52 protein-coding genes and 1 tRNA gene (2 of these 53 running past the window's edge) are annotated in these 56453 nt (G+C 72.5%); 24 read left to right on the forward strand and 29 right to left on the reverse strand.

All coding sequences use genetic code 11. The annotated features are described in order from the left end of the window. The 4 genes from ACIQGV_RS27165 to rsmI all read right to left on the reverse strand — a co-directional run. A protein-coding gene (locus ACIQGV_RS27165; RefSeq protein WP_402498579.1) for a ubiquitin-like domain-containing protein crosses the window boundary here: on the reverse strand, positions 1-999 show its 5' portion. 495 nt of this gene lie to the left of the window's left edge; the window shows 999 of its 1494 coding nt (coding positions 1-999); it begins with the start codon at positions 997-999; its stop codon lies beyond the left edge, outside the window. 110 nt (positions 1000-1109) lie between these two features. Then, positions 1110-1991, reverse strand: coding sequence for a TatD family hydrolase (locus tag ACIQGV_RS27170; protein WP_402498581.1), 882 nt, complete (start codon positions 1989-1991; stop codon positions 1110-1112). Positions 1992-2034: 43 nt separating this feature from the next. Continuing rightward, positions 2035-2376, reverse strand: coding sequence for a hypothetical protein (locus ACIQGV_RS27175; RefSeq protein WP_402498583.1), 342 nt, complete (start codon positions 2374-2376; stop codon positions 2035-2037). A gap of 217 nt (positions 2377-2593) precedes the next feature. Next, the gene (gene rsmI, locus ACIQGV_RS27180) at positions 2594-3442 is read right to left on the reverse strand and encodes a 16S rRNA (cytidine(1402)-2'-O)-methyltransferase (protein WP_402498585.1); all 849 of its coding nucleotides are present in this window, start codon (positions 3440-3442) and stop codon (positions 2594-2596) included. 208 nt (positions 3443-3650) lie between these two features. Between rsmI and ACIQGV_RS27185 the strand changes: the two genes are divergently transcribed. The 3 genes from ACIQGV_RS27185 (at position 3651) to ACIQGV_RS27195 (ending at position 9036) form a co-directional block, all read left to right on the forward strand. Further along, positions 3651-5402: a dolichyl-phosphate-mannose--protein mannosyltransferase gene (locus tag ACIQGV_RS27185; protein WP_402498587.1), complete on the forward strand. Its 1752-nt coding sequence runs from the start codon at positions 3651-3653 to the stop codon at positions 5400-5402. 105 nt (positions 5403-5507) lie between these two features. Next, complete coding sequence (locus ACIQGV_RS27190; protein ID WP_402498589.1) at positions 5508-7130, forward strand: penicillin-binding transpeptidase domain-containing protein; 1623 nt, start codon at positions 5508-5510, stop codon at positions 7128-7130. A 136-nt stretch (positions 7131-7266) separates the two neighbouring features. Beyond that, on the forward strand, positions 7267-9036 hold the full coding sequence (locus tag ACIQGV_RS27195; RefSeq protein WP_402498592.1) for a penicillin-binding transpeptidase domain-containing protein: 1770 nt from the start codon (positions 7267-7269) through the stop codon (positions 9034-9036). 122 nt (positions 9037-9158) lie between these two features. On the opposite strand, the gene ACIQGV_RS27200 is transcribed toward ACIQGV_RS27195, so the two are convergent. Further along, on the reverse strand, positions 9159-9518 hold the full coding sequence (locus ACIQGV_RS27200) for an SsgA family sporulation/cell division regulator (protein ID WP_402498594.1): 360 nt from the start codon (positions 9516-9518) through the stop codon (positions 9159-9161). A 166-nt stretch (positions 9519-9684) separates the two neighbouring features. Between ACIQGV_RS27200 and ACIQGV_RS27205 the strand changes: the two genes are divergently transcribed. From ACIQGV_RS27205 to ACIQGV_RS27230, 6 genes are all read left to right on the forward strand, one after another. Further along, on the forward strand, positions 9685-10740 hold the full coding sequence (locus ACIQGV_RS27205; protein WP_402498597.1) for an energy-coupling factor ABC transporter permease: 1056 nt from the start codon (positions 9685-9687) through the stop codon (positions 10738-10740). 1 nt (position 10741) lies between these two features. Then, a complete protein-coding gene (gene cbiQ / locus ACIQGV_RS27210; RefSeq protein WP_402498599.1) occupies positions 10742-11503 on the forward strand; it encodes a cobalt ECF transporter T component CbiQ in 762 nt (253 codons plus the stop codon). Next, entirely contained in the window at positions 11491-12249 is a 759-nt protein-coding gene (locus tag ACIQGV_RS27215) for an energy-coupling factor ABC transporter ATP-binding protein (RefSeq protein ID WP_402498601.1), read from the forward strand. Before cbiQ ends, ACIQGV_RS27215 begins: the two co-directional genes overlap by 13 nt. Further along, on the forward strand, positions 12246-12716 hold the full coding sequence (locus tag ACIQGV_RS27220) for a MarR family winged helix-turn-helix transcriptional regulator (RefSeq protein ID WP_402498603.1): 471 nt from the start codon (positions 12246-12248) through the stop codon (positions 12714-12716). Before ACIQGV_RS27215 ends, ACIQGV_RS27220 begins: the two co-directional genes overlap by 4 nt. Before the next feature lie 160 nt (positions 12717-12876). Beyond that, a complete protein-coding gene (locus ACIQGV_RS27225) occupies positions 12877-13323 on the forward strand; it encodes an organic hydroperoxide resistance protein (protein WP_402498605.1) in 447 nt (148 codons plus the stop codon). Positions 13324-13420: 97 nt separating this feature from the next. After that, a complete protein-coding gene (locus ACIQGV_RS27230; RefSeq protein WP_402498712.1) occupies positions 13421-14590 on the forward strand; it encodes a serine hydrolase domain-containing protein in 1170 nt (389 codons plus the stop codon). A 69-nt stretch (positions 14591-14659) separates the two neighbouring features. Here the strand turns inward: ACIQGV_RS27230 and ACIQGV_RS27235 are convergent, their stop codons facing one another. The 5 genes from ACIQGV_RS27235 to ACIQGV_RS27255 all read right to left on the reverse strand — a co-directional run bounded on the left by ACIQGV_RS27235 (position 14660) and on the right by ACIQGV_RS27255 (position 19470). Continuing rightward, positions 14660-14935 (reverse strand): DUF1876 domain-containing protein, encoded by a 276-nt coding sequence (locus ACIQGV_RS27235; RefSeq protein ID WP_402498608.1) that lies wholly within the window; start codon positions 14933-14935, stop codon positions 14660-14662. A gap of 79 nt (positions 14936-15014) precedes the next feature. After that, positions 15015-15860 (reverse strand): EamA family transporter, encoded by an 846-nt coding sequence (locus tag ACIQGV_RS27240; RefSeq protein WP_402498610.1) that lies wholly within the window; start codon positions 15858-15860, stop codon positions 15015-15017. Then, positions 15857-16405 (reverse strand): YbaK/EbsC family protein, encoded by a 549-nt coding sequence (locus tag ACIQGV_RS27245; protein WP_402498613.1) that lies wholly within the window; start codon positions 16403-16405, stop codon positions 15857-15859. Before ACIQGV_RS27245 ends, ACIQGV_RS27240 begins: the two co-directional genes overlap by 4 nt. A 121-nt stretch (positions 16406-16526) precedes the next feature. After that, complete coding sequence (locus ACIQGV_RS27250; protein ID WP_402498615.1) at positions 16527-18746, reverse strand: MMPL family transporter; 2220 nt, start codon at positions 18744-18746, stop codon at positions 16527-16529. Between the two features lie 124 nt (positions 18747-18870). Beyond that, a complete protein-coding gene (locus tag ACIQGV_RS27255; RefSeq protein ID WP_402498616.1) occupies positions 18871-19470 on the reverse strand; it encodes a TetR/AcrR family transcriptional regulator in 600 nt (199 codons plus the stop codon). Positions 19471-19736: 266 nt separating this feature from the next. Between ACIQGV_RS27255 and ACIQGV_RS27260 the strand changes: the two genes are divergently transcribed. Beyond that, positions 19737-23000, forward strand: coding sequence for a S41 family peptidase (locus ACIQGV_RS27260; protein WP_402498619.1), 3264 nt, complete (start codon positions 19737-19739; stop codon positions 22998-23000). A 294-nt stretch (positions 23001-23294) separates the two neighbouring features. Here ACIQGV_RS27260 and ACIQGV_RS27265 read toward each other — a convergent pair whose 3' ends face one another. The 4 genes from ACIQGV_RS27265 to ACIQGV_RS27280 form a co-directional block, all read right to left on the reverse strand. Continuing rightward, positions 23295-23501: a hypothetical protein gene (locus ACIQGV_RS27265; protein WP_402498622.1), complete on the reverse strand. Its 207-nt coding sequence runs from the start codon at positions 23499-23501 to the stop codon at positions 23295-23297. A gap of 94 nt (positions 23502-23595) precedes the next feature. Next, positions 23596-24480 (reverse strand): SDR family oxidoreductase, encoded by an 885-nt coding sequence (locus ACIQGV_RS27270; protein WP_402498625.1) that lies wholly within the window; start codon positions 24478-24480, stop codon positions 23596-23598. After that, positions 24477-25394, reverse strand: coding sequence for an alpha/beta fold hydrolase (locus ACIQGV_RS27275; RefSeq protein ID WP_402498628.1), 918 nt, complete (start codon positions 25392-25394; stop codon positions 24477-24479). Before ACIQGV_RS27275 ends, ACIQGV_RS27270 begins: the two co-directional genes overlap by 4 nt. Then, positions 25391-26932 carry a flavin-containing monooxygenase gene (locus tag ACIQGV_RS27280; protein ID WP_402498631.1) on the reverse strand — a complete coding sequence of 514 codons (1542 nt, stop codon included), beginning with the start codon at positions 26930-26932 and terminating at the stop codon, positions 25391-25393. Before ACIQGV_RS27280 ends, ACIQGV_RS27275 begins: the two co-directional genes overlap by 4 nt. Positions 26933-27159: 227 nt before the next feature. Between ACIQGV_RS27280 and ACIQGV_RS27285 the strand changes: the two genes are divergently transcribed. Continuing rightward, positions 27160-27780 (forward strand): MerR family transcriptional regulator, encoded by a 621-nt coding sequence (locus ACIQGV_RS27285; protein WP_402498715.1) that lies wholly within the window; start codon positions 27160-27162, stop codon positions 27778-27780. A 17-nt stretch (positions 27781-27797) separates the two neighbouring features. On the opposite strand, the gene ACIQGV_RS27290 is transcribed toward ACIQGV_RS27285, so the two are convergent. After that, positions 27798-29474, reverse strand: coding sequence for a hypothetical protein (locus ACIQGV_RS27290; protein ID WP_402498634.1), 1677 nt, complete (start codon positions 29472-29474; stop codon positions 27798-27800). A 222-nt stretch (positions 29475-29696) separates the two neighbouring features. Further along, a complete protein-coding gene (locus tag ACIQGV_RS27295) occupies positions 29697-30500 on the reverse strand; it encodes an exodeoxyribonuclease III (RefSeq protein WP_402498636.1) in 804 nt (267 codons plus the stop codon). An 87-nt stretch (positions 30501-30587) separates the two neighbouring features. Here ACIQGV_RS27295 and ACIQGV_RS27300 point away from each other — a divergent pair, with 87 nt between their 5' ends. Continuing rightward, a complete protein-coding gene (locus tag ACIQGV_RS27300; RefSeq protein ID WP_402498638.1) occupies positions 30588-31064 on the forward strand; it encodes a GNAT family N-acetyltransferase in 477 nt (158 codons plus the stop codon). A gap of 144 nt (positions 31065-31208) precedes the next feature. On the opposite strand, the gene ACIQGV_RS27305 is transcribed toward ACIQGV_RS27300, so the two are convergent. The 7 genes from ACIQGV_RS27305 to galU form a co-directional block, all read right to left on the reverse strand. Further along, positions 31209-31282 (reverse strand) — tRNA-Ala (locus ACIQGV_RS27305). Between the two features lie 95 nt (positions 31283-31377). Next, positions 31378-32601 (reverse strand): gephyrin-like molybdotransferase receptor GlpR, encoded by a 1224-nt coding sequence (gene glpR / locus ACIQGV_RS27310; protein WP_402498641.1) that lies wholly within the window; start codon positions 32599-32601, stop codon positions 31378-31380. A 185-nt stretch (positions 32602-32786) separates the two neighbouring features. Continuing rightward, positions 32787-33434 carry a GNAT family N-acetyltransferase gene (locus tag ACIQGV_RS27315; protein WP_402498643.1) on the reverse strand — a complete coding sequence of 216 codons (648 nt, stop codon included), beginning with the start codon at positions 33432-33434 and terminating at the stop codon, positions 32787-32789. A gap of 26 nt (positions 33435-33460) precedes the next feature. Next, positions 33461-34009, reverse strand: coding sequence for a molybdenum cofactor biosynthesis protein B (locus ACIQGV_RS27320; protein WP_402498718.1), 549 nt, complete (start codon positions 34007-34009; stop codon positions 33461-33463). Further along, positions 33994-34473: a cyclic pyranopterin monophosphate synthase MoaC gene (gene moaC, locus ACIQGV_RS27325; RefSeq protein WP_402498644.1), complete on the reverse strand. Its 480-nt coding sequence runs from the start codon at positions 34471-34473 to the stop codon at positions 33994-33996. The genes ACIQGV_RS27320 and moaC overlap by 16 nt, the downstream gene beginning before the upstream one ends. Before the next feature lie 122 nt (positions 34474-34595). Then, on the reverse strand, positions 34596-35921 hold the full coding sequence (gene glp, locus ACIQGV_RS27330; RefSeq protein ID WP_402498646.1) for a gephyrin-like molybdotransferase Glp: 1326 nt from the start codon (positions 35919-35921) through the stop codon (positions 34596-34598). 4 nt (positions 35922-35925) lie between these two features. Then, a complete protein-coding gene (galU, locus tag ACIQGV_RS27335) occupies positions 35926-36828 on the reverse strand; it encodes a UTP--glucose-1-phosphate uridylyltransferase GalU (protein WP_402498647.1) in 903 nt (300 codons plus the stop codon). 133 nt (positions 36829-36961) lie between these two features. Between galU and ACIQGV_RS27340 the strand changes: the two genes are divergently transcribed. After that, complete coding sequence (locus ACIQGV_RS27340; protein WP_402498649.1) at positions 36962-37546, forward strand: 5-formyltetrahydrofolate cyclo-ligase; 585 nt, start codon at positions 36962-36964, stop codon at positions 37544-37546. Between the two features lie 115 nt (positions 37547-37661). On the opposite strand, the gene ACIQGV_RS27345 is transcribed toward ACIQGV_RS27340, so the two are convergent. Then, entirely contained in the window at positions 37662-40463 is a 2802-nt protein-coding gene (locus tag ACIQGV_RS27345; RefSeq protein ID WP_402498651.1) for a penicillin acylase family protein, read from the reverse strand. Positions 40464-40706: 243 nt separating this feature from the next. Here ACIQGV_RS27345 and ACIQGV_RS27350 point away from each other — a divergent pair, with 243 nt between their 5' ends. From ACIQGV_RS27350 to mscL, 6 genes are all read left to right on the forward strand, one after another. After that, on the forward strand, positions 40707-42236 hold the full coding sequence (locus tag ACIQGV_RS27350; RefSeq protein WP_402498653.1) for a potassium/proton antiporter: 1530 nt from the start codon (positions 40707-40709) through the stop codon (positions 42234-42236). 438 nt (positions 42237-42674) lie between these two features. Beyond that, the gene (locus ACIQGV_RS27355; protein ID WP_402498655.1) at positions 42675-43967 is read left to right on the forward strand and encodes an MFS transporter; all 1293 of its coding nucleotides are present in this window, start codon (positions 42675-42677) and stop codon (positions 43965-43967) included. A gap of 67 nt (positions 43968-44034) precedes the next feature. After that, positions 44035-44361, forward strand: a complete 327-nt coding sequence (locus ACIQGV_RS27360; RefSeq protein ID WP_402498658.1) for an FmdB family zinc ribbon protein — start codon at positions 44035-44037, stop codon at positions 44359-44361. Positions 44362-44465: 104 nt separating this feature from the next. Then, the gene (locus ACIQGV_RS27365) at positions 44466-45299 is read left to right on the forward strand and encodes an S-methyl-5'-thioadenosine phosphorylase (protein WP_402498660.1); all 834 of its coding nucleotides are present in this window, start codon (positions 44466-44468) and stop codon (positions 45297-45299) included. 152 nt (positions 45300-45451) lie between these two features. Then, the gene (locus tag ACIQGV_RS27370; RefSeq protein ID WP_402498662.1) at positions 45452-46009 is read left to right on the forward strand and encodes a hypothetical protein; all 558 of its coding nucleotides are present in this window, start codon (positions 45452-45454) and stop codon (positions 46007-46009) included. Between the two features lie 138 nt (positions 46010-46147). After that, positions 46148-46624 (forward strand): large conductance mechanosensitive channel protein MscL, encoded by a 477-nt coding sequence (gene mscL / locus ACIQGV_RS27375; RefSeq protein WP_402498664.1) that lies wholly within the window; start codon positions 46148-46150, stop codon positions 46622-46624. Positions 46625-46674: 50 nt separating this feature from the next. Here mscL and ACIQGV_RS27380 read toward each other — a convergent pair whose 3' ends face one another. Continuing rightward, positions 46675-46854 (reverse strand): hypothetical protein, encoded by a 180-nt coding sequence (locus tag ACIQGV_RS27380; protein ID WP_402498667.1) that lies wholly within the window; start codon positions 46852-46854, stop codon positions 46675-46677. A gap of 186 nt (positions 46855-47040) precedes the next feature. On the opposite strand from ACIQGV_RS27380, the gene ACIQGV_RS27385 reads away from it, so the two are divergent. The 4 genes from ACIQGV_RS27385 (at position 47041) to ACIQGV_RS27400 (ending at position 51728) form a co-directional block, all read left to right on the forward strand. After that, positions 47041-48279, forward strand: coding sequence for a low temperature requirement protein A (locus ACIQGV_RS27385; RefSeq protein WP_402498670.1), 1239 nt, complete (start codon positions 47041-47043; stop codon positions 48277-48279). 79 nt (positions 48280-48358) lie between these two features. Then, positions 48359-49387, forward strand: coding sequence for a P1 family peptidase (locus ACIQGV_RS27390; protein WP_402498673.1), 1029 nt, complete (start codon positions 48359-48361; stop codon positions 49385-49387). A gap of 194 nt (positions 49388-49581) precedes the next feature. Next, positions 49582-50796, forward strand: a complete 1215-nt coding sequence (locus ACIQGV_RS27395) for an Ig-like domain-containing protein (protein WP_402498675.1) — start codon at positions 49582-49584, stop codon at positions 50794-50796. Positions 50797-50984: 188 nt separating this feature from the next. After that, the gene (locus ACIQGV_RS27400) at positions 50985-51728 is read left to right on the forward strand and encodes a DUF6227 family protein (RefSeq protein WP_402498678.1); all 744 of its coding nucleotides are present in this window, start codon (positions 50985-50987) and stop codon (positions 51726-51728) included. A gap of 18 nt (positions 51729-51746) precedes the next feature. On the opposite strand, the gene ACIQGV_RS27405 is transcribed toward ACIQGV_RS27400, so the two are convergent. Next, positions 51747-52022 carry a hypothetical protein gene (locus tag ACIQGV_RS27405; protein ID WP_402498680.1) on the reverse strand — a complete coding sequence of 92 codons (276 nt, stop codon included), beginning with the start codon at positions 52020-52022 and terminating at the stop codon, positions 51747-51749. 339 nt (positions 52023-52361) lie between these two features. Beyond that, the gene (locus ACIQGV_RS27410) at positions 52362-53936 is read right to left on the reverse strand and encodes an MFS transporter (protein WP_402498682.1); all 1575 of its coding nucleotides are present in this window, start codon (positions 53934-53936) and stop codon (positions 52362-52364) included. A gap of 61 nt (positions 53937-53997) precedes the next feature. On the opposite strand from ACIQGV_RS27410, the gene ACIQGV_RS27415 reads away from it, so the two are divergent. Continuing rightward, positions 53998-54960: a helix-turn-helix transcriptional regulator gene (locus ACIQGV_RS27415; RefSeq protein WP_402498685.1), complete on the forward strand. Its 963-nt coding sequence runs from the start codon at positions 53998-54000 to the stop codon at positions 54958-54960. Positions 54961-54975: 15 nt separating this feature from the next. Here ACIQGV_RS27415 and ACIQGV_RS27420 read toward each other — a convergent pair whose 3' ends face one another. Together ACIQGV_RS27420 and ACIQGV_RS27425 are read right to left on the reverse strand one after the other, a co-directional pair. After that, positions 54976-55761: a TetR/AcrR family transcriptional regulator gene (locus ACIQGV_RS27420; protein ID WP_402498688.1), complete on the reverse strand. Its 786-nt coding sequence runs from the start codon at positions 55759-55761 to the stop codon at positions 54976-54978. Between the two features lie 420 nt (positions 55762-56181). After that, positions 56182-56453, reverse strand: the final stretch of a protein-coding gene (locus ACIQGV_RS27425) for an RNA polymerase sigma factor RpoD/SigA (protein WP_402498690.1). 727 nt of this gene lie beyond the right edge of the window; only the last 272 of its 999 coding nucleotides appear in the window; the start codon falls outside the window, past its right edge; it ends in the stop codon at positions 56182-56184.

The raw sequence follows: 56453 nt of genomic DNA on the forward strand, positions 1-56453 counted from the left end.
GATCCGCAGCACGGTCACGGTCTGGCCGTCCCTCGGGAAGCTGCTCTGCGGGACGGACGTCGCGTCCTGTCCGTGCAGGGTGATCCCCGCCTCCGCGACGGCCTCGCGGACGGTCGCCGCGTTGGTGCGGACGGTGCGGGCCCGGCCGTCCGCCATGATCGTGACGGAGCGCTCCGTGCGGACGTCGAGCGCCAGGCCCTCCCGTCCGATCGGCCGGGAGCGCGAGGCCGACAGGTACGCGCCCTCCGCCCGCACGCCCAGCTGTCTGAGCGCCCGGTCCACCGTGTGCTCCGTCGTCCAGACCTCGCGGCGGTGTCCGTCGAGGGTGAGCACCAGCGGGCGCCCGTAGCGCACCACGACCTCGTCGCCGCTGACGAGGTCGGTGCCGGGGGCGGGCGCCACGACGTCGTGCGCGCCGACCTCCACGCCCTGCTGCGCCAGCAGTTCGGTGACGTCGTCGGCGAAGGTGTGCAGGGTGCGGGAGTGTCCGTCGACGCTCAGTTCCACGGCCTTGTCCTTGGCGACGAAGGCGGAGGTGCCGCCCGCCAGGAAGGCGACGACCAGGGCCTGCGGCAGCAGCCGGCGCACGGGCCCGTCGCCGAGCAGCGGACCCGCGGTCCTGCGCCGTCGCGCGGCACGCCGTCCGCCCCCGGGGCGCCCGGCGCCGTCGGGCGCCTCCTGCCGCGCGGCCGCGGGCCCCGCCTGCCGGCGCGGTGCCGGTTCGCGGGCCTCGTGGGCGGGGACGTAGGTGTCGGCGCCCGGTACGTACGCCGGGGGGTGCGGGCCCGGGGCCGACGCGAGCGTCGGGGTGTGCGGGCCCGGGGCCGGGGTGTGCCCGGGGGCGCGCGCCGCGAAGGACGGCGGTGTGTACGTCTCGCCGTAGCCCAGGGTGTCGGCGGTGTGCGGGTCGAAGGGCTCGAAGGGCTCGAAGCCGGGATGCGGTTCGTACCCGGGGGTGTGCGCGCAGCGCTCGTCGCGCAGGTACGGCGAATCGCTCACGCCGACACGCTCCAGAGGGGCCAGAGGGGTCCGGATCGGGCCCCCAGAACCTAGCGGAGCGATCGTCACTCTCCAAAGCGACGCGACTACCCGGCGTGATGACGGGGGTGTCAGTAACCGAAGGCGCGTGCGGTGTTCGCCGCGAGTGCCGTCGCCAGCGCGTCCTCGCCGATGCCGCGCACGGCGGCCATGGCGCGGACCGTGACCGGAACGAGATACGGGGCGTTGGGCCGTCCGCGGTACGGGGCGGGCGTGAGGAAGGGCGCGTCCGTCTCCACGAGGACGAGTTCCAGCGGCGCCACCACGAGGGCGTCGCGCAGGTGCTGGGCGTTCTTGAAGGTGACGTTGCCGGCGAAGGACATGTAATAGCCGGCTGCCGCGCAGATCTCCGCCATCCCGGCGTCGCCGGAGTAGCAGTGGAAGACGGTGCGCTCCGGGGCACCCTCCTCCTTCAGCACGCGCAGGACGTCGGCGTGGGCGTCGCGGTCGTGGATGACGAGGGCCTTGCCGTGCCGCTTGGCGATCTCGATGTGGGCGCGGAAGGAACGCTCCTGTGCGGCCCTGCCCTCCTCGCCGGTGCGGAAGTGGTCCAGGCCGGTCTCGCCGACGCCCTTGACCTGGGGCAGCGCGGCGAGCCGGTCGATCTCGGCGAGCGCCTCGTCCAGGCCCGCTTCGCCGCCGGGCCGGCGCGCGCCCTGCCGGGACCAGCCGTCGGGGTCGCCGTGGACGATGCGCGGGGCCTCGTTGGGGTGCAGGGCGACGGCCGCGTGGACGGCGTCGTGGGCCGCGGCGGTCTCTGCGGCCCAGCGTGAGCCGGCCACGTCGCAGCCGACCTGCACGACGGTCGTCACACCGACCGACGCCGCCTTCGCCAGGCCCTCCTCGACCGTGCCGGACTGCATGTCGAGGTGGGTGTGGGAGTCGGCGACGGGCACCGCCAGGGGCGCGGGCAGCGGCGGCGCGGCGTTCTTGTCGGTGGCGTTCGAAGGCATGTCCCGATCCTACGGAAGGGGCATGCCGTGCCGTCCCCGTGCCTCAGCCGGCCTTGCGGTGGAAGGGGTGCAGAAGGTCCGAGAGGTGCCAGCGGTGGCGGTCCCCGCTCTCCTGGCCGGTGCGGGGGCGGTCCGCGTTCAGGACCAGGGCCACCTGTCCCGCGCGCATGATGCGCACCACCCTGCTGTCGCAGTTCTCGCACAGGGGCCGGCTCAGCGGGGAGGGGACCTTGTGGCCGTCGGCGACGTAGGTGACGGACCGACGGCCTTCGGCGTCGCGGTGGTGCTCGATCACGTACGACTGCTCCCAGCCGTGTCCGCAGTGCATGCAGGCGAAGGAGTAGGACTCGTGGGCGACAGGGACAGCGGGTGCGATCTCGGTCATGCCGGCTCCTGGTGAGGTCCGCGGCGGGCGGGGACCCGTGCGTCCCCGACAACCCCCTCGGCCAGTGCACTCCTGCGCCGGGCCGGGCGCGACGGGCCTGTCGAGTATTGGCGCCGTCTTGGGCGTTCCTTGCCGCAGCGCCCCAGCTCGCAGGCTTCCGCTTTGCCTGTCGTGCTCCGCCCTTTGCCCAGAAATCAGCCACCCGCAGGCGTATCGATCACGCCCCGGCGTTCTTCGCCGCGACGACCGCGTCGAACACCTCCCGCTTGGGCAGGCCCGCCTCCGCGGCGACCGCCGCGATGGCCTCCTTGCGCCGTTCCCCGGCTTCCTCGCGCACCCGTACCCGGCGGACGAGTTCGGCCGCGTCGAGCGTCTCCGGGCCCCGCTCGGGCGCCCCCTCCACCACGACGGTGATCTCCCCGCGCACGCCCTCGGCGGCCCACGCGGCCAGCTCGGCCAGCGGGCCGCGCCTGACCTCCTCGTAGGTCTTGGTCAGCTCGCGGCAGACGGCGGCACGCCGGTCGGCGCCGAAGACCTCGGCCATCGCGGCGAGGGTGTCGTCGAGCCGGTGCGGCGCCTCGAAGTAGACCAGGGTGCGGCGTTCCTCCGCGACGTCCCGCAGCCGGGTGAGCCGCTCGCCGGCCTTGCGCGGGAGGAACCCCTCGAAGCAGAAGCGGTCGACGGGCAGCCCGGACAGGGCGAGCGCGGTGAGCACGGCGGACGGACCGGGCACGGCGGTGACGCGGACGTCCTTCTCCACGGCGGCGGCGACCAGCCGGTAGCCGGGGTCGGACACGGACGGCATGCCGGCGTCGGTGACCAGCAGCACGCGGGCGCCGCCGAGGAGCTCCTCGACCAGTTCGGGGGTACGGGCCGCCTCGTTGCCCTCGAAGTACGACACCACGCGGCCCTTGGGGGTCACGCCCAGCGCCTGGGTCAGCCGGCGCAGCCGGCGTGTGTCCTCGGCGGCGACGACGTCGGCGCCGGCCAGCTCCTCGGCCAGCCGGGGCGGCGCGTCCGCGGTGTCGCCGATGGGGGTGCCCGCCAAAACAAGGGTTCCAGTCACCCCTCCATCCTCCCAAAGGCGGCCCCCGCCCCTTCCCGGAACCACCGCGGCGGCGGCCCGGGGGCGGGCGGAGGACCGCGCGGGGGCGGACCGCAGGGGGGGTTCGGGGGGATTCGAGGGGGCTTTCGGGTGGCTCGGGCGTCCCACCCGTCCGACGCATACGTCGCATGCACGGGACTCACACAGAACGTTTCCCTACGATGGCGCGGTGACCAGTACCGCGTCCTCCGCGCCCTCGACGGACCTCCGCCACGAGCAGGACCCGCACGACCGGCGGCCGTCGTGGCAGCAGCGGCTGCGGCAGTTCGGCCACCGGGCGGAGCCCGCGGCCGACGTCCGGGACCGGCTGGTGCCGCCGTACGTCGAACCCTCGCCCCGGATCTGGGCGGTGCTCGGCGTCCCGCCCACCCTCGCCGGGCGGATCGGCCGGCTCTCCGGCTGGGGCGGCCCGCTGCTGGTGACGCTGCTGGCGGGCCTGCTGCGGTTCTGGAACCTCGGCAGCCCCAAGGCGGTGATATTCGACGAGACGTACTACGCGAAGGACGCCTGGGCGCTCGTCCACCGCGGCTTCGAGGTCAACTGGGACAAGAACGCCAACGACCTGGTGCTGTCGTCGGGCGGCCATGTGCCGATCCCGACGGACGCGGCGTACGTGGTGCATCCGCCGGTCGGCAAGTACGTCATCGGCCTGGGCGAGCTGATCTTCGGGTTCGACCCGTTCGGGTGGCGGTTCATGACCGCGCTGCTCGGCACGCTGTCGGTGCTGATGGTGTGCCGGGTCGGACGGCGGCTGTTCCGCTCGACCTTCCTGGGCTGCCTCGCGGGCGCGCTGCTCGCGGTGGACGGGCTGCACTTCGTGATGAGCCGCACCTCGCTGCTCGACGGGGTGCTGATGTTCTTCGTCCTGGCGGCGTTCTGCTGTCTGGTCGTCGACCGCGACAAGGCGCGCGAGCGGCTCGCCGCGGCGCTGCCGGCCGACGCCGACGGGCTGGTCCGTCCGAACGCCCTGGTCGCGGACACCGCGCGGCTGGGCCTGCGGCCGTGGCGCTGGACGGCGGGCGTGATGCTGGGTCTGGCCATCGGCACGAAGTGGAACGGCCTGTACTTCCTGGCCGCGTTCGGGATCATGACCGTGCTGTGGGACGTCGGCTCCCGCAAGGTCGCGGGGGCCCGCCGTCCGTACGCGGCGGTGTTCAAGTACGACCTGGGTCTCGCGTTCCTCGCGACCGTGCCGGTCGCCGTGCTCACCTACCTCCTGTCGTGGACCGGCTGGATCCTGTCCCCGTCCGACGGCAGCGGCGGCTACTACCGCGACTGGGCCTCCAAGGACGGCCGGAGCAGCGACTGGTCGTGGCTGTTCCCGGACTGGTGGCGCAGCCTGTGGCACTACGAGACCCAGGTGTACGACTTCCATGTGCACCTGTCCTCGCCGCACACGTACCAGTCCAATCCGTGGAGCTGGATCGTGCTGGGCCGGCCGGTGTCGTACTTCTACGAGTCCCCGGCACCCGGCCAGGACGGCTGTCCGGCGGACGCGGGCGACAAGTGCGCGCGCGAGGTGCTGGCCCTGGGCACGCCGGTGCTGTGGTGGGTGGGCGCTTTCGCGCTGCTGTACGTGCTGTGGCGCTGGTTCTTCCGCCGCGACTGGCGTGCCGGGGCGATCGCCTGCGCGATCGTGGCCGGATATCTGCCCTGGTTCTTCTTCCAGGAACGCACGATCTTCTACTTCTACGCCGTCGTCTTCGTGCCGTTCCTGTGCCTGGCGGTGGCGATGCTGGTGGGTGCGCTGGTGGGACCGCCGGGCTCGACCGACGCGCGCCGGGTGGCCGGCTCGACCGGGGCGGGCGTGCTGGTGCTGCTGATCGCCTGGAACTTCATCTACTTCTGGCCGATCTACACCGGCCAGGCGATCCCCATAGACGACTGGCGGTCACGGATGTGGCTGGACACCTGGGTGTAGGCGGTCTCCGTTCGGCCAACAAAGCCGGGCGCCGGTGCCTGTTGTCGGCGCCGCCCCTTACAGTGCACAGGAAGCCGAAACGGGGGACACGGGAGGGACCGGACGATGCGCAAGGGGGCCAAGAGGGCGGTCATCGGCTCGGTGTTCGCCCTGATGCTGGGCGGCGCCGGGTACGGGACGCTCACCATCGTCTCGGCGGTGAGCGACGACGGCTCGGGTCCGGGGACGACGTCCGAGAAGAGCGGACCGCCCGACAAGGACGAGGTCGCCGACACCACCGAGGCGTTCTTCGAGGCGTGGGAGCAGGGCCGGGGCGCGAGAGCCGCGTCGTTCACGAACAACGCGTCGGCGGCCGAGCCGGTCCTGACGTCCTTCGGCGGCAGCGGGCATCTCACCGACGTGACCATCACTCCCGGCACGGCGCAGGGCACCACCGTCCCGTTCTCGGTGCGGGCGACGGTGTCGTACGCGGGCACGACCAAGCCGCTGACGTACGACAGCGAACTGACCGTGGTGCGCGGGATCACCACCGGCCGGGCGCTGGTGGACTGGGAGCCCACCGTGGTCCATCCCGAACTGGGCGACGGGGACACCCTGGTGACGGAGGAGTCCAGCAGCCCGCCGATCGAGGCGGTCGGCCGTGACGGCAGTGTGCTGACGAAGGACAAGTACCCGTCCCTCGGCCCCGTCCTGGACGAACTGCGCAAGCGGTACGGCCGGAGCGCGGGCGGCACGCACGGGGTGGAGCTGTCGATCCGGCACACCAGCTCCGGTGCCGCCGACACCTCCCTGCTGACGCTCACCGAGGGCCGGGCGGGCCGTCTGCCGACGACGATCAGCCCGCGTGCGCAGGCGGCCGCCGAGAAGGCGGTCACGGCGTACAAGGAGTCGTCGGTCGTCGCGGTCAAGCCCAGCACCGGTGAGATCCTCGCGGTCGCCAACAACCGTGCGGACGGCTGGAACGCGGCGCTGGAGGGCGAGCTGGCACCCGGCTCCACCATGAAGATCATCAGCTCGGCGATGCTCATCGACAACGGCCTGACCACGGCCGAGGGCCCGGCTCCCTGCTCCGACAGCGCGGTCTCGGACAGCGCGACCTTCCGCAACCTCAAGGGCATGAAGGCGAACGAGAACGCCACGCTCGCCGAGAGCTTCGCCCGCTCCTGCAACACCGCGTTCGTGAAGTTCGCCGACGAGATCCAGGACGACTCCCTCACCAAGGAGGCGCAGGAGAAGTTCGGGCTCGGCCGCGACGACTGGAAGGCCGGGATCACCACCTTCGACGGCAGCGTCCCGGTCTCCGAGGGCCCGGACACCGCCGCCGCGCTGCTCGGCCAGGGCAAGGTGCAGATGAGCCCGCTGAACATGGCGTCGGTGACGGCGACCGCGATCACGGGCACCTTCCGGCAGCCGGTCATCGTGCCGCAGGATCTGGACGGCCGCAGGCTCGCCGAGGCCGGGGGCCTTCGGGCGGGCACGGTGAACCAGCTGCGCGCCATGATGAACCGCACCGCGACCAGCGGCACCGCGGCGAAGGCGATGGCGGGTGTGCCCGGCAGCATCGGGGCGAAGACCGGGTCGGCGGAGGTCGACGGACAGGCCACGTCCAACAGCTGGTTCACCGGCTTCCGCGACGACGTCGCGGCGGCCGCGATGGCCCAGCAGGGCGGCCACGGCAGCGACGCGGCCGGCCCCATCGTGGCGCAGGTGCTGCGGGCGGGCGGCTGAGCGGCCGGAACCGGCCGTGCACCGGGCGGCGTCCTCGCACCGGCGGGGACGCAGGGACAGCACCGCCGTCGGGGACGGCGGAAAGAACACGAGGGCGACGGGGACCTTCGGGACGAGCGCGGAGGAACGGAAAGCAGTGGGCAGGAGAAGGCGCGTCGCCGAGCGACGGAGCACCAGGCCGGCCGTCATCGGGTCGGTGATCGCCGCCGTCGTGGTCGGCGGCGGCCTCGGCGGCTACGCGCTGTACGGCTCGGGTGCCGCGGCCGACGACACCTCGGCGGCCGCCCGGGAGAAGGCGAAGGCGAAGACCGGCCCGCTGTCCGGGGCGGAGGTCGACACCGCCGCGCGGCGTTTCCTCACCGCCTGGCAGCAGGGCGGCGTGGCCGAGGCCGCGGCCGCCACCACCGACGCCGCCGGGGCCCGCGCCCTGCTCACCGGCTGGACCGAGGACGCCCACATCGAGGACGTCACCCTCACCCCGGGCCCGCGCCAGGGCGACAAGGTCCCCTTCACCGTCAAGGGCACCGTGAAGGAGACCGCGGCGAAGGAGACGGCGGCGAAGGAGACCGCCCCCGACGGCGAGGCCGCCGGGGAGGCGTCCGCCGGGGACACCGCCTCCGCGGGCACGTCCTCCGGCGCCGGCAAGCCGCTGACCTACACCAGCGCCCTGACCGTCGTACGCGGCAAGGGCGACGGCGAGCCGCTGGTGCGGTGGGCCTCCGCGGTCGTCCACCCCGACCTCAGGGACGGCGACCGCCTCGTCACCGGCGCGGCGGGGACCCCTCCGGTCAAGGCGCTGGACCGCGAGGGCGGCGAGCTGACCGTGAAGAAGTACCCGTCGCTGGCGCCGGTCCTCGACGGACTGCGCGAGAAGTACGGCAGAACCGCCGGCGGCACGGCGGGCGTCGAACTGCGGATCGTGCGCGGCGAGGCGTCGAAGGCCGCGAAGGCCGAACTGTCCGACAAGACGCTGCTGGAGCTGAGCGAGGGCACGCCGGGCACGGTGGAGACGACGCTCAGCCCGGCGCTCCAGGCCGCGGCCGAGAAGCAGGTCGCCGCCCGCAAGCGGGCCTCGGTGGTGCTGCTGCGCCCGTCGACGGGCGAGATCCTCGCGGTCGCCAACTCCTCCCCCGGCTTCAACACCGCTTTCCAGGGCTCCCTCGCGCCCGGCTCCACGATGAAGGTCGTCACCTCGTCGATGCTGTTCGACAAGAAGCTGGCGTCGGCGGACAAGAAGCACCCCTGCCCGAAGTTCTTCACGTACGGCGGCTGGAAGTTCCAGAACGACGACAAGTTCGCCATCAAGGACGGCACGTTCAAGGCGTCCTTCGCCCGCTCCTGCAACACCGCCTTCATCTCCCAGGCGCCGAAGCTCGACGACTCCGACCTGACGAAGCAGGCGCAGGACGTGTTCGGGCTGGGCATGGACAACTGGGCGGTGGGGGTGCCCACCTTCGACGGCGCGGTTCCGGTGCAGTCCCAGGCGCAGATGGCGGCCTCGCTGATCGGGCAGGGCGGGGTGCGGATGAACCCGCTGAACATGGCGTCCGTCTCGGCGACCGTCCAGTCGGGCCGCTTCCGCCAGCCCTACCTGGTCTCCCCCGACGTCGACGGGCGGAAGCTGGCCACCGCCGCGCGGTCGCTGTCCGCGGGCACGCTGGCGCAGGTGCGGGAGGTGATGGCGTACACGGCGGCGTACGGCACGGCCGCAGAGGCCATGGCGGGAGTCCCGGGCAGCGTCGGCGCGAAGACCGGTTCCGCGGAGGTCGACGGGCAGAAGAAGCCCAACGGCTGGTTCACGGCGTACCGGGGCGACCTCGCGGGCGCGGGCGTGGTCCAGGCGGGCGGCCACGGCGGCTCGACGGCGGGCCCGATCGTGGCGGCGCTGCTGAAGGCGGGCGGCTGACCCGCGGACAGGCCGCCGGCCCACGGACAGGCGGCTGACCCACGGACAGGCCGCCGGCCCACGGACAGGCGGCCGGCCCACGGAGCGGCATCGGCGCGGAACGGCGTCAGCGGGGCACTGCGTCAGTGGGGCACGGGGTGCGCCGCGGCCGTGTAGGTGCGGCGCAGGAAGCGCATCAGGGTCTTGGACTCGAACTGGACGACCGAGACGCCCTGCGCGGAGTGGAACTCGACGACGGCCTGCACCCGTCCGCACGGCCACACACGCACCTCACCGGTCCCGGCGGGGGCGCGCAGCCCCTGTTCGAGGAGGGCGCGGGCGAAGGTCCACTCGTGCGTTCCGGGCAGTCCGATCCTGACCGCGCGGGGATCGGAATCGGGGTCGTAGCGCAGGACGACGGGTACGGCCCCGCGTTCCTCCTGCACCGTGACATCGGTGTCTTTGACGATGTGGGCTCGTGCGTACTGCTCGACCACGGACATCGGCAGGCCCCTTACGCTGCGTGACCTGAGCGAAAGCCATGCTTCCGCTTTCCCTCCAATGTCGCATATTTTCCGGATCGCGCCGTCCGGGCGGCGCATCCCGCCCGCCAAATAGCACCTCTCTCGCTCTTGCGAACAGTTCGCATTAAGCCACTATCATCGAACGGTGCATGTGCCTGACGGATTCCTCAACGCCCCGACCTCGATAGCCACCGGCGTCGTCGCCGCCGGTGCCGTAGCCGTGAGCCTGCGCGGCGCGCGCCGCGAACTCGACGAGCGGACCGCCCCGCTGGCCGGACTCGTGGCGGCATTCATCTTCGCCGTGCAGATGCTGAACTTCCCGGTCGCCGCCGGGACCAGCGGCCATCTGCTCGGCGGAGCCCTGGCCGCGATCCTCGTCGGCCCCTACACAGGCGTGCTGTGCGTGTCGGTCGTCCTGCTCATGCAGGGCATCCTGTTCGCCGACGGCGGTCTGACCGCGCTCGGGGTGAACATCACCGACATGGCGATCGTCACCACGGTCGTCGCCTACGCCCTCTTCCGCGCGCTGGTGAAGCTGCTGCCGCGCACCCGCCGTTCGGTGACCGCCGCCTCCTTCGTCGCCGCGCTGGTGTCGGTGCCGGTCTCCGCGCTCGCCTTCACCGCGCTGTACGCCGTCGGCGGCACCACCGACGTCTCCATCGGCAAGGTCGCCACCGCCATGGTCGGCGTCCATGTCCTCATCGGCATCGGCGAGGCCGTGATCACCGCGCTCACCGTCGGCGCCGTCGTCGCCGTGCGCCCCGATCTGGTGCACGGCGCCCGTGACCTGCACCAGCCGCTGAAGCTGCGGGTGAACGGCGAACTGGTCGACACCCCGGCCGCCGAGCCGGTCCCGGTCGCCGCCCGGTCCACCCGCAAGGTGTGGGCGGCCGGCCTGGTCGCCTCCCTGGTGCTCGCCGGGTTCGTCAGCTTCTACGCCTCCGCCAGCCCCGACGGCCTGGAGAAGGTCGCCGCCGACCACGGCATCGACAAGAAGACCGAGGACCACGCCTCCGCCGACTCCCCGCTCGCCGACTACGGCGTCAAGGACGTCGACGACGCCCGTCTGTCCGGCGGTCTGGCCGGTGCCATCGGCGTCGGTGCCACGGTCGTCGCGGGCAGCGCGGTGTTCTGGACGGTGCGCAGGCGGCGGTCGGGCGGGGTCTCCCCGGCCGACACCTCCGTGAGCGCGAGCGCCTGACATGGGGGCGGGGCACGCGCACCGGCTCTACCGGCACGGGCACTCGCCCGTGCACACCCTGCCACCGCACACCAAGCTCGTCGCCGTGTTCGCCTTCGTGGTGGTCGTGGTGTCGACGCCGCGCGAGGCGATGTGGGCGTTCGCGCTCTACGCCGTGCTCCTGGCGTGCGTGGCGGGCTACGCCCGCGTGCCCGCCGGGTTCCTGCTCAAGCGGCTGCTGATCGAGGTGCCGTTCGTGGCGTTCGCCGTGCTGATGCCGTTCGTGGCGGAGGGCGAGCGCACCGAGGTGCTGGGCATGTCGCTGAGCGTCAGCGGCCTGTGGGGCGCCTGGAACGTGCTCGCCAAGGGCACCCTCGGTGTCGCCGCGTCGGTGCTGCTCGCCTCCACCACCGAGCTGCGTGAACTGCTGCTGGGGCTGCAGCGGCTGAAGCTGCCGCCGCTGCTCGTGCAGATCGCGTCCTTCATGATCCGCTACGGCGACGTCATCACGGACGAGATGCGGCGGATGCGGATCGCCCGGGAGTCGCGCGGCTTCGAGGCGAGCGGGGTCCGGCACTGGGGCGTGCTCGCCAAGTCGGCGGGCGCGCTGTTCATCCGCTCCTACGAGCGCGGCGAGCGCGTCCATCTGGCCATGGTCAGCCGCGGCTACGCCGGTTCCATGCCGGTCATCGACGAGGTGACCGCCTCCCGGGCGCAGTGGTCGTACGCGCTGACCCTCCCCCTCGCCGCCTTCGCCGTATGTCTGGTGGGATGGACGCTGTGACTGCTTCCCTGGAGGTCTCCGGCCTCGCCTTCGCCTACCCGGACGGGCATCAGGCCCTGTTCGGCGTCGACTTCTCGATCGGACGCGGCGAGCGGGTCGCCCTGCTCGGCCCGAACGGGGCCGGCAAGACCACCCTCGTGCTGCACCTCAACGGCATCCTGACCGGCGGGGCGGGCCGCGTCACCGTCGCCGGACTGCCGGTGGACAAACGGCACATGGCGGAGATCAGGCGCAAGGTCGGCATCGTCTTCCAGGACCCCGACGACCAGTTGTTCATGCCGACCGTCCGCGAGGACGTGGCCTTCGGGCCCGCGGCGGCCGGGCTGAAGGGCGCCGCCCTGGAGGCACGCGTCGACCGGGCGCTGGAGCAGGTGGGCATGGCGGACTTCAAGGACCGCCCGCCGCACCATCTCTCCTTCGGCCAGCGCCGCCGTGTCGCCGTCGCCACCGTGCTCGCCATGGAGCCGGAGATCCTCGTCCTGGACGAGCCGTCGTCCAACCTCGATCCCGCCTCCCGCCGTGAACTCGCCGACATCCTGCGCTCCCTGGACGTGACCGTGCTGATGGTCACCCACGACCTGCCGTACGCGCTGGAGCTGTGCCCGCGCTCGCTGATCCTGTCCGAGGGCGCGATCGCCGCCGACGGCCCGACCGGGGAGCTCCTCTCCGACGACGGCCTGATGCGGGCCCACCGGCTGGAGCTGCCCTTCGGCTTCGATCCGCGGTCCGTGACAATGGGCGCGTGACGCGTCAAGACGAGGAGAGCCCGGCCGGGTCGCCGCTCCTGGACGAGCAGCTGTGTTTCGCGCTGTACGCCGCCCAGCGCGCGGTGACGGCCGCCTACCGGCCGCTCCTCGACGAGCTCGGCCTGACCTACCCGCAGTACCTGGTGCTGCTGGTCCTGTGGGAGCGCGGCGAGACCACCGTCAAGGACCTCGCGGCCGCCCTGCGCCTCGACTACGGCACGATGTCGCCGCTGCTCAAACGCCTGGAGGCCGCCGGTCTCGTACGGCGGGAGCGTGCCGCGCACGACGAGCGCTCGGTGCTCGTCGCATGCACCGGGCGCGCGGAGGAGCTCCGTGAGCGGGCGGCGCGCGTCCCGGGCGCCCTGCTCGCGGCGACGGGCCTCGACGGCTCCCAGGTCGCCCGGCTGCGCGAAGAGCTCCACGCGCTCGCGGACCGGGCGGACCGGGCGGCCGACCGCTCCCGCTGAGCCGGCCGCTCCCGCTGAGCCGGCCGGGGGCGCGCGCCGGTTACCCGTGGTTCGCCACCCCGCACCCCGGCCGGAACCTACTCGCAGGTACCTTGTGCACGATGTTGTTGCACACGTCTGTATTGCTCGCTGCCGTACAGGCCCAGGGGGAGGTCCCGTCGTGATCGAAGACGCCGCTGTCGACACCCGCCCGAAGAAGATCGTGTATGTCGCCGAGGCGACCGCGCACGGCGGCCGCGACGGCTACGTCACCAGTCACGACGGCCGGCTGAACCTGACGGTCGCGATGCCGCCGGAGCTGGGCGGGAACGGCGACGGCACCAACCCGGAGCAGCTCTTCGCGGCCGGCTACAGCTCCTGCTTCCACAACGCGCTGGTGCTGGTCGGCCGGCGGGCGGGCCTCGACCTGACCGGCTCGACGGTCGCCGCGAAGGTCGGCATCGGCCCGAACGGCCGGCAGGGATACGGCCTGGCGGTCGCCCTGAGCGTGTCGCTGCCGGTCCTCGACCAGCAGGTCGCGGCCGGCCTGGTGGACGCGGCGCACCAGGTCTGCCCGTACTCGAACGCCACCCGGGGCAACATCGACGTCACCATCGTGCTCGGCTGACGACGTCCTGCCCGCCCCGCGCGGGGACCGAGGAATCGCAGGCGCACCGGGCATGTTTCACTCGGTGTCGCAGGCAGAGCGGAAGGGACGTACGGACGTGGACGTGCACGGCACTGTGGCCGAGGGCTTCGAGCCGGTCAGGGAGGCGTTCGTACGCAACTTCGAGCTGCTCGGCGACCGGGGCGCCGCGGTCGCGGTCTACCGGGACGGCCGGCGTGTGGTCGACCTGTGGGGCGGGACCAGGGACATCGACGGCACCGAGCCCTGGGAGCGCGGCACCGCGCAGATCGTGCGGTCGGCCACCAAGGGCGTCGTCGCCGCCGGGCTCCTGCTGCTGCACCAGCGCGGGGAACTGGACCTGGACGCTCCCGTCGGCGCGTACTGGCCGGAGTACAAGGCGGCCGGCAAGGAGCACACCCTCGTGCGGCAGGTGCTGGCGCACCGGGCGGGCGTGCCCGTCCTGGACCGGCCCCTCACCCCGGAGCAGGCGGCCGACCCCGCCCTGGGTGCGGAGGCCGTCGCCGCGCAGGCACCCGCCTGGGAGCCGGGCACCGGCCACGGCTACCACGCGCAGACCTTCAGCTGGCTGACCGGCGAGCTGGTGCGCAGGGTCACCGGACGGCCGGTCGGCGAGTGGATCGCCGAGGAGGTCGCCGGGCCCGCCGGGGCGGACTTCTGGCTGGGGCTCCCCGCCGCCGAGGCCGCCCGCGCCGGGCGGGTGGGCGATGCCGTCGCGCCGGAGGCGGCGGGCGCCCTGAGGACCCGCCCGAAGCGCTCGGTCGCCGAGGCGTACGCCGACCCCGCCTCCCTCACCCGCCGCGCGTTCGCCGCGATCACCCCGCTGCCGGACGAGAACGACCCCGCCTACCGCGCGGCCGCCCTGCCCGCCTCCAACGGCATCGCCACGGCCGACGGCCTGGCCCGTGTCTACGCCTCCCTGATCGGCGAGGTCGACGGAGGGCGCCGGCTGTTCGCCCCGGAGACGGCCGCGCTGGCCGGGGCCGAGCAGTCGACGGGCCCGGACCGGGTGCTGGTCGTCGGCACCCGCTTCGGCCTCGGCCACATGCTGCACGGCAGCGCGTCCCCGCTGCTGTCCCCCGCCTCCTTCGGCCACCCGGGCCGCGGCGGCGCCCTCGGGTTCGCCGACCCCGCCTCGGGAGTCGCCTTCGGCTATGTCACCAACGGCTTCCGGCAGAGCGTGACGGCGGACCCCAGGGCGCAGGCGCTGGTGAGGGCCGTCCGCGCGGCCCTCACCGAGGGAGCCTGACAGGCCCGGCCGCCGGACGCCCCGCCGCCGGGCACCCGGTTGCCGGCCACCCGGCCGCCGGGCACGCCGTCAGACGTGGATCGGGTGCGACGTCCGCCCGGACGCCTGGTCGATCTCGCCGTGCGCCTTGGTCAGCAGCTGCATCGCCAGCTCGTTGAGCGCCCGCGCACCGGCGATCTCCTCCCCGACACGCGGCTGATTGGAGTCGGTGTGGTGCCTGCTGGCGGAGCCGTGGGCGCGTACCTCGCTCCCGTCCGGCAGGCGCACCATCGCCGCCGCCCTGGTGTGCTGGTCGTCCTCCGTGAACTCCAGCTCGACATGCCATCCCACTGTGGTGTGCATCATGCGGATCACCTCCGGAAGACTTCCTTCCAGAGTGCCCCGAGGACCACGGACACGCACCACGCCCGCCGCGGGGCGGGGGTCAGCCGGCGTGCAGCATCAGGCCGATGCCGACCACCAGCAGGCCCGCGGCCCAGATGCGCGGGGCGCCGAAGCGTTCCTTGAAGACGACGGCCCCGATCGCCGCGCCGACCAGGATCGAGGACTCCCGCAGGGCCGCGACGGGCGCCATCTCCGCCTTGGTCTGCGCCCACAGCACGAGCCCGTACGCCGCCACCGACAGCGCGGCCCCCAGCAGCCCGACCGCGGCGAAGGGCCGCAGCGCGGCGAACGTCCGCCCGCGCCGGAGCCACAGCATGTACGCCGGCAGCGCGAGCCCCTCGGCGATCATCAGCCAGGCGATGTAGCCGATCGCCGAGCCGGAGGCCCGCACGCCCAGACCGTCCACCACGGTGTACGCCGCGATGGACAGCCCCGTCGCCAGCGCGGCCCCGATCGCCGCCCAGTCGGGCCGCCGCCCGCGCAGCCCCCACAGGGCGACGCCGGTCAGCCCGGCGCACGACAGCCCGATCCCGGCCGCCGCCCAGCCGTCCGGCACCTCATGGACGAACAGGGCCGCCAGCGCGGTCACCACCAGCGGGGCGCTGCCGCGCGCGATGGGGTATGCCTGGCCGAAGTCGCCGAGCCGGAAGGAGCGCATGAGCAGCGCGTAGTAGGCGATGTGGATCAGGGCGGAGGCGATGAGGTACGGCCAGGCGCCCGCGGCCGGGAAGGCGGCGAACGGTGCCGCCACGAACCCGATCAGCGCCCCGCCGCCCGAGATGAGGGTGAACCCGACTAGCTTGTCGGTGATCTTGTGGGCGATGGCGTTCCAGCAGGCGTGCGTGACCGCGGCGAGCAGCACCGCCGCGGTGACCTGGGGGGTCACGCGGTGCGCTCGCGCACGTCCACCAGCGTGGCCCCGGCGTGCTCGACGAGCGCCGCGGGCGCCATGGGGAACACGGCGTGCGGGTTCCCGGCCGCCGCCCACACCTCCTCGTGCGCCAGCAGCGCCCGGTCGGCCAGGACCCGCGTCCGCGTCCGGTGCCCGAACGGCGGCACCCCGCCGATGGCGTACCCCGTCGCCTCCCGTACGGCCGCGGCGTCGGCCCGTGTCACCTTCCGCGCGCCCAGCTCCGCGCGCACCCGCTCGACGTCGACCCGCGAGGCCCCGTCCATGAGGACGAGCACCGGGACACCGTCCGCCGCGAAGATCAGCGACTTGCAGATCTGGCTGAGCCCGCATCCGATCGCGGCGGCCGCCTCGGCTGCGGTCCGGGTCGCGTCCGGGAACCTCCGCACCCGTCCGTGCAGATCGGCGAGCCCCAGCTCCAGCAGGGCCTCGGCGAATCGGGGGTGGGCTCCGGAGCCCTCGGCGTCAGGGGCGGCTGTCGTCGTCATGAGGGGCACGCTAGCGGTGCGTGTAGTGGACATGCGACCGGGTTCCGCGCCGGGCGGGCCCGGTGCCCGGCAGATCCGGTGCCCGGGCAGAAAGACGGCCGGTGAGGGATCCCCGTCCCCACGGGTCCCTCACCGGCCGGCTCTGCGGGGTGCGTCAGGCGCGCACCATGTCCTTCTCCTCGTCCGGTGCCACGTCCTTGCCGTCGTCGGCCGTGCGCAGGCCCTCACCCTCGACGTCGACGTTGGGCAGGCTCCGGTCCAGCCACTTCGGCAGCCACCAGGCACGCTTGCCGAGGAGCGCCAGGACCGCCGGGACGATCGCCATGCGGACGACGAAGGCGTCGAAGAAGACGGCGATCGCGAGACCGAAGCCGATCATCTTGATCATGGACTCGCCGGAGCCGATGAAGCCGGCGAACACCGCCATCATGATCACCGCGGCCGCGGTGACGACCCGGGCACCGTGCCGGAAGCCCGTGACCACGGCCTGGCCCGGCTTCTCGCCGTGGACGTACGCCTCCCGCATCCGCGTCACGAGGAACACCTCGTAGTCCATGGCGAGGCCGAAGACCACGCCGACCATGAAGATCGGCATCATCGACATGACGGGCCCGGTCTCCTCCACGCCCAGCAGACCGGACAGCCAGCCCCACTGGAAGACCGCGACGACGGCGCCGAGCGCGGCCATGACCGAGAGCAGGAAGCCGAGGGCCGCCTTCAGCGGGACCAGGATCGAGCGGAAGACCACGATCAGCAGGAGGAAGGCCAGGCCGACCACCAGGATCAGATACGGGACCAGCGCGTCGTTGAGCTTCTGGGAGACGTCGATGTTCATCGCCGTCGCACCCGTGACCAGCACGTCGGCCTTCGTGTCCGCGGTGATGCCCGCGCCGGTGCCGCGGATCGCGTGGACCAGTTCCTCCGTCGTCGCCGAGGACGGCTTGGCGTCCGGGATGACGGTGATGGTGGCGGTGTCGCCGGCCTTGTTGGGGGCGGCCGGGGTGACCGTCACGACGTTGTCCAGGGCCTTGATGCGGTCACCGGTCTCGGTGAACGCGGCCTGGGCGTCGTCGCTGTCCTTGGCGTCGACGACCACCATCAGCGGGCCGTTGAAGCCCGGGCCGAAGCCCTCGGAGAGCAGGTCGTAGGCGCGGCGCTGGGTGGTGGAGACGGGCTGGGAGCCGTCGTCGGGCAGGCCCAGCTCCAGGGAGGAGGCGGGCACGGCCGCGGCACCGAGGCCGACGATGCCCACCAGCAGCACCGCCAGCGGCCTGCGGACCACGAAGCTCGCCCAGCGGGTGCCCATGTTCGGACGGGCCGGCTTCTTCGCGGCGCGGCCGCCGCCGAGCAGCCTGGACTTCTGGCCGGCCGGGCGGACCTTGCGGCCCGCGTAGCCGAGGAGGGCCGGGATGAGGGTGAGCGCGATCAGCACGGCGATGGCGACGGTGCCGGCGGCGGCAACGCCCATCTTGGTCAGCATCGGGATGTTGACGACGGCCAGGCCCACCAGGGCGATCACGACGGTGAGTCCGGCGAAGACCACGGCCGAGCCCGCGGTGCCGACCGCGCGGCCGGCCGCCTCCTCGCGCTCGCGGCCCTCGGCCAGCTCGGCGCGGTAGCGGGAGACGATGAACAGGGCGTAGTCGATGCCGACGGCGAGGCCGATCATCGTGGCCAGCGTGGACGTGGTGGAGCCCAGGTCCAGGACGCCGGCGAGGGCGGCGATGGTGGAGACGCCGATGCCGACGCCGATGATCGCGGTGAGCAGCGGCAGGCCCGCGGCGAGCAGCGATCCGAAGGTGATGACGAGGACGACCGCGGCGACGGCGATGCCGATGATCTCGGTGGAGCCGGTCTCCGGGGCGGCCTGGAGGGCGTCACCGCCGATCTCGACGGTCAGCCCGCTCTCCCGGGCCTGCTCGGCGGCGTCCTCCAGCGCCTCGCGGCTGGAGTCCTTCAGTTCCATGCCGGAGACGTCGTAGCGGACCGAGGCGTAGGCGATCGCGCCGGACCTGCTGACGGCGCCCGCCTCGTAGGGGTCGGCGACGGAGGTGACCTCGGAGCCGTCGGCCAGCTCCTTGACGGTCTTCTGCACGGTCGCCTTGTTCCCGGCGTCGGTCATCTTCTCGCCGGCGGGCGCCTTGAAGACGACCCGGGCGGTGGCGCCGTCGGCGCTCATCCCGGGGAAGCGTTCCTCCAGCAGGTCGAACGCCTTCTGGGCCTCGGTGCCGGGGACGGAGAAGGAGGTGGTGCCGGGGGCGGGCGCGCTGGCCGCGCCGACTCCGGCGAGTGTCAGCAGCGCCACCCACAGCAGGGCGAAGAAGTGCCGTCGCCGGAAGGCGAGTCGGCCCAGTCTGTACAGGAACGTGGCCACGGGGCGTACTCCCGGTCAGGTCGTGGTGTGTTCAGGGCAGGGGTGACCGGCCCGGCGGGGAGGCAGGGTCGGTCGGCCCGACGACGTGAGCGGTGACGTCAGGTACCAGTGAGGGGATCGGTGATCAGTGCGCGTCGACGCCGAGGGCGGGGAGGACCACGGCGTCCATGTACGAGGTGAGGAAGGCCCGGGTGGGCGGCTGGTCGTCCAGCAGGGCGCGGGTGACGAACCCGCCGATCAGCATGTGCAGCAGGAAGTCCAGGGCCGGGCAGTCGGGGCGGACCTCGCCCCGGTCGACGGCCCGTTGCAGCACACGTCTGAACTCGGCCATCTCCGGTTCGATGAGCTGTTCCTGGAACGCCTGGCGCAGGTCCGGGTTCTGGTGGATCGCCATGGCGATGCCCCGCATCAGCGCGGAGTTCTGCTCCATCTGGCAGTCGTCCTCCAGCGCCACGAGGGCGTGCAGGTCGCCGCGGAGCGAGCCGGTGTCGATCTCGTCGAAGTTGCCCGGCTTGCCGTGCCGGAGGGCCTTGACGACCAGTTCGGCCTTGCCGCCCCACTGGCGGTAGAGCGTGGCCTTGCTGGATCGGGTGCGCGCGGCCACGGCGTCCATGGTGAGGGCGTCGTAACCGACTTCCCGGAGCAGGTCGAGCACGGCCTCGTACAGCTCGGCCGCGCGCTCGGGCGTGATCCGGCTGCGCCGCTGTGTGGCGACCTCGGCCATGTCTCCCGCCCTTGCGTCCGTCCGGCTCGTACACGACGAATGTAGCGCAGCCCGATGCGAAACGAAACTGTTTCGTTCGTGTTCTGCGTCACGTACGAAACTGTCTCGTACACCATCCGGGCCGCCACGGCCCCGCCGCTTCCCGGCCTCCCGCCCTCGCCTCCCTTTCACTTCTCACCCCCTCTCACCCCGCTCTCCTCTCGCTCTCCCTCTCGTCCGGAAATTCATAAGTTGCTCTGGTCCGTCCCGCGGAAAAGCATGGGGAGGTGAGCTATCTGCGCCTGCCCCACCTCAGCGGTGACCTGCTCTGCTTCGTGGCCGAGGACGACCTCTGGCTCGCCCCGCTGGACCGGCCCGGCCGGGCCTGGCGGCTGACGGTCGACCGGACCAAGCTCGGCCAGCCCCGCTTCTCGCCCGACGGGACCCGGATCGCGTACACGAGCTGGCGCAGCCTGGTGCCCGAGCTGCATCTGACGCCGGTGGACGGCGGGGAGAGCCGGCAGCTGACCTACTGGGGCAGCGCCGACACCCGGGTGTGCGGCTGGACCCCCGACGGCACGATCCTGGCCGTCGCCTCGCACGGCGAGCCCTTCTCCTACTTCACCTGGGCCCACAAGGTCGCCCCCGACGGCGACCCCGGCCGCAAACTCCCCTGGGGTCCGGTCTCCGACATCCAGGTCGCCGACCTGGAGGGCGAGCGGCGCAGTCTGCTGCTGACCGGCACCGCGCCGCACGAGATGGTCTCCTGGAAGCGCTACCGGGGCGGCGCCACGGGCCGGCTGTGGCTGCACGGCGAGCGCCTGCTGGCCGGCCTCGAAGGGCAGCTGGCCTGCCCGATGTTCGTCGGCGACCGGATCGCGTTCCTGTCCGACCACGAGGGCGTCGGCAACCTCTACTCCTGCGCCCACGACGGCACCGACCTGCGCCGTCACACCGACCACGACGCCTTCTACGCCCGCAACGCCTCCACCGACGGCACCCGGGTGGTCTACCAGTGCGCAGGCGCGCTGTGGATCGTGGACGCGCTCACCGCCGGCGCCGAGCCGCGCCTGCTCGACGTGAGGCTGAGCGGGCCGCGTGCGGGCCGCCGCCCCTACCAGGTGCCGGCCGCGCAGCACGTGGACGGCATCTCGGTCGACGAGACCGGCCGGGCGAGCGCCGTCGTCGTACGCGGCAGCCTGTACTGGCTCACCCATCGCGACGGACCGGCCCGGACGATCACCGACACCCCGGGCGTACGGGTGCGGCTGCCGGAGATGCTCGGCTCGAACGGGCAGGTGGCGTATGTGACGGACGCCGAGGGCGAGGACGCCGTCGAGGTGGCCCAGCTCCCCCGGGCCACCGGCGACCGGCCCCCGCGCCGGCTGGCCTCCGGGGAGGTGGGGCGGGTGCTGGAGATGGTGTCCGACCCGGACGGCGAACGCCTCGCCATCGCCTCCCACGACGGACGGCTGCTGCTGATCACCGTGTCCGACGATGCGGCTGCCGCCGCGGGGACGGAGGACTCCGACGGCGAGGTCACCGAGCTGATCCGGTCCGTCAACGGACCCGTGCGCGACCTGGCGTTCTCCCCCGACGGCAGCTGGCTGACCTGGTCGCACCCGGGCATCGGGCGGTCGCTGCGCCAGATCAAGATGGCCCGGATCAAGGACCGCAGGATCGTCGACGTCACCAACGGCCGCTTCGAGGACGAGAACCCGGTCTTCACCCGCGACGGCCGCTATCTCGCGTTCCTGTCCTGGCGCGGCTTCGACCCGGTCTACGACGTGCACACCGGCGACCTGTCCTTCCCGCTGGGCTGCCGCCCCTATCTGCTGCCGCTGTCCTCGGCCACGCCCTCCCCGTTCGCGCTGAACCCGGAGGGCCGTCCGGCCGCGGGCGGCATGGACCCGCTGGAGGACGAGGGCACCGGCGACGGCACCGTCACCGTCGAACTGGAGGGCCTGGAGAGCCGGGTGACGCCCTTCCCCGTCAGCGCGTCCAAGTACTCGGCCCTCCAGCCGGTCGCGGGCGGCGGGCTGGTCTGGCTGCGCTGGCCGATCTCGGGAGCGCTGGGCGAGACGTTCGCCAACCCCGACGACACCAGCGGCCGCCCCACGCTGGAGCACTTCAGCATCACCAAGGCCAAGCGGACCGAACTCGTCGACGACCTGGACTGGTTCGCGGTCAGCGGCGACGCCAGCCGGCTCGTCGTCGTCGACGAGGGCGAGCTGCGGGCCGTGCCCGCCGGCGAGTCCGGGGACAGCGACTCCACCGTCTGGATCGATCTGCGGCGCATCCTGCACACCGTGGACCCCGGCGCCGAGTGGCGGCAGTCCTACGCCGAGGCCGGCCGGCTGATCCGCGCCTACTTCTGGGACCCCGGCATGTGCGGCATCGACTGGGACGCCGTCCTGGACCAGTACCGCCCGCTGGTCGAACAGGTCGCCTCGCCCGACGACTTCGCCGACCTGCTGCGCGAGGTGCTGGGCGAGCTGGGCACCTCCCACGCCTACGTCAGTGCCGCCCGCCGCAACGAGGGTCCGCCCCACTACCGCCGTCTGCAGGGGCTGCTCGGCGCCAACCTCGTGTGCCGCGAAGGAAACTGGACGGTCAGGCGGATCCTGCCCGGCGAGTCCTCCGACTCCAAGGCCCGCTCCCCGCTGGCCGGCACCGGCATCCGCGAGGGCGCCGTCCTCACCCATGTCGACGGCCGCCCGGTCGACCCCGTCACGGGCCCCTACCCCCTCCTCGCCGGAGCGGGCGGTACGACGGTGGAGCTGACCTTCACCCCCGCCGAGGGCGAGGCCGGCCGCTCCCGCCGGGTCGCGGTCGTCCCCCTCACCGACGAACGCCCCCTGCGCTACCAGGACTGGGTCGCCAAGCGCCGCGCGGTGGTGCGCGAGCTGAGCGGCGGCAGATGCGGCTATCTGCACATCCCCGACATGGGCGGCTCCGGCTGGGCCCAGTTCAACCGCGACCTGCGCATGGAGGTCTCCCGGCCCGCGCTCATCGTCGACGTGCGCGGCAACGCGGGCGGCCACATCAGCGAACTCGTCGTCGAGAAGCTCACCCGCACGATCCTCGGCTGGGACCTCACCCGCGACGCCCAGCCGGTGTCGTACGCCTCGAACGCGCCGAGGGGTCCGGTGGTCGCGCTGGCCGACGAGGCGACCTCCTCCGACGGCGACATGATCACCGCCGCGTTCAAGCTGCTCGGCCTGGGCCCCGTCGTCGGCCAGCGCACCTGGGGCGGCGTCGTCGGGATGACCGGCCGCCACCGCCTCGGCGACGGCAGCGTCATCACGGTCCCCATGAACGCCGCCTGGTTCGACGCCTACGGCTGGGGCGTGGAGAACCGGGGCGTCACCCCCGACCTGGAGGCCCTGCGCACCCCCCTCGACTGGGCCGAGGGCCGCCACGCCCAGCTCGACGACGCCGTGCGGCTCGCCCTCAGCCTCCTGGAGAGCAACCCCCCGGCGACCCCGCCCGACCACAGCGACGCCCCGGACCGGTCCCGCCCGAAACTCCCGCCACGGACGTCTCCCTGAACGGAACACCCGAGGAAAACGCCCCGAAAGGGGCACGGGGAACCGCGCGAACGGACCCGAGGACAACGCCCCGAAAGGGGCGCGGGGAACCGCACGAACGGACCCGAGGACAACACCCCGAAAGGGGCGCGGGGAACCGCACGAACGGACCCCACGGTCCGCACCCGAACGACGGCGCACGAGCGAGGGTGCCCCTCCCCGAACGACGGCGCACGAGCAGGGTGCCCCTCCCCGAGGGAGAGACACCCTGCACGACAGGCCGCTCGAACCGGCCGCCGAAGCCGAGCGCAGCGGCTACGCGTCGTAGTCGTGGTCGAGCCGGTCCTCGGCCTCCCGCCGCTCCCGCTCCATGTCCTCGTCCTCACGGCGCCGGCCACGCTCCTGCACCTGCTGGCGCTGCCGCTCCTGCTGCTGTCCCTGGCCCTTGGCCTGGTCCATCCGCTGACGGGCCTGCTGCTGCCACTGCTCGGCCTGGTCCTGGAACTTGTCCTTCATGCCCATGTGAGTTCACTCCTGTGATGGGTGAGGGGATCGGGGCCCGACCAGGCTCACACGCGCGGTGACCGTACGCATGTCGATCAGTGACAGCACGTGATCACCGCTGACGGGCGGCCCGTTCCGACTCGTCGGCCGCCCCGCCCGCGCCCACCAGCCCGATCCGCATGCCGTCGAGCCGGTCCGCGAACCGCCGCACCTCTCGCTGCCCGACCGTGCCGATGAGCCCCGGCAGGGCGCCGCGCACGCCCTGCATCCCGCGCAGCCACCACTGTCCGTACACATGGCTGGAGCGCCGTTCGATCCCCGCGACGATCCGGTCGACGGCCGGGCCCAGCGGGTACGTCTTGTTCGACGGCCACGGCAGCCGCTGCCTGAGCTCCCGCATGACGTCGTCCTGGTCGGCCCCGCGCACCATGTCGGTGTCGGTCCACGACAGGTAACCGACGCCCACCCGCACCCCCTTGTGGCCGACCTCCGCGCGCAGACTGTGCGCGTACGCCTCCACGCCCGACTTGGACGCGCAGTACGCCGTCATCATCGGCGCCGGAGTGATGGCCGCGAGGGACGCGATCTGGAGCAGGTATCCCCGGCTCTCCGTGAGCACCGGCAGGAACGCGCGGGCCGTGACGGCCGAGCCGATGAGGTTGACCTCGATCACCCGCCGCCACGCGTCCGGGTCGGAGTCGGCGAACGGACCGCCGCTCGCCACACCGGCGTTGGCGACGACGATGTCGACCTTCCCGAAGCGTTCCTTCACCTCGCGCGCCACCCGCGCCATGGCCTCGTGGTCGGTGACGTCGGCGTACCAGTGGTCGCTGTCGCCGTGCAGCCGTGAGGAGACGTCCTTCAGTGCGTCCGGTTCGAGGCCGACCAGCGCGACCTTCGCGCCGCGCGCGGACAGCTTGCGGGCGAGCAGCTCGCCGACGCCGCGCGCCGCGCCGGTGACGACCGCGACCTGCCCCTGGAGACTGACCTTGCTCATGCGCCCTCCTTGACCTGCGTGTACGTGGTGACGAGTGTCCGGATGCGGCCGGTGACCACCTCGGGCGCCTCCACGGGTGTCATGTGCCCGAGCCCGGGCAGCTCGGTCACACCCAGGCAGTTCGGCAGCGCGGCGGCCAGCGCGGCCGCGTGCACCGGCGGGGTCAGCCGGTCGGCGGTGCCCGCGATCACCTCCGTGGGGACGCGCAGTTCCCGCACACCGTGGTCGAGGTCGAGCAGCGCCAGCACCCCGCCCCAGGCGCGGCGGACCCTGCGCGGACAGGCGTGCACGATCCGGGCGCACGCCTCGATCATGCCGGGTGCCGAACCGGCGCCCATCGTGGCGTACTTGAGGATCCTCCGGGCGACGGGGGTGACCGGCCCCAGCGGGAGGCTCGAACCGAGGACCCGCCGGGTCAGCCCGCTCCTGAGGCGTCCGGCCCCCAGCGGCAGGACCGTGGACTCGGCGACCAGCCGCGAACTGCCCGTGCTGCACAGCAGCACCGCCGCCGCGTGCGCCCGGAAGGCGGGCCGGGCGGAGGCGGCCATGACGGTCATGCCGCCCATCGAGTGGCCGGCGACCACGGCCTTCTCACCGGGGGCGAGCGTGGCCAGGAGCACCGCTTCGAGGTCGTCGGCGAGCGCGTCCGTGCTGCACGCGGGGCTCGCCGGACTGCGGCCGTGGCCGCGCTGGTCGTAGGCGATCACCCGGTGGTCGGCGGCCAGGTCGCGGATCTGCGCCGCCCAGAAGGCGGTCGAGCAGGTCCAGCCGTGTGCGAGGACCACGGCCGGGGCGCCCTCGGGCCCGTGCACCTCGACGTGCAGCCGGGCGCCGTCCGCGGAGACGGCGGTCAGCACCCGGGCCGGGACCGGCGGGGCATAGGGGCCGGAGGCGACGTGCGTGAGACGGCTCATGCGGTCACGTCCTGCACGGCCGGTTCCCCGGCGGTCTCCGGTGCGGACGCGACGGCCGCCCGGGCGGCGGGCTCGCGCAGCACGGCGTACTCCGCGAGGTCCACCCGGCGGGTCGCCCTCCGGAACTCCGTCGTCGTACCGGGCCAGACGGTGGTGTTGCGGCCGGAGGCGTCCAGGTACCAGCTGGTGCAGCCGCCGGTGTTCCACACCGTGCGCTTCATCCGCTCCTGCACCCGGCGGTTCCAGGCGCCCACGGCACTCGGCCGGGCGTCGAGGGCGGCACGCCCTCCGAGGACGTCGAGCTGACGCAGATAGTCGGCCATGTAGTTCAGCTGGGACTCGATCATGAGGATCATGGAGGAGTTCCCCAGGCCGGTGTTGGGGCCGATGATCGTCATCCAGTTGGGGAAGCCCGCCGCCGACGCGCCGCGCAGGGCCTGCATTCCGTCCTGCCAGGTCTCGGCCAGGGTCCGGCCCTCCGCGCCGACGACCCGTTCGGCGATCGGCATGTCCGTCACGTGGAAGCCGGTGCCGAAGACGATCGCGTCGACCTCGGCCTCGGTGCCGTCGGCGGCGACGACCGTGGATCCGCGGATCTCGCTCAGACCGCTGGCGACGACGTCCACATGGGGCTGCGCGAGCGCCGGGTAGTACTCACTGGACAGCAGGATCCGCTTGCAGCCGATGCGGTAGTCGGGGGTGAGCTTGGCGCGCAGGGCCGGGTCCTTGATCGCCCTGGTCATGTTCTGCCGGGCGATCTTCTCCACCAGGCCCAGCTCGTTCGGGTGCTTGGTGAACGCCTGGACCTGGAGCTCCCTGATGCCCCACAGCAGTCCGCGGCGCAGCTGGGTCGTGAACGGCAGCGCCCGGTGCAGGGAGCGCTCGACGCCGCTGATCGCCCGGTCCATCCGGGGCATCACCCAGGGCGGGGTGCGCTGGAAGAGGGTGAGGTGCGCGACCTTCGGCTGGATCGCCGGGACGATCTGGATGGCGGAGGCGCCGGTGCCGACCATGGCGACGCGCTTGCCGGTGAGGTCGAGGTCGTGGTCCCAGCGGGCGGAGTGGAACACCTTGCCCGGGAAGGTGTCGAGGCCCGGGATGTCCGGGATCTTCGGGTCGGACAGCGGGCCGGTCGCGGAGACGACGACATCGGCGGTGAGCGAGCCGCTGCTGGTCTCGATGTGCCACAGCAGCTTCCCGGTGTCCCAGGTCATCAGCTTGACCTCGGAGTCGAAGCGGATGTGGGGACGCAGCCCGAAGGTGTCCGTGACGCGCTCCAGGTAGGCGCGGATGTGCTCCTGACCGGAGAAGGTGCGCGGCCAGTCGGGGTGGGGCGCGAAGGAGAAGGAGTACAGGTGCGAGGGCACGTCGCAGGCGCACCCGGGGTAGCTGTTGTCGCGCCAGGTGCCGCCGACGCCGCCGGCCCGTTCCAGGACGACGAAGTCGGTGATCCCCTCGCGTCGCAGGCGTACGGCCGCCCCGAGCCCGCCGAACCCGGACCCGATCACCGCCACCCGAACATGCTCGTGCTCGGCCATCCCGAAGCCTCCCCGCATCGCACCGCCGGACTCTGCCAGTGAACACTGGCGCAATGGGGAGGGTAGAGGAGGGCCGTACTCATGGGTAGGGGTCCGGGCGAGGAAAGTTACCGGCGGTACAACATAGGCTTCCGGATGTGGCAGATGACGCAGGACGGGACGTCGGACAGGGTGCCGCGCGCGAACCGCGCGAGGCCGGACAGGCCGGCGGCCGCCGGGAGTACCGCATGGAGGAGCTGGCCCGGCTGGCCGGCATCACCGTGCGCACCCTGCGCTTCTACCGCGAACGCAAGCTGATCCCGCCGCCCCGCCGCGAGGGCCGTATCGCCTGGTACGACGACCATCACCTGGCCCGGCTGCGCACGATCGCGGCCCTGCTGGAACGCGGCCACACCCTGAACGGCATCGCCGAACTGGCCGAGGCGTTCGACCACGGCCGGGACGTCGGCGACCTCCTGGGCCTCGGCACGCCCACCGAGGAGGAACCGGTCCGTCTGACCCCGGAGGAACTCGCCGACCACTTCGCCGGCGAGGTCACGCCCGAGAACTTCGCCGCCGCCATGGAGCTCGGCTATCTCGGCACCGACGGCGAGGACATCGTCCACATCAGCCGCCGGCTCCTCGACGTCTCCGCCGCCCTCGTGCGGGAGGGCATCCCTCTCGCGGACGTCCTCTCCGCCGCGTCCCGGGTCCGCGCGCACGCGGACGCCCTCGCCGAGCTCTTCGCCGATCTGGTCCTGCGCCACGGCCCGGAGGAGGACCTCCACCGGCTGCGGCCGCTGGCCAGGAGCGTGGTGGAGGCGGAACTGTCCCTGGCGATGGACCGCAGGCTGCGCAAGACGGACTGAGGACGCGGCCCGGGGCGTCAGCGGGTCTTCTTCAGCGTGACCTTCCCGGCCCGCTTGGTGAACAGCGCACCGCCGACACTCATCGACACGAGCAGGTTGTACCGTCCGGCCGGAACGTCCGAGACGTCGATCCCCGCCGCCCCCGCGGTGAAGCAGCCGAAGTCGTAGTTCCCGAGGTCACCCTGCTGCTTGTGCGGCCGTACGGACTCCGGGCTCTTCCGGGCGGCCAGAGGGTAGGAACGGATTCCCGGCTTTCCTTCGAGCACGAGGTAGTAGTGCGCGTGCCCGTCGCGGTCGGCATTCCTGCCGGGCAGGAAGAAGACGCCTTCCGCGTGGATCCTGCGGTCGCGTTCCTCGGCCTTCACGGCGGAGAAACTCACACCCGGCGAATCGGCACCCACGATGCTGCGCTTGACGAGCTTCAGCCCGCCCTTCCCGCCCCGGAAAAGCACCTCGGAATCACCGCAGACCTGACGCCGGTCCACCGCCGCCGCCGAGATCAGCCGGGTCCGCCGTTCTATCTCCTCGGCCTTGCTGGCGATGCTGACGGAGACGTCGTAGGTGCCCTGGGGAAGGTCGTCGAAGGCCAGCTCGCCCTGCGAGGCGAAACCGCCCATGGCGTACTCGCAGAAGTACTCGTCGAAATAGTCCCGGTAGAGCCTGATCTCGCTGGTCGTCTCCAGCGGATACGCCCAGGTGCGGCCGTCCTTCTCCAGGACCAGCCGCTTGGTCTCGTCGGCCGGGCCCTCGGCCCGCTGGCCCGGCAGGAAGGCACGCCCCTTCAGCTCCAGCTTCCCGTCCGTGAAGACGGCGCGGGTGAGCGTGGCCAGGGCGGTGTCGCGTCCGCGCAGCTCGGCCAGGTACTCGGCGGCCGCCTCCCGGTCCTCGGCGTCGGCGCCGACCCGCACGTCGCCCCAGCGGGGGGCGACGCCCTCCGTCACCGCGTACACGATGCTCAGGATCGAGGGCAGCGCCTGGCGGACCACCTCGTCGTGCCGGCGCACCGTGGGCGACTCGACGAAAAGGAAGTTGAAGTTCTCGTACGCCCGCAGCGCCGGGAGATAGTGGGCGACTTCCTGCTCGTACTGGTAGTCCCCGGGCGAGGAGACCACGTATATGTTCCGCCCGAGGTCCTTGTCCTTCTCGATGACGTCCTTCATGACGGCGTCCATGACCGCCACGTTCTCGTCGGGCTGGCCCTCCCCGAGAACCGCGTCGCCGAGCTGGCCGTGCCCCTTGGAATAACTGCCCAGGAAATACTGCGGCGTCGACGCCACGATGTTCTTGTAGTCGTACTTCAGGCCGTAGTAGAGCGCGGCGCTTCCGCCCTTGGAGGCACCCAGCAGTGTCACCTCGTCCCGGCTCACGCGCAGCCGCCGCATGAAGTCCTGGATGAGCTCCTGGACGGAGTCCGAGACGCTGAAGTCCATGTCCCGGGCCACGTAGTACGAGGCCGCGCCGTCGAAATGGTCACGGATACGCAGGACATTGCACTTCACGCTGTCCAGCGCGCCACCGAATCCGTACTTGCTGCCCACGGACGAGAAAACCACCAGCAGATGCCGGTGGTCCCCCTGAGCTGCCCGGAACTGGTACTCGACCGGCCACTTCCCGTGCACCTCCACGCTCTCCTTGTAGGCACGGGTCATGTGCGTCGCGTAGTTGGGCGACAGCGGAGGCAGCGGATGCGTCATGGTGGCGAGGCAACTCTCTGACCGGGGGTGCGGAACGGGGTGCTCCGGCGGAGTATACGGAGCGGCCGTCCAGGGATCAGCCGGAAGCGGATTCCGGGCCACCGGGGCTCCGTCGAGGCTTCACCGGGGCGCCGCCCGGCGCGTCCGGGGCTGCGGAAAGCCCCTGGTGAAGCCCCCGGAAAACCCCTGGGGAGCCCCCGGGGAAACCCGGAAAACGCCTGCTCAGCGGTCGAACACGGCCGTCACGGGCGCGTGGTCGCTCCATCGCTCGGCGTGCGTCGCGGCCCGCTCGACGTACGCCTTGACGCAGCGCTCCGCCAGCCCCGGGGTGGCGACCTGGAGGTCGATGCGCCAGCCGCTGTCGTTGTCGAACGCCCGCCCGCGGTACGACCACCAGGTGTAGGGGCCCTCCGTCCCGGGATGCAGTGCCCGCACGACGTCGACGTACCCGCCGTCCCGCGCGTCGAGGACCCGGCCCAGCCACTCCCGCTCCTCGGGCAGGAAGCCGGAGTTCCTGGTGTTGCCGCGCCAGTTCTTCAGGTCGGCGGGCTGATGGGCGATGTTCCAGTCGCCGCACACCAGCACCTCCCGCCCCTGCTCCGCGGCCCGCTCGCGCAGCTCCTTGAGGTGGGCGAGGAACTCGCCCATGAAACGGACCTTCTCGTCCTGGCGCCCGGTGCCGACCTCACCGGAGGGGAGATAGAGGGAGGCGACCGTCACACCCGGCAGGTCGGCCTCGACGTAACGGCCGCTGCCGTCGAACTCGGCCGAGCCGAAGCCGACGCGCACGGCGTCGGGCTCACGGCGGGTGTACAGGGACACCCCGGCACGCCCCTTGGCCGCGGCCGGGGCGTGCACCACGTGCCAGCCCTCGGGGTCACGGACCTGCTCGGGCAGCTGCTGCGGCTCGGCCCGCACCTCCTGGAGGCACAGCACATCGGCGGAGGTGCCGGCGAGCCACTCCACGAAGCCCTTCTTCGCGGCGGCGCGCAGCCCGTTCACATTCACAGAGGTCACAGTGAGCACCCCGGCACGATACCGGCACTCTGGACCTGGTCCAGAATTCGATCAACGGGAGACTGGTCATACGGACGTATACGTACGATGACCGGCATGGATATCCGCCGCGTCCCCTTCGACCACCCCGACGCCGTCAAGCTGAACGACGAGGTGCAGGCCGAGTACCACGAGCGCTACGGCGACGGCGGCGACGCCACCTCCCTCGCTCCCACCGACTTCGAGCCCCCGCGCGGCGTCTATCTGATCGCCTACGACGAGGCCGGCCTGCCCGTCGCCACGGGCGGCTGGCGCAGCCAGGACGGCAACGGCGAGGGCAACGAGGACGGCGACGCCGAACTCAAGCGCATGTACGTCGTGCGCGACATGCGCGGCCGCGGACTGGCCCGCCGCATCCTCGTCGCCCTGGAGGAGGACGCCCGCGCGGCCGGCCGCGTCCGCATGGTCCTGGAGACCGGGATCCGCCAGCCGGAGGCCATCGGCCTGTACACCGCCACCGGCTACGAGCCGTGCACCAAGTTCGGCTACTACCGCTTCCACGAGGACAGCCGCTGCTACGCCAAGGCGCTGTGACACCCGTCACCCGACGGGGTGCCTGACACCCCATCGGGTGCGGACCGCGCGTCCGCCCCGGGAAGAACAAAGATCCCGCCCGATCTTCCGATCGGACGGGATCTTCTCAACTGGCCCCGGACTCGCCAGGATCAGTTGTTGCGGTGGACCTGAGGGGATTTGAACCCCTGGCCCCCTCGATGCGAACGAGGTGCGCTACCGGACTGCGCCACAGGCCCTTGCAACGAGTGAAACTTTAGCATCCCGATCGCCGTGCCCGGAAATCCGTGTCCGGTGGGGCGGCGGGCCCACCGGGAGCCGCCGCTCCCGGCCGTCACTCGTTGGCGGCCCGGGGGCGTCCGCCGTCCTCGTACTGGTCGAACAGCGGCGTACGGCCCCGCTCCCGCGCCCTGCGGGCGGAGGCGGCCCGCCGGGCGTCGCTGCGCCCGCCGTCCTCGCCCGGCCGGTCGTCGGCGTCCTCGGCCCCGTCCGCCCCGTCCGCGCCGTGCGGGCGGTCCTCGGCAAGGGGTTCCTGGTCCCGGGTGACGGCGCTCGACCGCGCGGAGCTCCAGGCGTCCGGCGCCGAGAGGTCCACGTCGGACGTGGCGCGCGGCGCGACCGGAGCCGTCACGTACGTGGGCAGGGGCACCGGCACCGGATCCCAGCTGTCGCCCCGGGCCGGCCCGCGCTGCCGCTCCCGCTGCTGGTCGACCCACTCCGCGTGGTCGGTCTGCTCCACCAGGGCCCGCCGGTCCGCCGCGAGCGCCGACAGACCCGGGTCCGGCTCCGGCTCGACCGCTTCGTCGGGCTCCTCGGCCTCCTCGGCCGCCGGCTCCGCGACGGGCCCGCGCGGCTCCCGCGCCGCCCGTTCGCGCAGCCGCCTGGCCGCGTCCTCGGCCCGGCGCCGGTCCATCTGGAAGGCGAACCGCCGCCGCTCCTGCGAGCGCAGGTACGCGATGTACCCGCTCAGCAGCATCGCGGGGACGGTCGGCGCCCACAGGAACGTGAGGCCGCCGACGGCCGCGACGACCGCGCCGAGCGTGAAGGCCAGGAAGAGCAGGATGGTGGTGCGCCTGCGGCGCGCGAGCGCCTTCGAACGCTGGGCGCGTGCCGCCGCGGCGGCGCTCTGCCCAGGTGCGCGCCGGGCCCCCGGCACGGGCTTGCGTGCCGGTGCGGCCGGACGTTCCCGCGCCGGCTCACCGCGTTCCTGGGCCGGGGCCTGTACCTGCCCCTGTGCCTGCCCCTGTGCCTGCACCTGTGCCTGGATCGCCGGCTGCTGGCGTGTCGGGGGCACGACGAAGGCCCGGACGTCCACCGAGTCGGTGACCGCGTCCGGGTCGTGAAGGCCGGGCTCCTCCTCGTCGGTGGAGCGCGCCCGCAGGTCCTTGGCGTACCGGCGCTCCATGCCCGCCCGTCCGGACAGCAACCGGATGGCAGTGCTGAAGCGTTCCGTCGGACGGGCCTCGTTCAGCTCGTCCTGCCTACGGAGCCACATCGGCACCAAGTAGGCGGCCCAGGCCCCGACAATGACTGCGTAGATGAGGCCGCTGCTGCTCACGCCTCACACGGTAGAGGGGTTTGCGTGAGGCCATCCGCCAATTGGGCCGGTGTGTCGCACGATCTGGCTGATATTTCGAACTTTTTTTGTGACGGATGCGATCAGCAGCCCGTCCCGGGCGCGAATTGATTGCCCCGACCCGGTCACCGGTCGGTCAATTTCGAACATTTATTCAATTCCCGGGGCTACGCGGGATTGCCCTGCGTGTTGCGCCGGTCAGGAGGAGTGCCCCGCTCGTCGTGCACCTCGCCGCGGGAACGCGCGCGCCTCCAGCGGTTCATCAGCCCGTCCTGGACTTCCTCCGCGGTCAGCGCGAAGACCAGATGGTCGCGCCAGGCGCCGTCGATGTGGAGATAACGGGGCCGCAGCCCCTCCTCGCGGAATCCGAGTTTCTCCACGACCCGGCGGCTGGGCCCGTTCTCCGGGCGAATGCAGACCTCGATGCGGTGCAGGCCGACGGTGCGGAAACAGTGGTCGACGACGAGCGCGACCGCCGTCGGCATCACCCCGCGGCCGGCCACACTCTGGTCCACCCAGTAGCCGACGTGCCCCGAGCACATCGAGCCCCAGGTGATCCCGGCGACCGTCAGCTGCCCGACCAGCCGTCCCTGGTACTCGATCACGAACGGCAGCATCCGGCCCGAGTGCGCCTCGGCCCGCAGATGCCGGACCATCTGCCGGTAGGTGGGCCGGTGCGCCATCGGCCCACCCGGCCCGGGCGGCGGGATGGTCGCCTCCCAGGGGCGCAGCCAGTCACGGTTGCGCCGGTTCACCTCGCGCCAGACCCGCTGGTCGCGCAGCTTTATCGGCCGGAGGACGACGTCTCCGTCCACCAGCTCGACCGGCCAGGTCGCGCTGCTCAGCTCGCACCCCCGGGACGTCCGGAGGGACCGTCGCCGGTCCCCGCGGGCCGTGGGTGGTCCCCGCCGCGGATCTGCTCGACGGCGTGCACCAGAAGGGTTCCCAGGACGGCGAGGCCGTCCTTCACCCCTCCGGTGGAGCCCGGCAGATTGACGACGAGCGTGCTGCCCGCCACCCCTGCCAGGCCCCGGGACAGCGCCGCGGTGGGCACCTTCTCGCGGCCGTGGGCACGGATGGCCTCGGCGATGCCCGGCACCTCGCGGTCGAGCACCGCGCGGGTCGCCTCGGGCGTGCGGTCGGTGGGCGAGATGCCCGTGCCGCCGGTGGTGACGATCACGTCGTACCCGGCGTCGACCCCGGCCCGCAGAGCCGCCTCCACGGGGTCCCCGTCCGGCACCACCCGGGGCCCGTCGACGGCGAACCCGAAGCCGCTGAGGCCGTCGGCCACCAGCGGGCCGCCCTTGTCCTCGTAGACCCCGGCGGCGGCCCGGTTGGAGGCGGTCACGACCAGCGCGCGATAGGTCCCGGCGCTCACGCCCGGCTCCAGTCGCCCGACTTGCCGCCCGTCTTCTCCTCCACCCGCACGTCCGTGATGACCGCTCCCTTGTCGACCGCCTTGACCATGTCGATCACGGTGAGCGCGGCGACGGAGACCGCGGTGAGGGCCTCCATCTCGACGCCCGTGCGGTCCGTCGTCCTCACCGTGGCGGTGATCTCCACGGCGTCGTCCGCGACCGACAGGTCCAGTTTCACACCGGACAGCGCCAAGGGGTGGCACAAGGGAATGAGATCGGGCGTGCGCTTGGCGCCCATGATGCCCGCGATCCGCGCGGTGGCCAGGGCGTCGCCCTTGGGCACGCCCTCGCCGCGCAGCAGTTCCACCACCCGTGGCGCGACGAGGACCCGGCCGCTCGCACGCGCGGTGCGCGCGGTCACGTCCTTGCCGGATACGTCGACCATGCGGGCCGCGCCCGCGTCGTCGATGTGTGTCAGTCGGTCCTGCGTGCTCATGGCGTGTGGCGCTCCCGGTCCGGGCCCGTCGCGGTGCGGCGCACGGGCCTGCTGTGCGCGACACGGTACCGCCACTTCGGCGCGGTCGGCGGAGCAGGCCACCGGGTGGTCCGGCGGAGTGCTCAGCCGAGCAGGACGACCTCGACCTCGGTGCCGGGCCGGACCGACTCCACGTCCTCGGGGACGACGATCAGGGCGTCGGCGTGCGCGAGCGCCGCGACGAGATGGGAGCCGGCTCCGCCGACCGGGGTGACGCGGCCCTCGGCGTACACCCCCCGCAGGAACTGTCTGCGGCCCTTCGGAGAGGTCAGGGTCCTGTCGCCGGCCAGGGCGGCCCGGGTGCGCGGGCGGTGGACGTCGGGCAGGCCCATGAGGGCGCGGATCGCCGGGCGCACGAACAGCTCGAAGGAGACGTACGAGGACACCGGGTTGCCGGGCAGCGCCAGCAGCGGTGTGTGGTCGGGGCCGATGGAGCCGAAGCCCTGCGGCTTGCCCGGCTGCATGGCGAGTTTGCGGAACTCGATGCCGCTGCCCGCCTCGTCCTCGTCGCCGACGTGCTGGAGGGCCTCCTTGACGACGTCGTACGCGCCGACGCTCACGCCCCCGGTGGTGACCATCAGGTCGGCGCGCACCAACTGGTCCTCGACGGTGGTGCGCAGGGTCTCGGCGTCGTCGGCGACGGCGCCCACGCGGTAGGCGATGGCGCCGGCGTCACGGGCCGCCGCGGTGAGGGCGAAGCTGTTGGAGTCGTAGATCTGGCCGCTGCCGAGCTCCTCCCCGGGCTGGACGAGCTCGCTGCCGGTGGAGAGCACGACCACACGCGGACGCGGGCGCACCCGGACCCTGCCGCGGCCGATCGCGGCGAGGAGCGCGATCTGGGGCGGGCCGAGGACGGTGCCCGCATCCAGGGCGCGGTCCCCGGCCTTCACGTCGCTGCCCGTGGCGCGCACATGGGCGCGTGCCTCGGCCGGCCGGTACACCTGGATCCGGCCGCCGGCGCCCTCGGGAGCGAGGCTGCGCGCGCGCATGCCGGTCACGGGGCCCTCGCCGAGACCGCCGTCGGTCCACTCGACGGGGACGACCGCCTCGGCACCGGGCGGCACGGGGGCACCCGTCATGATGCGGGCGGCCTGGCCCGGGCCCACGTGCAGCAGATCGGCCGCCTGGCCCGCCGCGACGTCCCCGACGACCTCCAGGACGGCCGGGAACTCCTCGCTCGCGCCCGCGACATCCGCGACCCGTACCGCGTACCCGTCCATGGAGCTGTTGTCGAACGGCGGCAGCGAGACCGGCACCGTGACGTCGTCGACCAGGACGCAGCCCTGGGCGTCCAGCAGCTGGAGCTCGATGGGTTCCAGGGGGCGGACGGTCGCGAGGATGTCCTCCAGGTGCTCGTCGACCGACCACAGGTGGTCCTGGCCGGCGGTGCGGGGCGCGGCGGTGCTCAAGGGGCTACATCTCCTCGGTGACGTAACTGCGGAGCCAGGACCGGAAGTCGGGTCCCAGGTCTTCACGTTCGCACGCGAGTCTGACAATGGCACGGAGGTAGTCGCCGCGGTCGCCGGTGTCATAGCGGCGGCCCTGGAAGACGACGCCGTGCACCGGGCCGCCCGCCCGCTCGTCCTCGGCGAGCTTCTGGAGGGCGTCGGTGAGCTGGATCTCGCCGCCGCGACCGGGCTCGGTCTTGCGCAGTATCTCGAAGATCTGCGGGGCGAGGACATAACGGCCGATGATGGCGTAGTTGGAGGGCGCGTCCGCCGGGTCGGGCTTCTCGACCAGGCCGTTCACCTTCACCACGTCGCCGTCGGCGGTCGGCTCCACGGCCGCGCATCCGTAGAGGTGGATCTGCTCGGGCGCCACCTCCATGAGCGCGACGACGCTGCCGCCGTGGCGCTCCTGGACCTCGATCATGCGCTGGAGGAGCGGGTCGCGCGGGTCGATCAGGTCGTCGCCGAGGAGCACCGCGAAGGGCTCGTCGCCGACGTGCGGGGCGGCGCACAGGACCGCGTGGCCGAGCCCCTTGGGGTCGCCCTGGCGCACGTAGTGCATGGTCGCCAGGTCGCTGGATTCCTGCACCTTGCCCAGTCGCTCGGCGTCGCCCTTCTTCTCCAGGGCGGACTCCAGCTCGTAGTTGCGGTCGAAGTGGTCCTCCAGCGGGCGCTTGTTGCGGCCCGTGACCATGAGGACGTCGTCGAGGCCGGCGGACACGGCCTCCTCGACCACGTACTGGATCGCCGGCTTGTCCACGACCGGCAGCATCTCCTTGGGAGTGGCTTTGGTGGCCGGCAGGAACCGGGTGCCGAGGCCTGCTGCGGGAATGACAGCCTTGCTGATCCTGGGGTGCGACTGAGTCATGGCCGCAACCTTATCCGGAGCCCATGAGCGGAACCTGCAGCTCCGCTCAACTGTTTCTCATATGAGCACATTGGAACCACAACGGGAGCAAATTGTGGGGCAGTTCGGACGTCCGAGCGAGACTGACAAGAAAATGTTGCGCCGGGACCTCCTCTCGGTGAGGAACGGACTGACGGCGGACGACGTTCAGGAGGCGGCCGCCGCGCTGGCCGAACGCGCCCTCGTCCTGCCCGAGCTGGCGCACGCCCGCACGGTGGCGGCGTACGTCTCGGTGGGCGCCGAACCGGGCACCCTCGCGCTCCTGGACGCGCTGCGCGCCCGCGGCGTACGTGTCCTGCTGCCCGCCCTGCTGCCCGACAACGACCTCGACTGGGGCGCGTACGAGGGCGAGGACTCCCTCGGGCAGGTCCGGCACGGCGGGAGGATGGCCCTGCTGGAGCCGGCCGGCGAGCGCCTCGGCCCGGACGCGGTCACGTCCGCCGACGTGGTGCTGCTGCCCGGCCTCGCCGTGGACGCGCGCGGGATGCGGCTCGGCCGGGGCGGCGGCTCCTACGACCGCGTGCTCGCCCGGCTGGAGCGGGCCCGGGTGGATCCCGCGCTGGTGGTGCTGCTGTACGACACCGAGGTCGTGGGGCGCGTTCCGGCTGAGGCGCACGACCGCCCGGTGCACGCGGTGGTGACCCCGTCGGCCGTGCGCCGCTTCCCGCGCGGCGCGTGACCCGGAAGGGGGCGCGTGACTCACGTCTCACGCCCCCGCACGGGAACGGCCCTCCACGCGTGCGCGTGGAGGGCCGTTCCCGTCGGCCGGCCGGGGGCCGGCCGCCGTCAGACCGTCACGGTTCGAGGACCAGGGTGTCGCCGGTCCGCCGGTCGACCTCCTGCTCCGTGAACGCCCACGGCAGCAGCTCGCCCTCCGCCCACTTGTCCGTCTGGTCGGTGTAGTGGTCGTTGTAGGCGTGCCCGGAGGCGCCGGTGAGGTTGATCCAGCGCGACTTGTCGAGGTCGGCGAGGTTCACCACCATGCGCATCGACGGCACCCAGACGACGCCGTAGCCGCCGGCGGCGTTCCAGCCGGTCGCGTTGACCGTGGCCTCGCCGCCGCCGAGCTTCCAGGGGCCGCGGTTGAGCATGTACTGCAGGAAACCGGGGCCTTCGGTGCCCATGGTCTGGTTCTTCAGGAACAGGCGGTGCAGCCGGCCCCAGCTCCAGGTGTCGATGTCCTTGCCGAGCTTGGCGGTCAGCTCCCAGCGGGCGTCGACCATGGCACGCTCGAACAGCTCGTCACGGTTGGTCGCGCCCTCGCGCGTGCCCGCCTCCGGCGTGGTCCACCAGTCGCTGTCCTCGTCGCCCATGAGGCTGCGCACGACCTCGAACCAGCGGTCGCCGCCGTCCGGCTGCGCCTGCTCGGCGTCGCGCTGCCCGCACTCGCGGACCGAGCGGTTCTCGTCGGCCGGCCCGGTGGTGTCGGTCGGCTTCACCCACAGGCACTGGCCCTTGACGCGCAGCTCCTTGGGAAGCTTGTCACCGAAGGCGAGCTTGAGGATGTTGCGCCAGGTCGCGTTGAAGTACGCGGCCGCCGCGGAGTCGGCGTCCTGGGTGTAGTCCCAGCCCTCCAGGAGCTTCTGCGCCTCACGGACGTCCGGGTCGTCGAGGTCGATCTTCAGCAGCCGGGGCACCAGCAGCTTGGCGATCTCGCTGCTGTTGTCCAGCTGCATCTGCCGCATGTCGTCGGTGGAGATCTTCCCGCCGCCCTTGATCTTCGACTCGATCAGGTCGTCGATGCGCTGGCTGCGGGTGCCGTAGCCCCAGTCCGTGGTGAGGGTGTACGGGTAGTCGTCCTTGTCCACGACGGCCTGGTTCGCGGTGACGATGTAGCCGCGCTCGGGGTCGAACTCGTAGGGCAGCTCGTCCTGGTCGACGAAGCCGGTCCAGTCGTACTTCGAGTCCCAGCCGGGCGCCGGGACGGCACCGGTGTGGCCCTGCGCGCGGGTGGGGATCTTCCCCGGCAGCGTGTAGCCGATGTGGTTCTTGGTGTCGGCGTAGACCAGGTTCTGCGAGGGGACGTCGAACAGCGCGGCCGCCGCGCGGAAGTCCTCCCAGCCGGCCGCCCGGTCCATCGCGAACACGGCGTCCATGGAGGTGCCGGCGTCCAGGGCGGTCCAGCGCAGGGCGATGCCGTAGCCGTCGCCGCGGTCGGGTGCCGCGGTGTCGACGGTGGCCTTGCGGCCGACCTTGACGAGTTCGTCGTCGCGGTCGGACAGCAGCGGGCCGTTGCCGGTCTCCCGGACGATGATCGTCCGGGACGCCCCGCCGGCGACCCGGATGGTCTCCGTGCGGGCCTTGAAGGGCTTGACCTTGCCGTCGAGCAGGTAGCCGTCGCCGGTGAGCTTCTCCAGGTAGAGGTCGGTGACGTCCACGCCGGAGTTGGTCATGCCCCAGGCGATGTCCTTGTTGTGGCCGATGACGACGCCGGGCAGACCGGCGAAGGTGTAGCCGCTGACGTCGTACTGGCACTTGGCGCCGACGGAACGGCAGTGCAGGCCCATCTGGTACCAGACGGACGGCAGCGCGGCCGACAGGTGCGGATCGTTGGCGAGCAGCGGCTTGCCGGTGATGGTGTGGCTGCCCGCGACGACCCAGGAGTTGGAACCGATGCCGTTGCCGTTCACGCCGACGGCCTCGGGCAGGTCCTCCAGGACCCGGTAGAGACCGGAGAGCTGGGTCTGCAGCGCCTCGCCGTCCGTGCCGTCGGCGGACGCGCCCTGGACGTCGCCGGAGGCGTCCGTGGAGCCGTCGCCCGTCCCGTCGAGGCCGGTGCCCGAGCCGTCGCCGTCGTCCCCGCCGCCGTTCTGGCCGAACGTCTCGGTGGCCTCGTCGTACCCGCCCTCCTGGACGATCGCCTTGTTGCGGTCGTAGGGGTAGCGCGGGTAGAGATCGGCGATCTGCTTGGGGCCGAGGCGGCTGGTCATCAGGGCGCGGTCGATCTCGTCCTGCATGTTGCCGCGCAGGTCCCAGGCCATCGCCTTCAGCCACGCGACCGAGTCGACCGGGGTCCACTTCGCGGGCTTGTAGTCGTTCTCGAACCCGAGAGCGGCGTACTCCAGGGAGATGTCCTCGCCGTTCTTGCCCTCGAGGTAGGCGTTGACACCCTCGGCGTACGCCTGGAGGTACTTCTTGGTGGAGTCGGACAGCTTGGTGTCGTACTCCTTCTTCGCCACCCGGTCCCAGCCCAGGGTGCGCAGGAACGCGTCGTTGTCGACCTGGCCCTTGCCGAACATCTCCGACAGACGCCCTGAGGTCAGGTGCCGGCGCACGTCCATCTCGTAGAACCGGTCCTGCGCCTGGACGAAGCCCTGCGCCATGAACAGGTCCTCGTCGGAGGAGGCGTAGATCTGCGGGATGCCGTTGCCGTCGCGTTTGACGTCGACGGGCCCGGACAGGCCGTCCAGGGTGACGGATCCCTCGGTCTGCGGGAAGGAGGCACGCACGGTGCTGACGGACCAGTACGCCCCGAAGCCAAGGCAGCCGACGACGGCCAGCACCAGCACGAGCACGATAAGGCGGGCTTTGCGCCCCTTCTTCCTGCCGGACTTGCCGGGTTTCTGACCCGATGAGGCGGTGGTGTTGGGGGGCATCGCTGTCCTTGCTGTCCTAACGCGAGCGGCAGGCGGTCCTGGAGTGCTGGGAGCAACCATAGGCGCAGGGCCCGACGCGCCTTGACGCGGAGTCGGGAACCAGCGCGGAACGGGCGTTCGATCTTGCCTCGTCGAGCGTCAAGAAAACGTCAAGAGTTAGGTAAGGTAACGAAGTAGTTGGATGCGGGGCGGCCCGCCTTCGTGTCCCATGGACGCGAGCGTCCACGCGCGCGTGCCGCCCCCGTGCGTCAGGGAAGGGAACGGCCACTGTCAGTCCACGACCTCAACCAGCTCCTGCTCACCTGCTCGCTCGTCCTGCTCGCCGCGGTCGCCGCGGTCCGGGTCTCCTCGCGCAGCGGGCTCCCCAGCCTGCTCGTGTACCTGGGCATCGGCGTCCTCATGGGCCAGGACGGCATCGGTGACATCCACTTCGACGACGCCGAGCTCACCCAGGTCATCGGATACGCGGCCCTGGTCGTGATCCTGGCCGAGGGCGGTCTGAGCACGAAGTGGAAGGAGATCAAACCGGCCCTGCCGGCCGCCACCGCGCTGGCGCTGGGCGGGGTCGCGGTGAGCGTGGGCGTCACTGCCGCGGGCGCGCACTACCTGACCGGCCTGGACTGGCGCCAGGCCCTCATCATCGGCGCGGTCGTCTCCTCCACGGACGCCGCGGCCGTCTTCTCCGTACTGCGCAGAATTCCGCTGCCCTCACGTGTGACGGGCACCCTGGAGGCGGAGTCCGGCTTCAACGACGCCCCCGTCGTGATCCTGGTCGTCTCCTTCTCCGCCGCGGGTCCGGTCGAGCACTGGTACGTCCTCGTCGCCGAGATAGCGGGAGAGCTCGCCATCGGCGCGGCCGTGGGCCTCGCGATCGGCTGGCTCGGCACCTGGGGGCTGCGGCACGTGGCACTGCCCGCCTCCGGCCTCTACCCGATCGCCGTCGTGGCCATCGCGGTGGCCGCGTACGCCGTCGGCGCCCAGGCGCACGGCAGCGGCTTCCTCGCCGTCTACCTCGCCTCCATGGTCATGGGCAACGCGCGCCTGCCCCACTGGCCCGCGACGCGCGGCTTCGCCGAGGGGCTGGGCTGGATCGCCCAGATCGGCATGTTCGTCCTGCTCGGCCTGCTCGTCACCCCGCACGAGCTGGGCGACGACATCTGGCCCGCCCTCGTGATCGGGCTCGTGCTGACGATGGTGGCCCGTCCGCTGAGCGTCGTGGCGTGCCTGACGCCGTTCCGTGTGCCCTGGACGGAGCAGGCACTGATGTCCTGGGCCGGGCTGCGCGGCGCCGTGCCCATCATCCTGGCGACCATCCCCATGGTGAGCGGCGTCGACGGCAGCCGCCGCATCTTCAACATCGTCTTCGTCCTGGTCGTCGTCTACACCCTCATCCAGGGCCCCACACTTCCCTGGCTCGCCCGCGCGCTGCGTCTGCGCACCGGGTCCGAGGCGGCCGACCTCGGCATCGAGTCCGCGCCCCTGGAGCGGCTGCGCGGCCATCTGCTGTCCGTCGCCATCCCGCCCGGCTCCCGGATGCACGGGGTCGAGGTCAGCGAGCTGCGGCTGCCCGCCGGCGCCGCGGTGACGCTGGTCGTGCGGGACGGAAAATCGTTCGTCCCGCTTCCCTCCACGGTGCTGCGGCGCGGCGACGAGCTGCTGGTCGTCGCCACGGACCCGGTACGGGACGCCGCCGAGCGCCGGCTGCGGGCCGTGGGACAGGGCGGCAAGCTGGCCGGATGGCTGGGCACGGGCGGGAACCCGGACCGGCCCTGAGGGACCGGCCGGCGGGTCCGGCAGCGGGACGGGGGCGCGGCGGAGGCCGTGACGGGGACAGCGGCTGGGACCGCGGCGAGGGTCGCGGCGGAGGCCGTGGCCGGGGTCGCGGCGGAGGCCGTGGCCGGGGTCGCGGCGGAGGCCGTCCTGGCGTTAAGGGAATATTTCATACCCTTCACACCGTTTGACATCAGAGGTCCGCGCGCGCATGGTGCCCGCTTTCACAGACGCAACGCGCGTAGATCCCTGTACGATGAAGGCGGACCTTGATCGAACCAACTCTGCCTGACGCAGAGCTGGCGCGACCGTATGGCGGCCAGCGACGCCCTCCCGCGGAGGGGCGCCGGTATCTACCGCAGTTCAGCGCAAGAGGACAGCTCTCGGCGCCGCCCCCCACCCGCAGGGGCCGTGCTACCAGGCGGCAGAAAGGCACGGGCCGTGGCATCCACGGTCACCACCGAGCCGTCGAAGAACTCGCCGGCCCCCTCCCGCCCGGGATACGGGCAACTGCTGCGCACCCGCGGTGCCTGGACCTTCCTGCTGCCCGGCTTCGCGGCACGCCAGCCGTTCGCGATGCTCACCATCTCGATCGTGCTGCTCGTGCAGCACACGACCGGCTCCTACGGAGCGGCGGGCGCCGCCGCGGCCGTCACAGGTGTCTCCATGGCCCTGTTCGCGCCCTACAGCGGGCGGCTCGCCGACCGCTTCGGACAGCGTGCCGTGCTCGTCCCCGGCGTGCTGGTGCACACCCTGTCGGGTCTCGCCTTCACGGCGCTCGCACTGACCCACGCGCCCCTGTGGGCGCTGTTCCTGGTCGCCGTGCCCACCGGCGCCTCGGTCCCGCAGGTCGGGCCCATGGTGCGGGCCCGCTGGGGCGTGAAGCTCCAGGGCTCACCGCTGATGACCACCGCGGCGGCCTTCGAGTCGGTCACGGACGAGTTCACCTTCGTCGTCGGCCCGCTGCTGGCGACCGCCCTGTGCACGGCCGTGGACCCGGCCGCGGGCCTGGTGACCGAGGCGTCGCTGACGCTGCTGGGCGGTCTGCTGTTCGCCGCGCAGAAGGCCACGCAGCCGCGGGTCTCCCCCGCCGGGCACGCGCGCGTGCAGCACGCCTCCGCGCTGAGCGTCCCGGGGGTGCGCGTCCTGGTCGTGGCCTTCCTCGGCATCGGCTCGGTCTTCGGCGGCATGCAGGTGTCGCTGGCGGCGTTCACCGAGTCCATCGGCGAGCCCGGCCTGAACGGCGTGCTGTACGGAACCTTCGCCGCGGGCAACATGATCTCCGGCATCGCCTGCGGCGCCATCGCCTGGAGGGCCGCCCCGCAGCGCCGCCTCGTCCTCGGGTACGCCGCGCTCGCGCTGGTCGCCTCCGGCCTGTGGGCCGCGCACTCGGTGCCGGTCCTCGCGGGTCTCGGCCTGCTCGTCGGCATGTCCATCGCCCCCGCCCTGATCACCGGCTACACCCTGGTGGAGGGCCTGGTCCCGGCCGGGGCGCGCACCGAGGCGTTCACCTGGCTGACCGGCGCGGTCGCGCTCGGCCAGGCGGCCGCGGTCACGGTCGCCGGACAGCTGGAGGACCGCTTCCGGGACGGTGCAGGATTCCTCGTGCCGATGGGCGGCACCCTGCTGGCCCTCGCGACCGTGGTCGCCCTGCGCTCGCGCCTGGCGGCACGGCCGGCCGGACGCACCGTCGCACGTGGCGTGGGTCACCGCGCGCCGGTGACGGTGGACTGATTCCCGGGAATACGTCACTATGGACCGTCGTTAGCACTCATCGAGTGAGAGTGCCAGGAGGAAGACAGTGCCGACCTACCAGTACCAGTGCACCGAGTGCGGCGAGGGCCTTGAAGCGGTGCAGAAGTTCACCGACGACGCCCTGACCGAGTGCCCCAACTGCGGTGGCCGCCTCAAGAAGGTGTTCTCCGCGGTCGGCATCGTCTTCAAGGGCTCCGGCTTCTACCGCAACGACAGCCGCGGCGCGTCGTCGAGCAGCTCGCCCGCGTCGGCGAAGCCCGCCTCCTCGACGTCCGCGTCCTCGACGGCGTCGTCCTCGACGTCTTCGTCGTCCTCCGGCTCGTCGTCCTCGGACTCCAAGTCCTCGGGGACGGCCGGCAGCTCCGCCGCCTGAGGCATTTCGCTCCGCGGGACCCCGCCGTCGCTCCGACGGCGGGGTCCTCGGCTTCTTCGGCACCGGGCGCCCGCGTCCCGCGCGGGCGGGCTACCGTGCTGGTCATGGCGAACGCAGACATCGGTGTAATCGGCGGATCCGGCTTCTACTCGTTCCTCGACGACGTCACCGAGATCCAGGTGGACACCCCGTACGGGCCGCCCAGCGACTCCCTCTTCCTCGGCGAGATCGCGGGCCGGCGGGTCGCGTTCCTGCCGCGTCACGGCCGCGGCCACCATCTGCCGCCGCACCGGATCAACTACCGGGCCAACCTGTGGGCGCTGCGTTCGGTCGGTGCGCGCCAGATCCTCGGCCCGTGCGCGGTGGGCGGTCTGCGTCCGGAGTTCGGCCCGGGCACGCTGCTCGTGCCGGATCAGCTGGTGGACCGGACGAAGTCGCGGGTGGGGACCTACTTCGACGGGCTGCCCCTGCCGGACGGCACCGTGCCGAACGTGGTGCATGTGTCCCTGGCCGACCCGTACTGCCCCACCGGACGGGCCGCCGCGCTCAAGGCGGCCCGCGGCCGGGACTGGGAGGCGGTGGACGGCGGCACCCTGGTCGTGGTGGAGGGGCCGCGCTTCTCGACCCGCGCCGAATCGCTGTGGCACCAGGCCCAGGGCTGGTCGGTGGTCGGCATGACGGGCCATCCCGAGGCGGCCCTCGCGCGGGAGCTGGAGCTCTGCTACACCTCCCTCACCCTGGTCACCGACCTGGACGCGGGTGCCGAGACCGGCGAGGGCGTCTCGCACGACGAGGTGCTGCGGGTCTTCGCCGCGAACGTCGACCGGCTGCGGGGTGTCCTGTTCGACGCGGTCGCCGCGCTGCCCACCACCGGCGACCGGGACTGTCTGTGCACGACGGCGCTGGGCGGGATGGACCCGGGCTTCACGCTGCCGTAGCCCCCCGGGAGCGTCGGCCGCCGCGGCGGAAGCCCACCTTCGGGTGAGCGGGTTGTCCACAACCGGCCGGTGGCCCACCGGGCCCGACGGGCGTCGGCGCCGGACCTCATCGTGGATCCGCACACCGATTCCCGTCGCAGGTGGTGATCCCCGTGTCCGTTCCTCCCGATTCCCCCTTCTCCCCCGCCCCGCATCCGCCCGGCAGCGACGCTCCGGCCACGTGCGAGGTGCCGCACTTCGCTCCCTTACGGGTGCGCGGCGGGGGGTACCGGCTGCGCCGGCTCGTCCGGCATCGCGGGTGGGCCCTGGCCGCCGGGCTCGCGGTGACGGCGGCCGCTCTCGGGGCGACCGGCCCCCGCGGGGACGCCGACGCCCACCGGGACGAACGGACCCACGGCCGTCCGGCGGCCGGCCCGGCACCGAAGCCCCGGGCCGACCGGACGGTGGAGGCACCGGTGCGCATCGCCGACGGCGCCACGGTGCGGCTGCTGCGCCCCGGCGACCGCGTCGACGTGATCGCGGCGCGGGAGACGGCGGCGGGCGGCGACGCCCGGGTGGTCGCCCGCGGGGCACGGGTGACCGAGGTGCCCCCGCCCGGCGCGGAGACCGCCGGCATGGGGGCGCTCGTCGTGCTCTCGGTGCCGCGCCCGACCGCGGCACGGCTGGCCGGGGCGGGCGCCACGTCACGGCTGGCGGTGACGCTGTGCTGACCCGTGTCCCGGACCGTGTGTGTGACACACGGTCAAGTCGCTCGTCCGTGCTGTGGGATTGGACAGGACGGCCTCACCCTGACGTAGGTTGCGGAGCGGCTAATTCCACAACGAGTGCGTCCGAGGAGAGGCTCCGAGGTGAGCGAGAAGAAGAGTCCCAGCGTCTGGGCGGGCTTCAAGGCATTCCTGATGCGTGGGAATGTCATCGATCTGGCGGTGGCGGTGGTCATCGGTGCCGCCTTCACCAACATCGTCAACTCGGTGGTGAAGGGCGTCATCAACCCGCTGGTCGGAGCGATCGGCACCAAGAACCTCGACAGCTACCGCTCGTGCCTCAAGGGGCCCTGCGAGGTGGCCGCCGACGGCACGGTCACCAGCGGTGTGACGATCCTGTGGGGCTCGGTCCTGGGAGCGACGCTCAGCTTCGTGATCACCGCGGCGGTGGTCTACTTCCTGATGGTGCTGCCGATGTCGAAGTATCTGGCGCGGGTGGAGGCCCAGCGGAAGGCCAAGGAGGGCACCCACGAGGTCATCGAGGTGACCGAGCTGGAGGTGCTCAAGGAGATCCGCGACGCGCTGGTCGCGCAGCGGGGCTCGGGCCACGACGAGCGCTAGCGGCCGGAGCGGCCCGGCGGGCCCCGGCCCGCCGGGTCGTCCGCCCCGGATCACAGGTGGTGGGGCGGCTTCTCGTCGAGGAAGCGCTTGAGGTCGTCGGCGCCTCCGCCGGCAGGCCGCTCGTCGCCCCACCCGCGGTCCGTGTCGTCCGAGGACTGCCGGGACAGCGGGTCGTCGAAGATCAGCGCGGCCTTGGGGTCACGCGGCTCGGGGGCGGATGCGGTAGTCATGCGTCCAGCGTACGGCCCCCGCGGCGGCCTCCCCCGCGGCCGTGCCCTCCCCCGCGGCCGTGCCCTCCACGGCGCCCGGCGTGCTGTCCCGGTCGGGGCGAAGGGCGGGCGACCAGGGGATTCGGCCGGACTCTCCGGCTCCCCGCCCACAGGATTTTCCGGCGTGCATCTGCTGTGCTGGGAGGCATGACCTCCAGTTCGACTCCGTCCGCGGCCTCCTCGGGACCGCCCGCTGCCGGACGGCCGCTGCGCAAGCTGACCTCGCGGGGCCGCGACGAGACCCACCGGGTCGCGTCACCCCTCGAGCTCTTCTTCGACCTGTGCTTCGTCGTCGCCATCGCCCAGGCGGGCGCCCAGCTGGTGCACGCCATCGCCGAGAACCACGCCGGCGAGGGGATCATGAACTACGCGATGGTCTTCTTCGCCATCTGGTGGGCGTGGATGAACTTCACCTGGTTCGCGTCGGCGTACGACAACGACGACGTGCTCTACCGGGTGGTCACCCTGGTCCAGATCGCCGGCGTGCTGGTGCTCGCCGCCGGCGTCTCGCGGGCGTTCGACGAACACGACTTCCTGGCCGTCTGGCTCGGCTACGCCATCATGCGCCTCGCCATGGCCACGCAATGGCTGCGTGCCGCGAGATCGGCGACCGGCGCCGAGAGAACCATGACCCTGCGGTACGCGGGCGGCGTGCTGCTCTGTCAGATCGGCTGGCTGGGGCTGCTGTTCCTCCCGGAGACGGGCAGGCCCTGGCTCTTCCTGGTGATGGCGCTCGCCGAACTGTGCGTGCCCGTGTTCGCCGAGAAGGACACCTCCACCTCCTGGCATCCGCACCACATCGCCGAACGGTACGGGCTGTTCACGATCATCGTGCTGGGCGAGACGATCGCCGCGGCGACGGTCGCCGTGAAGACGGGCGTCGAGGAGAACGACGCACTCGCCGACCTGCTGCCGATCGCGACGGGCGGCCTGCTGATCGTCTTCTCCGCCTGGTGGGTCTACTTCGTCGTGCCCATCCACGGGCATCTGCGCTCCAGTCGGCAGGCGTTCCTGTGGGGATACGGCCACTACCTGATCTTCGCGTCGGCGGCGGCGATCGGCGCGGGCCTGGAGGTGGCCGTGGAGCAGTCGGTCGGCGAGGCGCACATCTCCGCCCTGGCCGCCTCCGCCGCGGTGACCCTGCCCACCGCGCTGTATCTGCTCACCCTCTGGGCCCTGCACTCCCGTCACTTCAAAGTGGGCATCGCCCAGCAGGCGGTCCTGCCGGTCACGGCGCTGGCCGTCATCTGCTGCACCTTCCTGGGCGAATGGGCGGTGCTCGCCGCGGGTCTGGTCTCGGCGCTGGCGGTGGCGACCGGCACGACCCTGACGGCGCGCATGACGGCCCGGGAGCGCACGGCGAGGACGGCCGCGCAGGCCGGCTGACACCGCCCGGGGAAGTACGCGGCGGCCCCGGGGTGTGTAACCGCCCCACGCGCCTTCGAAGAGGGCAAGACTGGTCACCATGACAGTCGACGCCCTGACGGACGTCGCCGGACTGCGCGTCGGGCATGCCACGCGCACCGGCGGCGGATGGCTCACCGGCACCACGGTCGTCCTCGCCCCCGAGGGCGGCGCGATCGCCGCCGTGGACGTGCGGGGCGGCGGCCCCGGCACCAAGGAGACCGACGCCCTCGACCCGCGCAACGTGGTCCAGAGGATCGAGGCGGTCGTGCTGACGGGCGGCAGCGCCTACGGGCTCGACGCGGCCTCCGGTGTGATGGCCTGGCTGGAGGAGCGCGGGCGCGGGGTGCCCGTCGGGCCGGACCCGGCGCACGTCGTGCCCGTCGTGCCCGCGGCCTGCATCTTCGATCTCGGACGCGGCGGCGACTTCCGCGCCCGGCCGGACGCCGCCACCGGACGGGCCGCCGTGGAGGCGGCCGCGGCGGGAGCGGCCGGCGCACAGGTGCCCGAGGGGTGCGTGGGCGCGGGCACGGGAGCGGCGGTCGGACCGCTCAAGGGCGGGGTCGGCACGGCCTCCACGGTGCTCGCCTGCGGGATCACCGTGGCCGCGCTGGTGGTGGCCAACGCGGCGGGCTCGGCGACGGACCCCGGGACGGGCGTGCTGTACGGGGAGCTGTTCGAGGGGAGGCTGGAGCGGCCCGGGGCGGGGGTGCACGCCGCCGCGTGCCGGCGTCTGGCGGAGACCTCGGCGAAGAACGCGCCGCCGCCGTTGAACACCACCCTCGCCGTGGTCGCCACCGACGCGGACCTCACCCGCGCGCAGGCGCAGAAGCTGGCCGGCACGGCGCACGACGGCATCGCGCGGGCCGTACGGCCGGTGCATCTGCTCAACGACGGAGACACGGTGTTCGCGCTGGCCACCGGGGCACGCCCGCTGGACACCGGACGTCCGCTCGCGCTGAACGAGATCCTCGCCGCGGGCGCGGACGTGGTGACGCGCGCCATCGTCCGCGCCGTGCGCACGGCCGGGTCCGTGGACGGACCGGGCGGGGCATGGCCGTCGTACGAGGAGCTGTACGGGCCCCGGTGAGCCGTCCGCGGTCCCTCCCGGCCCCGGACCGGCCGCCGGGACCTGCCTCAACAGCCCTCCGGACGAAGGAAATTGTCCCGGTTCTGTCACGTGACGGCACCACGCTCGACCGGTGGGAACCCGAGGACGGCTGCCCGCCTCTTTCTCCACGGATTGCAGCGGACCACGCACATCACACAGACCTGGAGCAGATCGTGACTACGCCGGACATAGCCCCGCGGCGCATGGTGGCGGCCTGCGCCGCCCTGATGGTCGGCGCCCTCACCCTGACCGCCTGCGGCGGGAGCGCCGGCACGGACGACGGCAAGAACGGCGGAGGCGACACCGCGAGCTCGCTGCCGCGGATCGTCATCTCGGCGAAGAACGGCTCCACGGGCGCGTCCATCAACACGACCGGCGTGAAGGTCAGCGACGGCACGCTGACCGGCGTGAAGATGACCGAGGCGGACTCGGGCGAGGCCGTCGCCGGGGCGATGTCGGCGGACGGCACCAGCTGGAAGCCGAAGGAGCAGCTGGAGCGCGGGACGGCGTACCGGATAGCGGCGACCGCGAAGAACGACGACGGCCGGACCGCCGCGGCGGACTCCCGGTTCACCACGGTCTCGACGGACAACAGCTTCATCGGGACGTATCTGCCGGACGGCGGCACCACGGTCGGGGTGGGGATGCCGGTGTCGTTCACGTTCGACAAGGAGATCACCGACAAGAAGGCCGTGCAGAGCCACATCACGGTCAGCTCGGACAGCGGGCAGCAGGTCGTCGGGCACTGGTTCGGCTCGCAGCGGCTCGACTTCCGGCCGCAGGAGTACTGGAAGGCCGGCTCGAAGGTCACGATGAAGATCGACCTGGACGGCGTGGAGGGCGCGAACGGCGCCTACGGCGTGCAGAAGAAGACCGTCACCTTCACGGTCGGCCGTTCGCAGGTCTCCACGGTGGACGCCGCCACCCAGACGATGACCGTCGTACGGGACGGCAGCACCCTCAGGACGATCCCGATCTCGGCGGGCAGCCCGGAGAACACCACCTACAACGGACAGATGGTGATCTCCGGCAAGTGGGAGCAGATGCGCATGGACGGCTCGACGGTCGGGTTCGCCGGACAGTACGACATCCCGGACGTGCCGCACGCCATGCAGCTGACGGGCTCCGGCACCTTCGTGCACGGCAACTACTGGTACAACCAGGGCAACCCGCCGTTCGGCCGCGAGGGCACGAGCCACGGCTGCGTGGGGCTCCAGGACGTGCAGGGCGCGCAGGGGGACACGACGGGCAAGTGGTTCTACGACAACTCCCTCGTCGGGGACGTGGTCGTGGTGAAGAACTCCCCCGACGACACGGTGGACCCGGACAACGGGCTCAACGGCTGGAACATGGCGTGGGGCGACTGGGCCGCGGGCAGCGCGGTCTGAGCGGATCACGGCCGGTCCAACTCGGCGGTGACCAGCGGATTTTGACCAGGCGTCGGGCCGTACGGGAACTTCTCCGGCGGCCCGGTCGTTTTCCCCGCGTCCGTTTTCCCGGATCCCGGACACGATGTCCGACCGAGGGGCTACGGTATGCACCCACAAGGTGACATGCAGCAACGCCGGGAGAAACCTTGAGCGTTCCGTACGAGACCGCAGTGCACGAACCACACGAGTCGCCGGAGTCTCCGGAAGAGCACCTCGCGCGGCTGCTCGGCCGCGCCCTGAACTCCTTCGAGCTGCCGGACGACGTCATACGACGGCTCGACACCGCGCTGGCGCACGACAGTTCACTGCACTCCGCGCACCACAGCGCGGGCCTGCACCGGGAGACGTACCGGCACACCTGGCTGCTGGCCGACGGCTCGGCACTCACCCTGTGGGAGCTCGTGCACAACACCGCCTCGGACGCCACGGACCACGAGGTGTACATCGACGAGGAGGAGCTGGGCGCGGCGACCGGACGGCTCCCGCTGCCGCCGGAGGCGCCCGACTTCGAGCTGCCGGCCCTCGTCCCGCCGCCGCCCCTGCCGGGCCCCCGTCACGCGTACGTGCCCGACGACTCGGCGGACCACGCGCGCCGGCTGCTGCGCCGCGCCGAGAACCCGGACCGGCCGGGGGCGGAGGTCGCGGCGCTGCTGGCCACGGCCTTCGCGCATCAGATCACCCAGGCTTTCGGACGGCCCTGCAGAGCGGGCCGGGCGGGTCTGGGCTTCTCGCTCTACGAGCACGCCTTCCTGCTGCTCGACGGCAGGGAGCTGTCCCTGTGGGAGGCCGAGCACACGGCCACGCCCGACGGGCGGCACATGTGCGAGGTGTACGTGAGCGAGGACGCGGCCCGTGAGGCGATGGAGCGCCGGGCGGCACAGGTCTCCTGAGACCGGCCGCGGCGCCGTTCAGCGCCCGTCGGCGAGCTGCCGCACGAGGCCCGCGAAGGCGTCCTGTTCGGCCGGGGTCAGTTCGACCGACTCCAGATCGGGGCCGGCCCTGCGCTGGCCCGGGAGGGCCGGCAGAGCGGCGGAGGCCGGATTCCACGCGGGAGCCGGGTTCCAGGCGGTGGCCTCGAAGCGGCCGCGGCGCAGGATGCGGGTCAGGCCGGCCACCCAGACGACGGCCGCGAGGGCGAGGAAGGCCACGCCCGCCCACTGGAGGATCGAGACGTGCTCAGGCATGCGCCCCAGTAGACACCACGGCCCGGGAATTCACCCCGGACCGTGATGTATCTCGCAGTTGGCGCAGTTGGTCTTGTTCATCCCATGACGACGTGAACACCACACAGCGCCCCAAAGGGACGGCGAGGCGGCGGGTCCGCCACGACCCGCCCGGCGCCGGACGGACACCGGACGGACGCCGGACGGGCATCCGCCCCGCCCGCGGCCCGCGGACATCCCCCGGCCGTGCGGCCGACGCGGCCCCGCCCCGTACGGGCGACGGGCATCCGCCCCTGCCCGCAGCGCTGCGGAGAGGGGCGGATGCCCGTCGCCCGTGGAGACCCGCACGGAGCCGCCGGTTCAGCGGGCCGGCCCGTGGGACCCCGCGGCCCCGACCGGCACCTCCTCCGGCTCACCGGCGTCCCCGTGGCCCGCTCCCTCGGGGGCGGCGTCCCCGGAGCCGGGCACCTCCTGCACCGCCGGCTGCTTCGGCAGCGCGAACATCAGCAGGAAGATCGCGCCCATCACCGCGGCGACCCAGCCGAGCGCGTACTGGAAGGCGTCCACGAAGGCCGGTCCCGTCTGCGCCGGGGCGAGGCCGTCGTCGACGACCCCGAAGAAGACGACGGACACCAGACCGAGGCCGAGCGCGTTGCCCATCTGCTGGACGGTGTTGATCAGGCCGGACGCCGAACCGGCGTGCTCGCGCGGCGCCTCCGACAGGATCGCGTCGGTGAGCGGCGCGAAGATCAGGCCCATACCGGCGCCCATGACGACCAGCGGCGGGATCATCTGCCAGGGGGTGATGCCCTGGCCGTAGTGCCCGGCCTCCCACCGGTACAGCAGCACTCCGGAAACCATCACCAGCGCGCCCGCCTGGAGCACCTTGCGCCCGAACCGCGGCACGAGCTTCTGCACGGACATACCGGCCGCCACCGACACCGCGATCGAGAACGGCACTCCGGTCAGACCGGCCTTCAACAGCCCCCAGCCCAGACCGATCTGCAGGTACAGGGTCCACACCAGGAAGAAGATGCCGAGGCCGACACCGAAGACGACCTGCACGCCGATACCGGCGGCGAAGCTCTTCACCCGGAACAGGGACAGCTCGACGAGCGGGGAACCGTCCCGCGCGGCCTTGCGTCGCTCGTAGGCCACCAGCGCGGCCAGCACGACGAGGGATCCGGCCATCGAGGCGTACCCCCACAGCGGCCAGCCCAGCTCGCGTCCGCGGGTGAGCGGGTACAGCAGCATGAGCAGACCGAGCGTCACCAGGCCGACACCCACCAGGTCCAGCTTCAGCGCCTTCGGGGCGCGGGACTCGGTGATGAAACGGCGGCCGAGGATCAGGCCGACGATGCCGACCGGCAGGTTGATGAGGAAGATCGGCCGCCACTCCAGGCCGAAGAGGTTCCCCTCCGTCAGCAGGGCGCCCAACAGCGGACCGAGCACCGCGCCCATCCCCACGACCGCGCCGAACAGGCCGAACACCTTGCCGCGTTCGTGCGCCGGGAAGGTCGCGTGCACGATCGAGAGCACCTGGGGCACCATCAGCGACGCCATGGCGCCCTGCAGGATGCGCGCGGCGACCAGCATGTCGGGGTTCGTCGCGAACCCGCACAGGGCAGAGGCGAGGGTGAAGCCGCCGATGCCGATGAGGAACAGCCGCTTGCGGCCGTGGATGTCACCGAGCCGGCCGCCGGTGATGAGCCCGGCGGCGAACGCGAGGGCGTATCCCGCGGTGATCCACTGGATGTGGCTGAACGTGGCGCCGGTGTCCTGCTGGATCGACGGGATGGCGATGTTGACGATCGTGACGTCGACGAGGTCCATGAAGGCCGCCGTCATGACGATCGCGAGGGCGAACCAGCGGCGCCGGTCCGCCGGCGCCTGCTGCCCCGCCAGGGGTGAGAGGGGGGTCTCGGTGGAGTTCATACAGGCAGACTAGAAGTCGAATAGGTCAGATCGTGTCCTACTTCTGCGAGACCCTGAGGGCATGACGACAGACACCCCGGCCCGGCTCCTCCAGATGCTGTCCCTGCTCCAGACGCCCCGTGAATGGCCGGGCGGCGAGCTGGCCGACCGGCTCGGCGTCTCGCGGCGCACGGTGCGGCGGGACATCGACCGGCTGCGTGAACTGGGCTACCCCGTGCAGGCGACCAAGGGTTCCGAGGGCGGCTACCGGCTGGTCGCGGGCAAGGCGATGCCTCCGCTCCTGCTGGACGACGAGGAGGCCGTGGCGATCGCGGTCGGACTGCGGGCCGGCGCGGGGCACGCCGTCGAGGGCGTCGACGAGGCGTCGGTGCGGGCGCTGGCCAAGCTGGAGCAGGTGCTGCCCGCCCGGCTGCGCCACCGGGTGACCACCCTCCAGGCCGCGACCACCCAGCTGACCAGCGGTGACGGCCCCAGTATCGCGCCCGAGACGCTCATCGTGATGGCCTCCACGGTGGCCGGCCACGAGCGTCTGCGCTTCGCCTACCGCGCCAAGGACGGCACCGGGTCGCGCAGGCTCACGGAGCCCTACCGGCTGGTGTCGACGGGCCGCCGCTGGTACCTCGTCGCCTACGACCTCGACCGCGCCGACTGGCGCACGTTCCGCGTCGACCGGGTCAGCGAACCCTTCGCGACCGGGGCGAGGTTCGCCCCGCGGCAGCTTCCGGACGGCAGCGCGACGGAGTATCTGCGCCGGTCGATCGGCCGGCGCCAGGAGACGTACGAGTTCACGGTCGTCCTCGACGCGTCCGCCGAGGCCGTCGCCGCGAAGCTCCCCGCCTGGATCGGCCCGCCCGAGCCCCTCGGCGCCGACCGCTGCCGCCTGCGCGCGACGACCGCCGACCCGGTGGAGTGGCTGTCGATGCGACTGGCCACGCTGGGGTACGACTTCACGGTGCAGTCGCCGCCGGAGCTGGTGGCGTGCGTACGGGAGCTGGGGGCACGGATGACCCGCGCGGGGAGCTGACACGGACCCCCCGCCTCACCCCCACTCGAACCCCCGCAGCGCCTCCAGGTTGCGCAGCGCCAGTGCCGCCGGGCCCTGCGCTCCCGCGGGTGGCGCGTCACCGGCCGCCCACGCCTCCACGGCCACGCGTACGGCCGCACTGGCGACAGCCGCCACGAAGCGCCGGCGGGCGGGATCCGGGGCAACGTTGTCACCCGCCGCCTCCCCGAGAGCGCCGCCGTCTCCGGAGGCGCCGTCTCCGGAGGCGCCGTCTCCGGAGGCGCCGTCTCCGGAGGCGCCGTCTCCGGGGGCGCCGTCTCCGGAGGCGCCGTCTCCGGAGACGGCGGGGCCCCTCTCCGCCAGCGCCGGCCCCAGCTCCTCCTCCGCCGTACGGCACACCTCCGCCCACACCTTCCCCAGGGCCGGGCTGGAGCCGGCCAGCCGGAGCAGGGGGCGGACCCACTCCCAGTGGGCGGCCGAGACGCCGCCGCCGGGCACCAGGGTCTGCCGTACGGCGTGCTCCAGGGCCGCGGGCGCGTCGAGCCCGGCGGGAGCCTCGCGCACGGCCTGCACCCAGCGCCGGGCGCCCGCCGAGTAGAGCGGGGCGACGGCTTCTTCCTTGGAGGCGAAGTAGCGGTAGAAGGTCCGCGGGGCGATCCCCGCGGCCTGGGCGATGTCCTCCGCGCGGGTGGCCTTCAGGCCACGTGCGACGAACAGCCCGGCAGCCGCACGGGCGATGTCCATGCGGGTCTCGGCCTTGCGCCGCTCGGTCAGGGACACGGGCGCATCAGGCCGGTTCTGTGCGGGGGTGGCGCTGCTCACGTCGGCAGGCTATGCCGGTGTGGCACAATCTGCCATCCGGCGGGCCACCCCGGGGTTCAGGTCCGGGGTGCCCCGCCCTTCGGCGTCCGCCCGGCGGCGAGACCTCTCGTGCCGCGCGCCCCCGCCGGGCTGCGCACGAAGAGGAGCCGGGCCCGGCGCTCAGGGGGGAGAGGCGCCAAGCCCGGCTCGGGAGAGTCCCGGCACCGGGGGGAGTGCGTCGGGACGTGGCTCTGGGTTCTGTTGTGGCGGCCGTGCCGAGGCAAAACGGTCCTGCAGAGGCGGCCGTTCGGCCGCTGCGGAGCCGACTCGCGTGCCCTGAAGGGTTGTTCCCTCTGCCCGCGGGTTGAAGCGACGTAACACAGCCATGTTTGCGCGGCCTTCCGCCACCCGGCGTACGCCCCCGCGGGGGCGCGGTCCGGATCAGGCGGCCGCGTCGAACCCGGTCTGATGGGCCAGCTTCTTCAGCTCCAGCAGCGCGTGCTTCTCGATCTGCCGGATGCGCTCGCGGGTCAGCCCGTGCTCCTTGCCGACCTCGGTCAGGGTCCGTTCCCGGCCGTCCTCGATGCCGTAGCGCATCTTGATGATGGAGGCCGTGCGCTGGTCGAGGCGGCCGATGAGGTCGTCCAGTTCCTCGCTGCGCAGCAGGGTCAGCACCGACTGCTCGGGCGAGACCGCGGAGGTGTCCTCCAGGA

This window comes from Streptomyces sp. NPDC093094 (assembly GCF_044754345.1).
GTDB lineage: Bacteria > Actinomycetota > Actinomycetes > Streptomycetales > Streptomycetaceae > Streptomyces.

Bases quoted from the DNA above. Each gene is read 5' to 3' on its own strand.
- ACIQGV_RS27170 (WP_402498581.1), bottom strand. From the start codon at position 1,991: ATGCCTTCGAACGCCACCGACAAGAACGCCGCGCCGCCGCTGCCCGCG.
- ACIQGV_RS27175 (WP_402498583.1), bottom strand. From the start codon at position 2,376: ATGACCGAGATCGCACCCGCTGTCCCTGTCGCCCACGAGTCCTACTCC.
- ACIQGV_RS27190 (WP_402498589.1), top strand. From the start codon at position 5,508: ATGCGCAAGGGGGCCAAGAGGGCGGTCATCGGCTCGGTGTTCGCCCTG.
- ACIQGV_RS27200 (WP_402498594.1), bottom strand. From the start codon at position 9,518: ATGTCCGTGGTCGAGCAGTACGCACGAGCCCACATCGTCAAAGACACC.
- cbiQ (WP_402498599.1), top strand. From the start codon at position 10,742: ATGGGGGCGGGGCACGCGCACCGGCTCTACCGGCACGGGCACTCGCCC.
- ACIQGV_RS27215 (WP_402498601.1), top strand. From the start codon at position 11,491: ATGGACGCTGTGACTGCTTCCCTGGAGGTCTCCGGCCTCGCCTTCGCC.
- ACIQGV_RS27235 (WP_402498608.1), bottom strand. From the start codon at position 14,935: ATGATGCACACCACAGTGGGATGGCATGTCGAGCTGGAGTTCACGGAG.
- ACIQGV_RS27245 (WP_402498613.1), bottom strand. From the start codon at position 16,405: ATGTCCACTACACGCACCGCTAGCGTGCCCCTCATGACGACGACAGCC.
- ACIQGV_RS27255 (WP_402498616.1), bottom strand. From the start codon at position 19,470: ATGGCCGAGGTCGCCACACAGCGGCGCAGCCGGATCACGCCCGAGCGC.
- ACIQGV_RS27265 (WP_402498622.1), bottom strand. From the start codon at position 23,501: ATGGGCATGAAGGACAAGTTCCAGGACCAGGCCGAGCAGTGGCAGCAG.
- ACIQGV_RS27270 (WP_402498625.1), bottom strand. From the start codon at position 24,480: ATGAGCAAGGTCAGTCTCCAGGGGCAGGTCGCGGTCGTCACCGGCGCG.
- ACIQGV_RS27275 (WP_402498628.1), bottom strand. From the start codon at position 25,394: ATGAGCCGTCTCACGCACGTCGCCTCCGGCCCCTATGCCCCGCCGGTC.
- ACIQGV_RS27280 (WP_402498631.1), bottom strand. From the start codon at position 26,932: ATGGCCGAGCACGAGCATGTTCGGGTGGCGGTGATCGGGTCCGGGTTC.
- ACIQGV_RS27285 (WP_402498715.1), top strand. From the start codon at position 27,160: ATGGAGGAGCTGGCCCGGCTGGCCGGCATCACCGTGCGCACCCTGCGC.
- ACIQGV_RS27290 (WP_402498634.1), bottom strand. From the start codon at position 29,474: ATGACGCATCCGCTGCCTCCGCTGTCGCCCAACTACGCGACGCACATG.
- ACIQGV_RS27300 (WP_402498638.1), top strand. From the start codon at position 30,588: ATGGATATCCGCCGCGTCCCCTTCGACCACCCCGACGCCGTCAAGCTG.
- moaC (WP_402498644.1), bottom strand. From the start codon at position 34,473: ATGAGCACGCAGGACCGACTGACACACATCGACGACGCGGGCGCGGCC.
- galU (WP_402498647.1), bottom strand. From the start codon at position 36,828: ATGACTCAGTCGCACCCCAGGATCAGCAAGGCTGTCATTCCCGCAGCA.
- ACIQGV_RS27340 (WP_402498649.1), top strand. From the start codon at position 36,962: ATGTTGCGCCGGGACCTCCTCTCGGTGAGGAACGGACTGACGGCGGAC.
- ACIQGV_RS27345 (WP_402498651.1), bottom strand. From the start codon at position 40,463: ATGCCCCCCAACACCACCGCCTCATCGGGTCAGAAACCCGGCAAGTCC.
- ACIQGV_RS27365 (WP_402498660.1), top strand. From the start codon at position 44,466: ATGGCGAACGCAGACATCGGTGTAATCGGCGGATCCGGCTTCTACTCG.
- ACIQGV_RS27380 (WP_402498667.1), bottom strand. From the start codon at position 46,854: ATGACTACCGCATCCGCCCCCGAGCCGCGTGACCCCAAGGCCGCGCTG.
- ACIQGV_RS27385 (WP_402498670.1), top strand. From the start codon at position 47,041: ATGACCTCCAGTTCGACTCCGTCCGCGGCCTCCTCGGGACCGCCCGCT.
- ACIQGV_RS27390 (WP_402498673.1), top strand. From the start codon at position 48,359: ATGACAGTCGACGCCCTGACGGACGTCGCCGGACTGCGCGTCGGGCAT.
- ACIQGV_RS27405 (WP_402498680.1), bottom strand. From the start codon at position 52,022: ATGCCTGAGCACGTCTCGATCCTCCAGTGGGCGGGCGTGGCCTTCCTC.
- ACIQGV_RS27410 (WP_402498682.1), bottom strand. From the start codon at position 53,936: ATGAACTCCACCGAGACCCCCCTCTCACCCCTGGCGGGGCAGCAGGCG.
- ACIQGV_RS27415 (WP_402498685.1), top strand. From the start codon at position 53,998: ATGACGACAGACACCCCGGCCCGGCTCCTCCAGATGCTGTCCCTGCTC.